The sequence below is a fragment of the Kitasatospora sp. NPDC059673 genome (assembly GCF_042734215.1).
Classification (GTDB): domain Bacteria; phylum Actinomycetota; class Actinomycetes; order Streptomycetales; family Streptomycetaceae; genus Kitasatospora.
In genome coordinates, this window is sequence record NZ_JBHWEN010000001.1 from 95,636 (window position 1) to 153,306 (window position 57,671).

Genomic DNA, 57,671 nt, shown 5'->3' on the forward strand with positions numbered 1-57,671 from the left:
ACCGATTCAATCGTGGGGGAACGCCCGTACGGCGGGCGCGAATTGAGGGTGCACCGCCCGGGGTCGGCGGCGGCGCGGCAGTGCGGCGGCGGCCGCGAAGCGGGCGGCGCGCCGGGGTGGGGGAACGCACCGGCGGGAGAACCGGTGGCACGTCATGAAACCTGCGCCCGCTTCACACGTCAATGCTGTTGACGTAAGCTCGCCGACCATGAGCGACCGAGTCGTCCCGGAGACCGCACGCCGCCGGCGGCGCCCCACCAAGCAGGGCACCGTGCTCTCCGAGCAGATCATCATCGAGACCGCGCTGCGCCTGGTCGGCCAGCACGGCGCGCAGGCGTTCACCGTCCGCCGCCTCGGCGCGGCGCTGGGCGCGGACCCGAGCGCGATCTACCGCTACTTCCACAGCACGGACGACCTGCTGCTCGCCGTCGCCGACGAACTCATCGGACGCGGCCTGCGCGGCTGGCAGCCCACCGGCGACTGGCGCACCGACCTGCGCGAGGTCGGCCTGCGCATCCACGCCCATTCGCTCGCCCACCCGCAGGCCGCCGTGCTCGCCGCCTACCGCACCACCGGCCGCGCCAACGAGATCCACGCCATCGAGACCATGCTCGGCATCCTGCGCGACGCGGGCTTCCCCGACCCGGATGCCGTCAGCCTCTACCACGCCTTCATCGACCAGGCCCTCGGCTTCGCCGTCCTCGACTCCGCGGCACTCGCCCTCCCCGCGCCCGCGCAGAACGCCGATCTCGCCGTCTGGGACACCGCCTACCGCACCCTCTCCCCCGCCACCCATCCGCACATCGCCGCCACCACCCACCTGCTCGCCGCCGACATGCGCCACAGCGCCTACCCCCTCGCCCTCGACCTCCTCCTCGAATCCCTCGCCGCCCGCCTCCCCGACCCGCTTCGAACTGCCCACCCCTGAGCGGACTTCCGCGTTCGCGTCCGCCCGGCGTGCCACCGGCGCCCGGGGTCGCGGTCGGCCGTAGGGTCTGGGGGCGGGGATCGGCGGCGAGGCCCGGAGGGCGGCGGGATGCGGATCTACATCACCTCGGTGTTCGTCGAGGACCAGGCGAGGGCGCTGCGCTTCTACACCGAGGTGCTGGGCTTCGTGGTGAAGCACGATGTGCCGCTGGGCGGCGGGGCGCGGTGGTTGACGGTGGTCTCACCGGAGCAGCCGGCGGGCACCGAACTGCTGCTGGAGCCGTCGGGGCATCCGGCTGCGGGCCCTCGGCGTGGAGTTCACCCAGCAACCCACCCGGCTGGGGCCCGTGACGGCGGCGGTGTTCGACGACACCTGCGGCAATCTGGTGCAGATCGTCCGGGTCGTATAACGACGGGCGGTGCGTGGGCCGCGTCCGCTACCCTCCCCGCGTGATCATTGAGGGGACGCGCGAGGGCGCGAGCTGGTGGGGAATCGTCAAGTCGCGGGCCGCGGCGGGCTGGTGGCGACTGTTGCTGTTGGCGTTGGTGCCACTGCTCGCGGAGTGGGCGGTGCAGTTCGGCGGAGCGGCGGTCCGGGCCCCGTTGGCGATCACCCTGGTGCTGCCGGTACTGGTCGGGGTGGCGGTGTCGGCCGTGGTGTGGGCGCCGAAGCTGGAGGTGCTGTCGGGCCGCCGGGGCCTGCTGGGCACGGCCGGGGCCGGGGTGGCGGTGCTGGCCGTGGCCCTGCTGGTGCCGCAGGCCCGCCGCTTGGTGATCACGGCGAGCTTCCTCATTCCCGAGTCCGCCGTCGGCGCCCGCAGCAACGTCTTTGCCACGTTGGTCCTCCCGCCGGGCGGCGCGGTGCTCGAACTGGCCGCACTGCTCGGCTCGCTGGCACTGACGCTGCTGCCGATGGCGGTGCTGCTGGAGGGTGCGGGCGTGCGCCGGGCGTGGGCGGTGCTGCGCGGCGACTGGCGGACGGTGCTGCGCGCAGTCGGCATCACGCTGATCCCGGCGATGGTTTCGTCGCTCGTGCTCTCGGCGCTCATCTCCTCGCCTGCCATCGGCTTCGACCACGCCTTCGTGATCACGATGCAGCTGACCCAGGCACTGATCAATGCCCTGATGGACTCCGTCACCGCGGTTCTGCTGTACGCGACTTGGCAGCGCGCTGCGGTGGTGCGGGGCGGCAACGGCGCGGCGCGGGAGGCGGTGTCGGCGGGAGTGTGACCTCAGGCCGGGCTCTGGGCGAGGATCCGCCCGGCGACCAGGTCGGGCGCGTCCATCGGCAGTGAGTGCCCGGCGCCGGGGACGATCTCCACCTGGGCAGTGGGCAGCACGCGTCCGATCCGGGCGGCGACCTCGGTGGAGTCGTGCAGCGCGCTGCGTGCGCCGAGCAGGAACAGCGCGGGCAGGTCGATCCGGCGCAGTTCCTCGTCGGTGAGCACCGGCGGGACGGGCAGCGCGCGGCGGAAGCCCATCGCGGCGCGGGTCAGCCGCATCAACTCCTCCTCCAGCACGGCACTGTTGCCGACCGCCCGGGCCAGCCTGGGCCGCAGCGCGCGGGGCGCGGACGCGGCGAGGCCGCCGGCGATCAGCCAGGCGTAGAAGCGGAAACCGAAGCCGTTGAACCCGGCCGGGTCGAGCAGGGTCAACGCGCCGACCCGCCCGGGGTGGTGCAGCCGGTGCTGGAGCGCGACCCACCCACCGTACGAGCAGCCGACCAAATGGGCGTCGGCGAGGCCGAGTTCGGCAAGGACGCCCTCCAGCCAGGCAGCGGCATCGGTGCCGTCGCCGATCGGCGCGGTCTGCTCACTGGCGCCCGGTTCGCCGATCGGGTCGAGGGCGAACACCGGGTGGCGCTCGGCGAGTTGGCCGAGCTGATGGTGCCACATCAGCGCGTTGCCGCCGGACGCCGGGAGCAGCACGATCGGCCGCCCGCGCTCGGCGCCGGTGCGATGGACGCGGGTGGTGCCGTACTCGCCCGGAACGTCGATGGCGGTGCGGGGGCCGGGCCAGAGGGCGGCCAGGGCGTGGTCGTAGGCCGTGCGGAAACGGTCGGCGGCCTGGGCGTTCCGGAACTCGCTGATTCGCATGGTACATGTGTATCACGGCATGATACGGGTGTACCAGGGAGGCCGGACCATGAACACGAAGCTCGAACACGAGGAGCGCCGACGGCAGATCGCCGAGGCGCTGCTCCGGATCGCCGACACCCAAGGACTGCAGTCCGCCAGCATGCGCGCGGTCGCCGCCGAGGCCGGCGTCTCACTGCGGCTGGTCCAGTACTACTTCGAGACCAAGGAGGGCCTGCTGCTGGACGCACTCGCCCGCCTCGGCGCCCAGCTCCAGGCCCGGATGGCCCGCTGGATCGCCGCCGCCGGCAACCCGCCCACCCCACGCGCCCTGATCACCGCCGTGCTGGCCTGCATCCTGCCGACGGATGCCGAGAGCCGACGCATCGCCCGCACCTACACCGCCTACTACGCCCTGGTCCTCAACGACCCGGCGGCACTGGAGAAGCACGGCACCGGCCAGGCCGACCTGCTGGAGTCCTTCCTCACCAAGCAGCTCCACGCCGCCCAGCAGGACGGCACCCTCTCCCCCGCCCGCAACCCCCGCATCACCGCCGCCGGCCTGGCCGCCCTGGTCAACGGCCTCGGCCAGAGCGTCCTCGGCGGCCAACGCGACGGCGAGGCCGCGCTCGCCATCCTCACCCACCACCTGGACGAGCTGTTCGCGCCTGCGAGTTGACGGCAGGGCGAGACCCGGACGAGGAACGTCTCCCACTCGCTCGGCGGGCGGCCGGTCCCGTCATCGCACCGGATCTGCGGCAGCCACTCGACGGCCGGCAGCTCCCCGTCCTCGCGGACCAGCCATCGGAAGTGGACGGTGACGGACGCCTCGTCCTACCCCCCGGGAGCGCACCCTGAACCGGCCGTTCCGGCCCGCGTGTCGAGGGGCTCGGGTAGGTTGCCCGTCATGAGTGATCATGGAAGTGTCCGCTGGCCGTCCGCTCCCATCAGCACCGAGCGGCTGGTGCTCCGACCGTCCGAAGCCCGCGACCGGGCCGGGTTCGTCGAGCTGTTCGCCTCGCCGGAGGTCGGCACCCACATCGGCGGCGCCCGTCCGCGCGAGGACCTGGAGCGTGCGGTGCCGGAGGTGCCCGGGCAGCGGCCCGGCGTGTTCGTGGCCGAGCTCGACGGCACGATGATCGGCCTCGTCACCCTTGAGGTGCGCCCCGCCGACCGCCCCGGCCACATCCGTCCGGAGGCCGGCGAACGCGAACTCGGCTACCTGTTCCTCCCGCACGCCTGGGGTCACGGCTACGCCGCCGAGGCCTGCACGGCCGCCCTCGACTGGTACGCCGACGCGCTCCCGGCCGAGCCGGTGGTGCTCTGCACCCAGCTCGCCAACGGCGCCGCCGTGCGCCTCGCGACCAAGCTGGGCTTCACCGAGGTCGAGCGGTTCGAGGAGTACGGCGCCGAGCAGTGGTTCGGCGTCCGGCAACCGCGCTGAACTCCGCTGCCGGGTAACGCCGTTCACGAACGGGCCGCTCGCGCCGGAAGGCGTGCGGTAGGTTGCCGGGCATGACCGACCTCGAAGCCATCGCCTGGCCGCCCTCCCCGATCCGCACCGAGCGGCTCGTCCTGCGCGAGCCCGAGGCCCGCGACCGGGCGGCGGTCATCGACCTTTTCACCTCGCCGGAGGCCCGCGAGTACCTCGGCGGCCCGCGTCCGCGCGCGGAGGTCGAACAGGCGATGCCCGAGACGCCCACCCGGCGGCCCGGCGTGTTCGTGGCCGAGCTCGACGGCACGATGATCGGCCTCGTCACCCTCGACCGACGCGACACCGACCGCCCCGGCCACGTCCGCCCCGAGGGCCTGGAACCCGAACTCAGCTACCTGTTCCTGCCGCACGCCTGGGGCCACGGCTACGCCACCGAGGCGTGCACGGCAGCCCTCGGCTGGTTCGACGGCGCGCTGCCCGGCGAGCCGGTGGTGCTCTGCACCCAGACCGCCAACGAGCGGGCGATGCGCCTCGCGACCAAGCTGGGCTTCGCCGAGGTCGAGCGGTTCGAGGAGTTCAGCGCCGAGCAGTGGTTCGGCGTCCGCCTGCCGAGCTGAACTCCGCACCCGCGCACGCGCCGAGCCGCCACCACCGAGGCCTGCGCGGACGCTGCCGGGGACCGGACGCTCATGCGACGGCGCGGACCTCATCGACAACGCCCTCAGCGCGCTCATCGGCACGGTCGCCGCAGTCGTCACGGCCGTCGTCCGGCGGCTCGCGCCGCCCTACCGTGATGCCGCCGGGATCGTTGCGAACCCCACCGCCGGCCAGTACGAGACGGCGCGGCAGGTCGCCACACAGCTGTTCGGCCCTGGCACTGTGGTCGAAACCTGACGTTCAGTCGGATTCCTTGCAGAACAGGAGACTTCATGACCGTCCTCGCACACGAGCTGACCACTCCCTGGGAGGCGGTCTTGATGGAGCCGACCGCGGGCAACGGCACGGGCGTCCTCGTCCTGGCCGGGTCGAGCGGCCGGGTGGACCGCCAACGGGCGAGGCTTCTCGCCGAGCGGGGGTTCCTCGCTCTGGCCATCCGCTGGTACGGCGGACCGGGGCAGCCGCCGGGGATCTGCGAGGTGCCGCTGGAGACGTTCGTCGCGGCCGTCGCCCTGCTGCGATCCCGTGGAGCGGAACGCGTCGGCATCCTCGGCTGGTCCAAGGGCGCCGAGGCCGCGCTGCTCACCGCGGTCCACGAGCCGCGCGTGGACGCGGTGGTGGCCATCTCTCCGACGTCGCTGGTCTGGTGCAACGTGGGACCGGGGCTCGACGGGCGGGACCGGCCCTGGCGGTCCTCCTGGAGCTGGCAGGGGAAGCCGCTGCCCTTCGTCCCGATGGACGGTGACCGCTGGGAGCCCGAGGGGCAGGGCGAGGGTCCGGTGGCGATCCGCGGCTGGTACGAGCTCAGCGAGCGGACCTACGCCGGGCGCCTGGACGCCGCCGCGATCCCGGTGGAACGGACGTCCGCCGACCTCCTGCTCGTCGCGGGCGGCGACGACGAGATGTGGCCGTCCCTGCGGTACGCCGAGCAACTGGCCGCGCGCCGCCGAGCAGGTGGCGCCCCTGTCCGGCTGGTGAGCCGCGAGGACGCCGGGCACCGCCCGCGCTTCCCGTGCGAAGGCCCCGCCGTGCCTTCGGAGATCTTCGCCTACGGAGGGACAGCCCGAAGCGACGCCCTGCTCGGCGAAGCAGCCTGGGAACCCGTCCTCGACCTGCTCCATCCCGGGCTCAACTCAGCCTGACAGACGCAGACTTGGCGTGCGGACGGACAAGGGGCGCCGGTAGCGTGGCGCCCCATGACTGCGCACCGGCGCCACACCTCCCGCATCCTGCTGCTCGACCACCACGACCGCCTGTTGCTGCTCTGCGGCCGCGACCCGCGCCGTGACGGTGCCCGCTGGTGGTTCACCGTCGGCGGCGGAATCGAGGAAGGCGAGGACGCATTGGCCGCCGCCGTACGGGAGTTGCGCGAGGAAACCGGGCTGACGGTGACCGCCGACCGGCTCGGCCCGCTCGCCTGGACCCGCCGCACCCGGTTCAGCGTCGACGGTCGGCACTTCGACCAGTCCGAGGAGTACCGCCTCTGCCGCCTCACCGCCGCCGAGGCCGCCGCCGCGCGGGTCGAGACCGAGGAAGCCCGCTACGGCCACCACTGGTGGAGCATCCGGGAGTTGGCCACCACCGACCAGACCGTCCGCCCTCGCCGGCTGGCCCACCACCTGGCCGGGCTGCTCCGCTCCGGCCCCGGCCAAGTACCGCTCCACCTGGGCGACTTCAACGAGGACACCGACCCGGACGAGTAATTGATGGCGCGTCAGATCACTGACTCCGACGCCGAGTTGCCAGCGAGACGGTCGGCGAGGCCGCAGGCCATGGCGGCGACCGCGAGGAAGGCGACCATCGCGCGGAGCAGCCCGCTCTCGGGGTAGGTGTCGGCGACCGTGTGCAGGGCCAGGTACGCGGCACCGAGACCGGCCGTCGCGGCGAGGGCGAGCGGCAGCAGCGCGTCCCGGACCTGGCGACAGCACAGTGCGCCGACAGCGGTGAACAGCCCGCCTGCGAGGGCGACTTGCGGGTGGGCGAAGCCCAGGCCGTAGCGCACCGCCAGGGCCGGTACCAGGAACAGCACCAGTCCGCGGCGCAGCACCGTCACAAGCGCGGCGTCCCGCTTCTCGTCGTTGGTCAGGTTCCCGTTCATCGGGGTGAGCGCCCGACGGCGAGCCGACCCGGTGCGTGGGCGCGGGGCCGGCTCCTGTTGTCAGTGCGGCGTGACCTTGCCTGCTGGCTGATTACTTCGCCTGGGAGAGCGAGACCGCGTCGGGGCCGGCGGGGAATCGCAGCTGGCCGGTCGTGTCGTGCACGGCTCGCCACACTGTCTCGGCGACGTCGCTCTCCTTGGTGAACAGGTCCTGGCCCGTGAAGTCGCCCATGGCCTTCTTCGCCCATGGTGCGTAGGGCGCCGGGACCAGCTCGTCCAGCGAGGCGCCCTTCGTCGCGTTGGCCGCGAAGTTCGTCGTCAGGCAGGCGCCCGGCTCGACCGTCTTGGCCTGCACACCGAAGGGCGCGAGTTCGAGCGCGAGGGATGCGGTGAACCCCTCGATGGCCATCTTGCTTGCCTTGTAGACGGCCGAGAGCGGCATGTGGCCCAGCACCACGCTGGAGGTCACGTTGACCACCACGCCGGAGCCGCGCTCGCGGAACTGGCGCAGCACCGCCTGCGTCGTCGCCATCACGCCGAACGTGTTGGTTTCGAAGACTTCCCGCACTCGGGCCATAGGGGTGCCCTCGAACACGCTGATCAACGGGACGCCCGCGTTGTTGACCAGGACGTCGATGGGCCCGGCCGCCTCGAACGCGGCGGTGATGCTCTGGGGCTTGGTCACGTCGAGCTCGACGACGCGGAGCCGGTCCGACTCGGGCAGGACGCCCGCACGCGGCGTCCGCATCGTGGCGATGACGTTCCACCCCTGCGAGTGGAAGTACAGGGCGGTCTCCCGTCCGTATCCGGATGAGGCACCAGTGATCAGAACTGTCTTCATGCGGTGATCCTTGCGATGTAGTGGGATCTGCGGATGGACGGGCATTTTCCTGCCCCGCGGAAGAACGGGTGATCCCATTGAATCGCTCTGACCTGCTGGAATAGTAGAACTATTGTCGCTTCGTCTTGCACGATCCTCCCTCATGGTCCGGCCGCTCAAGGAAGGACGCCTGCAGTGCTTCGCAGGCGGGCCGCGTCCCGGCTCGGGGGTGCGCCGAACTGGCGGCGGTACTCGCGGCTGAACTGCGACGGGTTGTCGTAGCCGACGCGGTGGCCGACTCCGGTGACGTCGCCCGGGTGGGTGGCGAGCAGCAGCCGGGCCTCCTGGAGCCGGATCTGTTTCTGGAACTGGATGGGGCTCATCGCGGTCACCGCCTGGAAGTTGCGGTAGAACGCGGAGACGCTCATCCCGGACAGCCGTGCCACGTCCTCGACCCGGAAGGGCTCGGCGTAGTGCTCGCGGATCCAGCGCACGGCCCGGGCGACATGGCTGAGGCCGCTGTCGGCGAGGCCGAGCTGGCGCACCGTCGCGCCCTGCTCGCCGGTGATCAGGCGCCACAGGATCTCGCGTTTGACCAGCGGGGCCAGTACGGCGCGGTCGCTGGGCTCGTCGAGCAGGCGCAGCAGCCGGACCACCGCGTCGAGCAACGCGGGCGGGGCGTCGCTGACGGCGATCCCCGACGGAGTGCCTCCGGCGGGGCGGGGGATGTCGCCGGGACCGGCTTGCAGTAGCAGTTCGGCAACGGCGGACGGTTCCAGCGTGAGGCCGAAGCCGAGGGCCGGCTGCTCGGGGGCGGCCTGGGTGAACTGTCCGGTGACGGGCAGGTCGACGGATGCGACCAGGTACTGCCCCGCGCCGTACGCGTAGACCCGGTCGCCCAGCGCGAGGCGTTTGGCGCCCTGGGCGATGACTGCGAGCACCGTGCCGGACATCGAGGGCGCCGGCGGATCCGGCCGGTCGACCTTGGAGATGAGGACGCCGTCGATGGCGGTGGTCCAGTCGGGTCGGGCATGCCGGGCCAGCAGGGTGCGGAGCTCTTCGAGGTGCATGCGTCCATTGCAGCACTGTGCTGTGCTGCAATTCCCGTACTCGCGAGGATCGTGCAAGTACCAGCGAGCATCGTTCTAACGTTTACGCAGGTCACAGCGATTGAATGGAATCACCGCACTCCATCAACGCAGAAGAAGGCCTCCATGATTGCCACGTACGGCTTCAACGCCACGCTGACCGCCAGGACCGGAATGGGCGACCGGCTCGTCGACCTGCTGCTGACCGGCCTGCACGAGGGCAGCCCCGGCGCGAGCGAGTACTGCGTGGTCTACCTCGTCTCCCGTTCCGCGTCCGCCCCCGACGTCGTCCACGTCACCGAGGGCTGGACCAGCGAGGAGGACCACCACCGGATCTTCGCCGGCGAGGCCGCCCAGGCCATCGTGGCGCAGATCGGCGGACTGCTGGCCAAGGAGTCCGAGTACACCGACTACGTGCCGGTCTGCGGCAAGGCCGCCTTCTGACCCGCCGAACACACCCCAGCCGCTGCCGCCTCGGTGCCCGCCGAGGTGGCCCCCGTCCTCACCCGACCGACCGCCACCACCCATGAAAGGCAACGACCATGACCACGGCACGCCCCTCCCTCGACCCTGAACTGCATGAACTCCTGGCCGACATGCCGCTGATGTCCCAGCTCAGCCCGGAAGTGCTGGCGCAGGTACGCCCCTTCTCCTCGATGCCCGTCGAACCCCTCCTGGAAGGTCGCGCGATCGACCGGCGCGAGGTCACCGCTGCGAGTCCGGACGGCACCCCGATCCCCTTGTCCGTCTTCAGCCCCGCGAACACCGATCGCGCCACCGCCGCACCCTGCGTCTACTGGATGCACGGCGGCGGGATGGTCATGGGTGACCGGTTCTCACAGATCGACATCCCGCTGGAGTGGCTCGACGAGTTCGGCGCCGTCGTGGTCTCCGTCGACTACCGGCTCGCGCCCGAGTCCACCGGTATCATCCCGGTCGACGACTGCTACCAGGGACTGCTCTGGATCGCCGAGCACTCCGAAGAACTGGGCATCGACCCCGCCCGGATCATCGTCGCAGGCGCCAGCGCGGGCGGCGGCCTCGCCGCCGGCGTCACCCTGCTGGCCCGCGACCTCGGCACCCCGACGATCGCCGCCCAAGTCCTGATCGGCCCCATGCTCGACCACCGCAACACCACCGCCTCCAGCCTCCAGTACTCGAACGGGCCCGGCGTCTGGACCCGCGAGATGAACGGATTCGGATGGCGCTGCCTCCTCGGCGACCTCACCGACGACGAGGTACCCGCATACGTCTCACCCGCCCTGGCCGACGACCTCGCGGGCCTGCCGACCACCTACATCGACACCGGCTCCGCCGAAGTCTTCCGCGACGAGGACACCGACTACGCCACCCGCATCTGGGCGGCCGGTGGCCAGGCCGAACTCCACGTCTGGGCAGGCGGCTTCCACGGATTCGACGCCCTGTACCCGCAGGCACACATCTCGGCCACAGCCCGCCGAACCCGCACTGACTGGCTCGCCCGACTTCTGCCCACGAACCCCACCGCATAGGGGAAGTCGACGAGTTTCGGTCGTACGCTTCAGCCTTGGCCAAGACCTCAGCGTCTGCTGTCTCCGGGCACGAGCAGGCTGGCGACCTCGGCGATCGCCTCCGCCGAGGGGTGGAAGTAGCGCCGCACGTTCTCCGGCTTCTTGTGCCGGGATTTCGCCATCAGCATCAGCTCGCTTGCCCCGGCTTCGCCGAGGTGGGTCAGGGAGGAGTGGCGGTACCGACCCCGCTGCCCCGCACGTTCCGTCTGGCGTTCGGTGACGTTCCGTTGCCGCCGGGTGGTCAAGGGGGTGGCGTCGCGGGACTCCGGCGCGGGGTGAATGGGGGCTGACGGAGCGGTGGTGGTAATCGCTTTCCATTCCCGTGCGGGCGCAATCGGGAGGCGGTTGGGGCGGCGTTCGTGCGAAGGCAAAGGAAGCTGATTCGGGGCGGGACGGTCTCGGCTCGGGCGGCAAATTCAGGGGCATTTCGCAGCGGCCCCGTCCGGCATCACGGGTGCACCGACACCCCGCCCGGCAGTGGACCGGACCAGTCTCCGAGGGGGTCCGGAGACGAGTCGCGGGGCGGTCGGCGCCAGCTGGGGGGCTTGATCACGGACGGTGATCAAGGCGGAGGCGCGGGGAGTTCACAGATCGGTTACAGGTCTCTCGGGAAATCGACTCAACAACCATTGTGGGGCCGGGGGGCGAGAGGTAGAGTCCCGGTTCGCCGAAGCACGGACGGGCACCTCTGGGCATTTATCTTGGAGCGGGCATGTCAAAGAACGGTGACATCAACAGATCGGGCCCCGACCTGTTGGATGCGTTTGCGGAAGCCGTTCTCCGGTGGCCCGAGCGAACCGCGATCGAGTCCCCCGAGCACACTCTCAGCTACCAGCAACTCGCTCTCTCTGCACAACGGTTGGCCGATCGATTGGGTGACCGGCCGGGGCCGGTCGCGGTGTCGGCCGGGCATCAACCGGACACCGTGGTGGCGCTGCTCGGCATCCTCCTGGCGGGCGGTGTGTACGTACCGCTCGACCCGGGGTTCCCGGTGACGCGGCGCCAACGGATGGTCGAGGCGGCCGGGTGCCGGTTGCTGGTCGGTCCCAAAACGAGCAAAGAGGCCGGGCAACTCGGGCTGGAGTACCTCGAGTTGGACGACGAAGAGGCCACAGGGGTGGCAACGGTCGTCACGCCCGAGGATCCCGCGTACGTTCTGTTCACCTCGGGGTCCACGGGGCAGCCGAAGCCGGTGGTGACGCCGCGTCGGGCGATCTCGGCCACGGTCGCATCGCTGCGCGAGTTGTTCGAAGTCGGGCCGGAGGACCGGGTGTTGCAGTTCGCTTCGCTGAACTGGGACACCTGCTTCGAGGAGATCCTGCCGACGCTGACGGCCGGTGGCCGGCTGGTGTTCGACCCGGAGGCGCACTCGGCGTCGTTTCCCCGGCTGTTACGGATGGTCGAGCGTCGCGGCGTCACCGTGCTGGACCTGCCCACGGCGTTCTGGCACGAGCTGGTCCTGCATCTCACCGAGGACGATGCGAAGTCCGAACTCCCGGACTGTTTCAGGCTGGTGGTGATCGGCGGCGAGGCGGCGAGCCCGGCCAGGCTGGCGGACTGGAGCCGGCTGGCATGCAGCTCGCGGATCCGGTTGCTGAACACCTACGGCTGCACCGAGACCACCCTGATCACGCACGCGGTGGACCTGCTCGGCCCGCGCACCCGGGAGCCGGGCGGCAGATGGGATCCCGTCGAGCGGGCGCCGATCGGACGGGCACTCCCCCACGTGGCCGAACTGCTCACGCCTGACGGGGAGTTACTGATCGGCGGCCCCGCTCTCGCGACCGGCTACCCGGGGCTTCCGGAGGCCACCGCCGAGCGTTTCGTGCTGCGCGACGGGCAACGCTGGTTCCGGACCGGGGACCGCGCGGCCGCCAACCAGGACGGGGTGCTGACCCCGCTGGGACGGCTGGACCACGAGGTGAAGATCCGCGGCATCCGGGTCGATCCGGCGGAGGTGGAGGCCGGACTCGGCACCCACCCCGGGGTCGGCGCGGCGGCGGTCACCGCCACCACGCTGGCCGGACGGGCCGCCCTGGTCGCCTACGTCGTCCCGCGTACGGGCGGGCCCGACCCCGCGCTCGCCACCGAACTCCTGCACTACCTGCGGGAACGACTGCCCGGCCACCTCGTCCCGAGCCGGATCACCGTGGTGCCGGACCTGGTCCGCACCGCCAGCGGCAAGGTCGACCGCGCCGCCTCGCACCGCCTGCACAGCACCGCCCCGCGCTGGGTCGAACCTTCCCCTCGGACGGCGGAGAACCGATCAGCTACCTGACGCGCAGTCAGCTCGCTCTCACTGCAGGGCCGCAGACCCCCCGCACTGCACCAGGCACAGCACCGCACACCACGCACCGCTGGCACCGCCGACACCCCGCCGGACCACGCGCACCCCGCACCGGTCGAAGGAGACCCCCCGATGAGCCTCGACATGCCCGTCACCACGCCCACCACAACGACGCCGGAGGACCGCCCGGTGGAGGCACTGGCTGCGGTGTTCTGCCGGGTCCTGGAGCTGGACGCCGTCCCGGCCGACGGCAACTTCTTTCTCCTGGGCGGCGATTCGCTGATCGCCACCCGGGTGCTGAGCGCCGTCGCCCGCGAGCACGGCGTCGAGCTGACCTTCGAGGACTTCTTCGCCGACCCCACCCCGGCCGGCCTCGCCACCCGCGTCGCGGCGGAGAGAATCGCGGCCGCCCGATGAGCGCCGCCTCCCACCCGCAAACGGCAAGCCCCGCGTCCCGCTCCGAACCGGTGAGTGCCGCGTCCCGCCCGCAAACGGCAAGCGGCGCGCCCCGCAGGGAAACCGGACCGGCGCCGCGTTCGGTGATCGTGGTCGGCGCGGGCCTGGCCGGGCTGACGGCGGCGGTCGAACTGGCCGACCAGGGCGTGCGGGTGACGGTGCTCGAGGCCCGGGACCAGGTCGGCGGGCGAACGCGTGGGATCGAGGTGGCGCCGGGGCGGTGGATCGACGCGGGCGCGGCCTACCTGGGCGACCTGCACACCGAGCTCCACGGCCTGCTCGCCGCCTGTGACTTGAAGACCGCGCCGACCGTCATGCGGGGCGCCAGCCGCTTCGCCCTCGCCGAGAACCGGACGGACGGCGCCGCGACCCGCGACGGGCGGTTCCCGCCGCTGAGCGCCGTCGCGCTGGGCGACCTGTTCGAGCAGCTGGAGGAGTTGACGGCCGCCGTCCGCCCGGACGCGCCGTGGCTCTCGCCCGACGCCGAGCGGCTGGACGCCATCACGGTGGCCGACTGGGCGGAACGGCAACTGTCGCACCCGGACGCCAAGTTGTTCTTCCCGTTGTTCCTGGGCGAGATGATGGCGGCCGACCCGGCAAAGATCTCGGTGCTGCACATGGCGTTCTACCTGCGCTCGGGCGGCGGGCTGCGCTATCTGAACGCCTTCGAGGGCGGCGCGCAGCAGGACCGGGTGGCGGGCGGCGCGCACCGGTTGTGCGAGCGGCTGACCAGGCGGCTGCTGGACTGGGGCGGGATCCTGCACACGGACGAGCCGGTGCTCTCGGTGGAGCAGTCCGATCGGGAGGCCATTGTCCGTACGCCCGAGGGGAGTTACCGGGCGGAGGCGGTGGTGGTGGCGGTGCCGCCGCTACTCGCGGACGCGATCGGGTTCGAGCCGCAGCTGCCGTTCCCGAGGGCGGCGTCGCGGACCGGGCGCGGCTGCGCGGTGAAGGTGAATCTGGTGTTCCCGGAGCCGGTGTGGCGGGCGCACGGCCTGTCGGGGTGGTCGGTGAACGCGGCCGGTCCGCTGCTGTCCACGGTGGACGACACTCCGCCGGAGGGGTCGCCGGGTGTGCTGACCGGGTTCGTCACGGGTGCGGAGGCGCACCGCTTCGCCGCTCTGACGCCCGAGGAGCAGCGCGCGGCGGCCCTCGCGCAGGCGTTCCGGCTGTTCCCGATGTTGCCGGATCCGCTCGCGTTCCATGTCACGGACTGGGTCAACGAACCGTGGAGCAGGGGCTGTTACGCGGCACTGTTCGGGCCCGGCGACTGGTCGGCGCTCGGTCCGACGCTGACCGCGGCGCACGGCCGGGTGCATTTCGCGGGCACCGAGACCAGCACCGAGTTCTTCGGTCTGCTGGAGGGCGCGGTCCGTTCGGGTCGCCGCGTCGCCGCCGAACTCCTCGGCTACTAAAAGTTTCTGCCGTTACGTCAGTTGCCCCCCAACCATTCCCCGGCCCGGCTGCGCTTCATGAGGGCGCGCCCGGGCGTCGAGTCCTGCTTCGGAAGACCGAAGAGACCGGAGACCGCCATGAGCGATCAGACATCCATCGCGCCGCTCGCCGTCAGGGAGCGCTTCATGTCCGACCCGACCCTGGGTGCGGGCAACTTCCTCGACCGGGCGGTCGAGGCGAACCCCAACCGTGCGGTGCCGTTCGCGTTCAGCCACCGGCTGGACCACCGGGGGCAGGTGGTGCTGCGCGGGCACAGCCTGCTGGATCTGGTGGCGCTGCGCGACCGGTACGCGGCCTGGTACCACGCGAACGGGGTGCGGCCCGGCGACCCGGTGGGCGTGGTGATCGCCGAGGGCCTGGAGCCGCTGCTGCACTTCTTCGCGCTGACCGCGCTGGGCGCGGTGCCGGCCCTGGTGAACGATGCGATGCGGCACGACGTGATGGTGCGCTACCTGAGTCACGTGGGCGTGGTGGGGGTGGTCGCGGACGACACCACCCGGCTGGCCTCGGCGTACCGGCAGGATCCTCAACTGCGGCCGCGTTTCCTGTCGTTGACGGCCGAGGTGCAGGCGTTCGACGCGGCGTCGGCGCCGCTGCCCAAGGAGTACCCGTACCGGCACGCGGCCGAGGACGTGGTGGCGCTGATCCACTCCTCGGGGACGACGGGCACGCCGAAGTCGACCATTCTGGCGCACCGGCAGTTCTGGGAGGGCAAGCAGCCGCGGATGGTGCGGTTCCCGGCGGAGCCGTCCGACCGGCTGATGTCGTTGATGCCGCACACCCACGCGGGGGGCCTGAGTTACTTCCTGACGGCGACGCTGCTGGGTCTGCCGACGGTGGTGATGGCGGACTGGCGGCGGGTCACGGTGGAGCCGGTGATGGAGGCGTTCCGGCCGACCATGGTGGCTTCGTTCCCGCGCACCTTCGTGGAGTTGGCGACGGGCGAGCTGCCGGTGGTGGGCGCGTCCAAGGTGCACTCCTGGTTCAACACGGGCGACAGCGCGCACTACGGGCACATTCGCCGCCTGGTTCAACTCGGCGAGCGCCCGGCGGGGTTGATCCGGCCCTGGCTGCTGCCGCAGGAGCGGGCCGGGCAGGCGGCGCTGCCGGGTTCGCAGTTCGTGGACGGGCTGGGGTCGTCCGAGATGGGCATGGCGCTGTTCGGGCAGGTCACCTCGCCGGAGACGGGGCGCGCCGACCGTTGCGTGGGCAAGCCGTCGGAGGTGGTGGAGCGGGCGGCGGTGCTGGACGAGGACGGCGTGGAGGTCCCGGACGGCACGGTCGGGCTGCTGGCCGTCATCGCGCCGTCGATCACGCCGGGGTACTGGAACAACGAGCGGTTGACGCAGTCGTTCCGGCGCGACGGGTACTGGCTGACGGGCGATGTGGCCTACCGGGACGGCGAGGGGCGGTTCTTCCACCTGGACCGGACGGTGGACGTGATCGACACCCTGGACGGGCCGGTGTACAGCCTGCCGCTGGAGGAGGTGCTGCTCGCCGACTGCGCCGAGTGGGTGCAGGACTGTTCGGTGGTGGGCGTTCCGCACCCGGACGGCGGCCAGCGGCCGGTGGCCGTGGTGCGGTTGCAGGACGGGGCGAGCGCGGACGGGCTGTTGGAGGCGGCCAACGCGGAGCTGGCGAAGGCCGGTCTCGCGGAGCTGGCGGCACTCCAAGTGGCGTCCGGCGCCGAGGAGTTCCCGCTCGGCCCGACGGGCAAGGTGCTCAAGCGGGAGCTGCGCACCCGGCACGCCGGCCTGCTGTCGCCCGCCGCATCTGCTGCGGCGCGTTCCTGATGGACCGTCGGGTTCGGCAGCCGTACCAGTATGTGCGGCGGGAGCTGGTGGAACCGGACTGGCGGCGGCTGCCGGGCTGGCGGGAGGTGACGGCCGCGCAGTGGCGGGACCCGCAGTGGCAGCGGGCGCACTGCGTGCAGAACGAGCGGCAGCTGCGGGAGCTCTTCGGGCGGCTCCTGGAGGACCGGTTCTATCGTGAACTGGCCGCTGACCAGGCCGAGTTCGCGACCATGTCGGTGCTGTTGCCGCCGCACATGCTGAACACCATGGCGGCGGGCGCCGCGCTGGATCCGGGGGCGTTCACCGAGGCGTTCCTGGCGGACCCGGTGCGACGGTACATGCTGCCGGTACGCTCCGACCGGCACCCCGAGTGGCCCAGCCACCCACTGGCGGCGCGGGATTCGCTGCACGAGGCGCAGATGTGGGCGGTGGAGGGCCTGACGCACCGCTACCCGACCAAGGTGCTCGCCGAGTTGCTGTCCACCTGCCCGCAGTACTGCGGGCACTGCACCCGGATGGACCTGGTCGGCCGCTCGACCCCGCAGGTGGTCAAGGCACGGCTGGTGCTGCGGCCGGCCGACCGCGAGGAGCAGATGCTCGACTACCTCAAGCGCACCCCGTCGGTGCGGGACGTGGTGGTGTCGGGCGGTGACCTGGCGAACGTGCCGTGGCCGCGCCTGGAGTCGTTCCTGCTGCGGCTGCTGGAGCTGGGCTCGGTGCGGGACATCCGGCTGGCCAGCAAGTCGGTGGTGGGTCTGCCGCAGCACTGGCTCCAGCCGAAGGTGCTGGCGGGCGTCGAGCGGGTGGCCCGGCTGGCCGCCCGGCGGTCGGTCAACCTGGCCGTGCACACCCACGCCAACCACGCGGCCTCGGTGACTCCGCTGGTCGCCGAGGCCGCCCGGGGGCTGCTGGACGCGGGGGTGCGGGACGTGCGCAACCAGGGCGTGCTGATGCGCGGGGTGAACGCCACCCCGGCGGCGCTGCTCGACCTGTGTTTCGCCCTCCAGGGAGAGGCGAACATCCTCCCCTACTACTTCTACCTGTGCGACGTGATCCCGAACGCCGAGCACTGGCGGCTGCCGCTGTCCGAGGCGCAGCGCCTCCAGGAGGCGATCCTCGGCTACCTGCCGGGGTACGCGACGCCGCGGGTGGTCGCGGACGTGCCGCAGGTCGGCAAGCGCTGGGTGCACCAGGCGGTCGGCTACGACCGGGAGCGCGGCATCTCGTACTGGACCAAGAACTACCGCACCGCAGTTGAGCTTGGCTCGGCCGAAGAGCGGTGCGAGGACGGGCAGTTGGGCCGCCGTTTCCCGTACGTGGATCCGGTGGACACGCTGCCGGCGGCGGGCCGCGCCTGGTGGGCGGAGCGGGCGGCGCGCGGTGCTGGTGCGCAACTCAGGGAACTAGTGGGCCTTTTGGAGGGCGAGTGAGCGAGGCGCTGGCGCCGCTGCGCCGGATGTGCTGGATCTTCCCGGACCGGGAGTCGACCCGGTCGGGGGCGATGTGGAAGCACTATTTCTGGGACATGTTCGCGGAGGTCGCCGCCGGGATGGGGATGGAGTGGTCCCGGCACGCCCCGGAGGCGGTGACGGTGGACGGCACCGATCCGGGCCGGCCGCGGGTCTACGTGGACGACCGGCTGGTCACGCCCGGGGACACCTTGTTCATCACGGCGCTGTATTCGCTGCCGTACCAGTCGATGGACGTGTTCAATCAGCTCGCGCTGTGCACGGTGCTGGAGCAGGCGGGGTTCTACCTGCCGTTCCCGGCGCAGGTGTCGCTGCTGGGCAACGACAAGCTGGCGACCATGCTGTTCCTGGCCGACTCGCCGGTGCCGCCGATCCCGTCGGTGCGGATCGGCTCGGGCCGGGACGTCTCCAAGCACCAGTACGAGGTGGCGCTGGACGGGTTGACGTTCCCGGCGATCGTGAAGCCGGCCGGCTGGTGCGGCGGTGGCGGGATCTGCCTGGCCCGGTCGCCGGAGGACGTGCGCGGCCTGGCCAGTCTCGCCCAGGGCGGTGACACCACCCTGGTCGCCCAGCCCTACCTGGGCGACGGCACGGTGGACTACCGGGTGTACGTGATCGACGGGAAGCCGTACGCGGTGCTGCGGCGCACCCCGGAGGCCGGGTCGCCGGTGGCGAACGCGAGCCGCGGCGGCTCGATGGAGTTCTGCGGGATCCCGGCCGAACTCGCCGACGCGACGGCGTACTTCGCGAAGAAGCTGCCGATCCCGTTCTTCTGCGTGGACTTCCTGCACGACGGGGAGCGGTTCTGGTTCTCCGAGCTGGAGCCGGACGGGGTGATCGCCCCGGATCTCGACGACCCGGACCGCTCGGTCCAGCGGGACGTCACCCGGGCCCGGTTCGCGGCCTACCGTGACGCGCACGCGGCCTTCCTGGCCAGCGGGGGTACGGTTCGATGAGATTCTCGCTGACCGAGGAGCAGGCCACCGGCGGCCTGGCAGTGGCCCGCCGCAACCTCGAACTGCTGTGCACCGTACCTGAGTTCGGCGATCGGTACGCCGAGGTCACGCCGCCCGGCACGCTGGCGGAGCTCGCGGCGCTGCCGCCGCTGGCCAAGGACGACCTGAACACGGCCCTCGCCCACCTGGAGCCGACCGCCGAACAGGGCGCCACCTGGCTGTTCCAGAGCGGCGGTTCGACCGGCGCGCCGAAGGTCGGGTACGCGCCGACCGGGTTCTACATGGCCAAGGTGTTCGAGCACTGGCAGCCGCTGGACCGCGACGACATCTTCGTCAACGCCTGGGGTGCGGGCCGGATGTGGGGCGCGCACTTCCTGGCGGCGGGCCTGGCCGACCTGTCCGGCTGCCGGGTGATCGCGCTGGGGTCGGTCACCCGGGAGGAGTATCCGCAGTGGCTGGGCTTCCTCGCCGACCGGAAGGTCACCGCGATCGGCGGCACCCCGAGCGTGCTGCGGCTGTGGTTCGCGCACGCCCGCGCCGCCGGGATCGAACTCCCCTCGCTGCGCAAGGTGTTGTGGCTGGGTGAGGCCTGGCAGCCGCAGTTGGAGGAGGACTTGGCCCTCGTCGCGCCGAAGGCCCGCCGGCACGGCATGTTCGGCTCCACCGAGACCTGGGTGGTGGGCTCCAACACCCCGGACTGTCCGGCCGACACCTTCCACCCCTTCCCGCACCAGCTGGTGCACGTCGGTGACGGCGGCCTGCTCGACTTCACCTCCCTCGACCCGGCGATGCTCAACCCGGTGCTGCGCTACCGCACCGGCGACGCGGGCGAGTTGACCACCTGCCGGTGCGGCCGGCCGGGCCCGGCGATGAGGGTGCTGGGCCGCCGCGACAGCGTGGTGCAGGTACGCGGACTCGGCCTGCACGTGGACGAGTTGCTCGCCCGGGTGGAACGCGAACCGGGCGTGCTGCGCGCCCAGGTGGTGATCACCGAACAGGGCGGTCGCGCCAAGCAGGTGGACGTCCTGGTACTCGGCGCGCTCTCCGATCCGGACGCGCTGCGACGTGAACTGCTGTCCGCCACCTTCACGTTGAGCACGGCCTTCGTGCACGACCCGGAGCAGGTCCGGGTCCGGGTGGTGGATGCGCTGGTCGGCAACGACCGCACCGGGAAGACCGCCGCGTTCGTGGTGCGGGACGAGACACCTATGGTCGGGGAGGAATCGTGAGACTGCACGCGCCCGAGCAACTCGGCCGGGGCTTCAACCTGTTCTGGTTCGGCAAGTCGATCTCCAACGTCGGCGACCGGGTGACGGTGTTCGTCGTCCCCACCCTGATGATCTTCGTGCTGCACGCGTCCGCGTTCCAGGTCGGCATCGTCGCGATGGCCCAGTACCTGGGCATTCCGCTGCTCGGGCCGATCGCGGGCGTGCTGGTGGACCGCTGGGACAAGCGGATCACCCTGCTGGTCTGCGACCTGGTCCGGCTGGTGGCCGTCGGCATCATCCCGCTCGCCTACTGGCTGGACTTCCTCTCCACGCCGCTGCTGTTCTGCTGCGTCGCCGCCGTCTCCGGCGCCACCATCTTCTTCAACGTCGGCTACCTGGTGGCGGTACCGGCCGTGGTCGAGCAGCAGCAACTGGTGCGCGCCTACTCGCGGTTGGAGGGCAGCGGCTCGGTCGCCGAGGTGGCCGGGCCGTCCATCGCCGCCGCCCTGTACAGCGCGCTCGGCGCCGCCTCGCTGCTGGTGGACGCCGCCAGCTACCTGGTCTCCGCGGCCTGCTTCCGCTTCATGCGGCCGTGGGGCGAACGCACCGTCGCGCAGGGCTCGGTGTGGCGGCGCCTCACCCTGGGGTTCCGCCTCAACTGGCAGGACCCGGTGCTGCGCCGGGTGGTGCTGGCCGCCGTCACCCTGAACTCGGGCGGGCCGGTGTTCGTCACCGTGCTGCCGGTGTTCGCCTACCGGGGCCTCGGTGTCACCGTCGGCGTGTTCGGCGCCGCGATGTCGGCGGGCGCGGTCGGCGCGCTGCTCGGCGCCCTGGTCGCCCCGAGGATCAGCGGGCGCCTGGGCATCGGACGAACCATGGCGTGGGCGCTGCTGCTGCACTGCCTGGTCGGCCTCGGTGTACTGGCCGCGCCCGCGCTGCCCGCCGGGCCGGTCATCGCCGTCACCATGGGCTGCTACGGCTTCTTCATGTCCTGCATCAACGTGTGCTCCGCGCCCGCCCGGCAGTCCCGGATGTCCGCGCAGCACCAGGGCGTCATGCACGCCGCGTTCCGCACCGCCACCTGGGGCGTCATCCCGCTCGCCGCACTGGCGGGCGGCTTCGCCGTCTCGCTGCTCACCGGCCCGCTCGGCATCCTCGACGCCACCCGCTGGACCATGGTCGGCGGCACCCTGCTGGCCGCCTGCTCCTTCCTGCCCGCGCTCGGCGTCCAGGCCCGAATGGACGCCGACCTGCCGAAGGCCGCCGACAGCTTCACCGAGCCGGCGGAGGCCACCTCATGACGGATCGTCGGGTCGTGCTGATCACCGGCTGCTCGTCCGGCATCGGGCTGGCCACGGCGGCGGCCGCGAGCCGGGCCGGCTGGACGGTGATCGCCACCGTGCGTTCGCCCGACCGCGCCGACGCCCTGCGGGCCGCCGCGCCCGACGCCCTCGTCCGGCAACTCGACGTCACCGACGAGGAGTCCATCACCAGGTGCTTCGCCGGCCTGGACCGGCTCGACGCGCTGGTCAACAACGCCGGGATCTCCAACTTCGACCCGACGCTGGAGATGTCCACCTCGGCCGCGCTGCGCGCCAACCTGGAGGTCAACTTCTTCGGCACGGTGGCCGTTTCGCGCGCCGCGATGCCGCTGCTGCGCGCCTCCGGGGGGCGGCTGCTCACCATCGGCAGCGTGCACGGCGTCATCGGCCAGCCCTTCAACGAGGCCTACTGCGCCGCCAAGTTCGCGGTCGAGGGCTTCATGGAGGCGCTCGCCCCCGTCGCCGCCGCGCACGGCGTCCAGGTCTCGATGGTGGTGCCCGGCTACGTCCCCGACACCCGCTTCGGCCACTTCCCGGACGTCAACCGCCGTACCGTGCAAGCCGCTTCGGGCCCCTACGCGGAAACCTTCGGCGCGTACGTCGACCGGCTCGGGCAGAGCTGGGCGAACGCCGGGCAGCCCGCCGCGGAGGTCGCCGACGCGGTGGTGCACGCACTGGCCGCGGACCGGCCGCCGTTCCGCATCCCCACCAACGCCTGGGCCGCGACCTACCTCGACGCCAAGCTCGCCGACCGCGACGGCCGCACGATCCAGCGCCTCGCCCACGACTGGATCGGCCTCACCCCCACCTCCTGACCTCCACTGAGGAGCAACCGCCATGCCCGCCAGGCCACTTCAGGTGCTCGTCGACCACGCCCGCCACAACTCGCCGTTCTACCAGGAGCTGTACCGCGACGTGCCCGCCGTCGTCACCTCGCTCACCGACCTGCCCGTCATCGACCAGGTCGCGTTCTGGGCCGCCAACTCCTGGCCCGACAACCGCCTGTTGACCGGCCCGCTCACCGACGCCTGCGTCTACAAGTCCGGCGGCACCACCGGCGCGCCCAAGTTCTCCCCCTGGACCCGCGGCGAACACCTCGACTCCGTCACCGCGTTCGGCGCCGGCCTGGTCAACGCCGGCCTCAAGCCCGGCCAGCGGGTCGCCAACCTGTTCCGGGCCGGCGAGTTCTACAGCGGCTTCCTATTCATCGAATACGCCCTCCAGCACGCGCCGATCGACAACGTCCGGCTGCCGATCGCCACCGCGCCCGACGAATACGTGGCCGACGTCATCCACGGCTTCGGCGCGGACGTGCTGGCGGGCGAGCCGATGAAGCTCTCCGCCGTCGCCGAGACCCTGCTCAAGCAGGACCGGCCCGCCCCCCAGGTCGAACTGATCCTGTTCGGCGGCGACATCCTCTTCAACGACCTTCGCCCGCTGCTCCGTTCGGCCTTCCCCAACGCCGCGCTCTCCTCCATCGGCTACGCCTCCGTGGACGCCGGCCTGGTCGCCGGCCCCGTCCCCGCCGGGGACGACCTGCGCGTCCACCAGGCGTTCCCCGACCGGACGGTGGTCGAACTGATCGACGACGCCACCGGCGAGCCGATCACCGAACCCGGCGTCCCCGGCCGCGTCGTCGTCACCAACCTGTTCCGCACCCTCGTCCCGATCCTGCGCTACCCCGCGGGCGACCGCGCCGAATGGACCGACGCCTCCTGCCGCACCTTCCGCCTCCTCGGCCGCTCCACCGAGGGCGCCCGGGTCGGCATCGTCTCCATGCCCACCGAACAGGTCCGCGACGTCCTGCTCGCCCACGACCCCGAACACCACATCACCGGCATGCAACTCGTCCAACGCCGCTGGGCGGGCCGCGACGGCCTCATCATCCGCCTCGGCCACACCACCCCACCCCCCGCCACCCTCACCGAAACCCTCCGCCGCGCCGTCCTCGACGCCCGCCCCACCTACGAAGCCGAAAGCGCCATCGGCGCCATCCACCCCCTCCACATCGAATGGGTCCCCCGCTCCCACCTCGCCACCAACCCCCGCACCGGCAAACTCCACCAGGTCATCGACGAACGCCCCACCCACTGACCCCCCGCCGCCCAGCAAAAGGCCGGGCCCGGCCGGGGTTGGTGTGGGGCGGCTGTCAGGCGTTGGGGCCGGTGAGGGGGAAGGCGGGGTCGGACGGGGTGCCGGTGCGTGAACCGGTCCAGGTCTGGAGGGTGCCCTGCGGGGTGATGGCCCAGAGGGAGGGGGCGCCGTTGCCGATCAGGTCGCCCTCGGAGCCGATGCGGGGCCAGGCGGCGGCGGTGATGCCGGTGGCGATTCTTCGCCGAATGGCGAGCCACCATTTCTCCTCGAATCCGACTCCGCGAGGGAGTCGGCGGAGGAGGCCGACAATGCCATCGCCACGCTGACCCAGTGGTTGCTCGGCCGCTGACGCTCCGCGCGCCCTGGGCTGTCCGGGCGGCCCGGGGTCAGCGGGAGGTGGTCACCAGGCCCGCCTCGTAGGCGAGGATGACGAGGTGGACGCGGTCGCGGGCGTCCAGTTTGGAGAGGAGGCGGGTGACGTAGGTCTTGATGGTGGTGACGCTGAGGTGGAGGTGGTCGGCGATCTCGGTGTTGGAGAGGCCGCTGCCGATCAGCGTGAGGACTTCCTGTTCGCGTTCGGTGATGGCGGTCAGGGCCAGCGGCGGCCGTGAACTGCCTGGCGTGGGGCGGGCGGTGAGGTCGGCGATCAGGCGGCGGGTGACGCGGGGGGCGAGGAGGGCGTCGCCGGCGGCGACCACGCGGACGGCGGCGAGGATTTCTTCGAGGCCCATGTCCTTGACCAGGAAGCCGGATGCGCCGGCGCGGAGCGCGCCGTAGACGTACTCCTCGTCGTCGAAGGTGGTGAGGACGAGGACGTGGGCGGCCGAGGAGGGGCCGGAGGTGATCCGGCGGGTGGCTTCGATGCCGTCCATGCCGGGCATGCGGATGTCCATCACGATGACGTCGGGCGTCAACTCGGTTGCCAGGCGCACTGCTTCGTCGCCGGTGCCGGCCTCGCCGACGATCTCCAGGTCGGGGGCGTCCTTGACCACCATGGAGAGGGCGGCGCGCACGAGGGGCTGGTCGTCGACGAGGAGGATGCGGACGGTCATCGGGCACCTGCCGTGACGGGGAGGGTCGCCGCCACCCGGAAGCCGCCGCTCGGACGCGGGCCGGCCGCGAACGTGCCGTGCAGCAGTGCCACACGTTCCTGCATGCCGAGCATCCCGAAGCCCGCGCCGGCGGGCTGGGTACCGCGCCGGCCGCCACCGTCCAGTACCTCGATGGACACGGAATCCTCCCCGCAGGAGATGGTCACTTGGCAGGAGCGCGCCCCGGCGTGGCGGACCACGTTGGCCAGCGACTCCTGGACGACACGGTAGGCGGAGAGGTCCACCTCGGGTGGCAGGGGGCGGCGTTCGCCGTGCCAGCGGAGCTCGACGGCGACGCCCGCGGCGGTGGTGGTTCGGGCGAGACGGTCGAGGTCGGCGAGGCCGGGGGCGGGGGCGAGCGGGGGGCGGCCATCGGGGGTGTCCTCGGCGGCGCGCAGCGCGACGAGCATGCGGCGCAGGCCGGAGAGGGTCTCGCGGCTGGCGGTCTCGACCTGGCCGAGTGCGTCGCGGGCGGCTTCCGGCTGGGTGGTGAGGACGAGGCGGGCCGCGCCGGCCTGGAGGGCGACGATGCCGATGCTGTGCGCGACCATGTCGTGCAACTCGCGGGCGATCCGCAGCCGTTCACCCGCGACGGCACGCGCGGCGGCGTTCTCGCTCAGCTCGGCGGCATGCCGGCGGGACTCCCCGGCGGAGTTGCCGAGCAGGGCGGCGACAACGGCCGTGAGCAGGACGGCCAGCGCGCTGGAGGTGCCGATGACGAAGCCCGCGAGCACCCGTCCGATCGGGTAGCCGAGCAGCACCAGGGCGGCCATCCCGGAGGCGATCACCGCCCGACGGCGGGGCAGGGTCGCCGCGACGTACCAGAGCGCCACGTCCGGGCCGAGGACCAGCGGGACGTCGATCGCGGTGGAGTGCATCGCGAACGCGCCGAACACCGCGCCCGCCAGCAGCAGCCCGAGGGCGGTCAGCGGCCTGCGGCGCAGCAGCACACAGCCGGCGAGGGAGGCCACCGCGCTGAGGGCGAGCCAGATCTGGTTGCCGTCGGCCAGCAGCAGACCGCGGTAGAAGTTGTCCGGCGACTCGCCAGGCAGCCGGACCAGCACCACGAAGGAGTACACCAGGCCCGCCGTCCAGGCCACCGCCGCCCAGCCGCCGGGTGTCACGCGTCGGAGCAGGGAGGGCGAGTTCACGGGCATGAGGGTGATCGTAGCCAGCCACGCACCCGGCAGGCGTCGGACCCGGGACGTACAACCTGGGAAGACACCGGCCGCCGAAGGTGTCGGCGGCAGGCCGACGCGGGACGACGCGCCGACACGGAACTGTGGTTCCCGTGATCGAAGTCAACGAACTCACCAAGCGCTACGGCCGCACGGTTGCCGTCAACGGCCTGACCTTCACCGTCCGCCCGGGCTGCGTCACCGGTTTCCTCGGCCCGAACGGGGCGGGCAAGAGCACCACGCTGCGCATGATCATCGGGCTGAACGAGCCCACCAGCGGCACCGTCACCGTCCAGGGCCGCCGCTTCCGCGACCATCCGCGCGGCCTGCGCCATGTCGGCGCGCTGCTGGACGCCTCGGACGTGCACGGCGGTCGCAGCGCCGCTGCCCATCTCGGGGTGCTGGCCCGGACGAACGCGATCCCGCTGCGGCGGGTGGACGAGGTGCTGGAGGAGGTCGGGCTCGCCGGGGTGGCCCGGCGGCGGATCGGCGGCTACTCGCTCGGTATGAAGCAGCGCCTGGGCATCGCGGCCGCGCTGCTCGGCGACCCGCCGGTGCTGCTGTTCGACGAGCCGCTGAACGGCCTCGACCCGGAGGGTGTGCGCTGGGTGCGCGGCCTGTTCCGGCGGCTGGCCGCCGAGGGGCGCACGGTGTTCGTCTCCAGCCACCTGATGAGCGAAATGGAGCACACCGCCGACCACTTGGTGGTGGTGGGCCGGGGCCGGCTGATCGCCGACGAGTCGCTGTCCGCGTTCGCCGCCCGCGGCCGGGGCAGCAGCGTCACCATCCGCACGCCGGACGCGGGCGCGCTGGCGGACGTGCTGACGGGGGCCGGCGCGCAGGTGCGGCCGGACGGGGACGAGCGGCTGGTGGTGACCGGTCTGGACGCGGACGCGGTCGGCGACCTGGCCCACCGGCACGGCCTGCGGCTGCGCGAACTGGCCACCAGCGCCGCCTCCTTGGAGACCGCGTTCATGGAACTCACCGCCGACAGCGTCGAATACCTCGCAGGAGAATCCCGATGACCGCGCTCAGCTCCGTCGCCCCGCCCGCACCGCTCACGGTCGACGAACCGAAGGCCCGCTTCCGTGACCTGCTGCTGGGCGAGTGGTTCAAACTGATCTCGCTCAGGTCGATCCGCTGGGGCCTGCTGCTCGGACTGCTCGGGCTGGTGTTCCTGAACGTCAACGCGGCCATCGCCGACGTGAACGACTGGGACCATTTCACGTCCGGGATGCGGGAGTTCTTCGTGCCCGCCGGGTCGCTGGCGGCCTCCTTCACCAACAACGCGTGCATCGCCACCCTGCTGATCGCGGGGTGCCTGGGCGCGGTGGCGCTGGTGAGCGAGTACTCGACCGGCCAGATCCGCACCACCTTTGCGGCGGTGCCGGCCCGACCGGCGGTGCTCTCCGCGAAGATCATCGTGCTCACGGCGGTGATGACGGCCTTCGGCACGGTGGTGACCGCAGTGTCCTTCTGGGCCTCGCAGGCGGTGCTGTCGAGCAAGCACGCGGGCATCTCGATCGCCGAACCGGGCATCTGGCGCGCCCTGTTGGCCTCCAGCCTGCTGCCGCCGGTCTGCGCGCTGACCGGCCTCGGCATCGCGGCCGTCGTCCGGCACAGTGTGGCCACCATCGTCGCCACCGTCACGGTGCTGCTGCTGATCCCCAACTTCCTGAGCGAGAACCACCATTGGTCGGCCTGCCTGTTCCACGCGACGCCGTTCCGCGCCTGGCAGGTCCTGCACGACCTGGTCGGCGCCCCGGTCAACCCGCACATCCCGTTCCCGGCGGATCCGGCCGGCGAGTGGTGGGTCTACGCCGCCTGGGCCGTGGGCGGAGCGCTGGCCGCGCTGGTGTTCGGCACCCGCCGCGACGTCTGAACTGTCGGGTGTTGCACGGCTCTTGGACAGCCAGGCGCCGTACCACACCTGAACGGTCAGGCGCTGTGCGGCACTCCGGCGACCAGCACGCTCTGGCCGCGGAACTCGGCGACCACGGTGCCGCCGACGCTCCGGACGGTGACGTCGTAGACGCCCTGCCGGCCGGAGCGGGTGCGTTCCACCGCCTCGGCGATCAGCTCGTCGCCGATTCGGGCGGGGGCGAGGAAGGTGACCTGCGCGCCCTGGGCGAGGGCGACCGGGCCGTAGCTGTTGCAGGCGTAGGAGAACGCGGCGTCGGCGAGCAGGAACACGTACCCGCCGTGGCCGATGCCGTGCGCGTTGGCCATCTCCGCCGTGACCGTCATCCGGGCCACGGCCCGTCCGCCGGTCACCTCGTCGAGCACGATGCCCGCGCCCCGGCAGGCCCGGTCGCGCTCGAACAGTGAGTCGATCCTGGTGCTTCCCATCCGGCTCCCCCCAGGTGAGCTGCCCGTTTCCCGGGCGTCAGCATTAGATCGACCGGACCGAACGGATGTCAACGCCCCACGCCGAAACGATGGTTGTCGAAACCGAAGGCCGCCGGGGCCCGCACCGACGGGTCCCGGCGGCCTTCCGGCCGGAGTGGGTCAGGCGCTCCAGCCGCTCTGCGCCCCGGCGGTCGGATCCTCGAACGCGACCGGCCCTTCGGCCGTCCTCCGCTCGACGTGCGCCGCACCTTCCTTCGGCGCGTGGTCGGCGTGGTCGAGGTCGGCGTTGGCGTGGTCGAGGTTGGCGTGCTCGGCGCCGAAGCCGTCGTCGATGTCCATCGGCTCGGACGTGTCGCCCGACGGCTCGCGGCGGGTGAACGTGCTGTAGCGCTCCATGAATTGCGGGTCGTGCGGCCCGGAGATGTTGGTCTCGTGCCGGTCCGCGACGGAGGCCCACAGCGTCCACGAGGAATCGAAGCTGTAGGGCATCTCCCCGGGCCGCGCGGGAACCACCCGGCGGTCCGTCAGGTCGGCCCAGCGCAGCACGCCGTCCCGGTCGTGGACCAGCGCGACGGCGTGACCGGCGCCGGTCGGCCCGGCGCCCAGCACGGTGGCGAAGCTGCCCTTGCCGCCGGCCCTCACCTTGGCCATCAAGTCGTTGACCGCGTCCGGCCCTTCGCCGAACCGCGCGGGCCCGTCGTGCCGCTTCCACAGGACGTTGCCGGGGATCGGCTCGACCGTGCCATTCAGGGTCTGCCCGGACACCCGGGGTCTCCCGAAGTGGGTGTCCCGGTACGCCTCGACGTTCTCGAAGCAGGCGTTCAGGTCGCTGCCGGGCCGGAAGCCCTCGGCGGGCCGGACCGGCGTCTGGTGCGGATTGACCTTCTGGAGCAGGGAGTTGCTCATCGGCGGATGCAACTTCGGTGCGCCGCCCAGGTAGTCGACCAGCTGGCCGGTCAACTCGTGCTGCGAGCCGACCGCTTGGTACCCGCGGTCATGCATGACGGCCTCGGAGTTCTCGTACGCGGGAGTGCGCTGCCGCTTGGCCTGCGGCCCGTCCGGCTCGGTCTCCCGACGCACCGCCACTTCCTCGTCCTCCCGACCGCGCTTGCGGCCGTTGCAGGACTCCTCGCGCGGCGCACTGCTGCCGCCCCGCTCAACCCCCGTCTCGCGCCGAGCAGTTGACGGCGCGGTTTCGATGTCCATCGGCTCCACGTCCCGGCCGACGACGCGCTCGACCGGCAGGGTGCCATGCCCGCCCGTGGCGGGCGAGCCGAAGCCCTCGCCGGTGGCCGAGGCGTTGTGGGCCTGGAGCTGTTTCTCGCTGTCCTGGCTCATCCGTTCGATCCAGTGGCCACCGTTCTGCGGTTCGAGCGCCCGCAGCATGGTGTCGATCCTCCCCTGCCGCGAGTGCGGTTCCGCGCCCGGGCCGTGCCCGGCGGTCTCGCCCAGCAGCGTGCGCATCGAGCCCTCGATCAGCAGCTTGCTGTCGTTCGCGACGGCGTTGTGCCGAGCGGCGCCGTCCGCCAACCGCTGGGCGGTGTTGCGCACGTCCTGCAGGCTGTGGCCGGGCTGTTGGAGCCCGATCACGGTGTTCAGCTGCTCGGTGAGGTGACCGCGCAGCTGCCCGAACTGCTGCTCCAGCATCCCGTGGACCGGGCTGGTGCGGTCCAGGTCGCGCAGCGCCAGCTCGGCGGCCCGGTCGAAGTTGCTCAGCTGCTCGCGGGCGGTCGCCTCGTACGTGCCGACCGTCATCCGGACCCGGTCGGCCTCGGTCGGCGGGTTGAAGTTCAACGGCCGCCGGTTCTCCCGGCCGATCCCGAACTCGCCGTTGTGGTCGACCACTTCGTGGCTGATCACCTCCCAGCCGTGCTCGCCGTACTTGAGCATGTTGGTGACCTCGAACGGTCGCGACTGGCCGGGCGTCATGTACTCCTCGACGCCGAACCAGTCGGTGACCGACTTGGTCGCCCGGAAGTCCGCGGTCATCTCCAGGTTCGAGGACGCCGAGTACGACTGGACGTGCCACACGGTGAAGTCGTGCGGTGTCACATCGGTGATCGCGAACGCGCAGCCGTTCATGCCGCCGGTCAGCACCAGGCAGTCGTTCGGCCGGGACGGATCCGGGTGCAGCGGGACCACGGTCCTGCCGATCGCGCCGGGCACGTTCGGGTCCGGGCGGCCGGTCTTGTACGGCACGTACGAACCGGTGACGTAGTGGTGGTCGGGCTGCGGCGCGGGCAGCGTGGTGCCGGCCGGGGGACGCGGGAACGACGGGTCGTGCTCGGCGTACTTCTCCCAGGCCGGGGTCAGCACGAAGCCGTTCTTGCCCGCCCCGACGTGGGTGCGGTCCGGCACCAGGGCGAACCAGTGCCGGTCCGCCTTCTCGACGGCCGCGACGAAGGAGTTCGCCTGCTGCTTGTTCAGTCCGGGCATCCGCTGCATCGCGCCGTCGGCGTAGTTCACCGTCACCGGCGCCTTCGACAACAGATCGGCCGGGTCCTGCACCAGCCAGCGCTCCACCGTGCCGGGCGGCGGCAGCAACGGCTCGCCGTGCAACGGCTGTTGGGCGTCGAACGGCCGGTCGTGCGACGGTGCTTCGGACAGCGGCGCTTCGTGCAGCGGCGCGGCATGGGACGGCGCGTCGTGAAGCGGTGCCGCATGGACGGGCGACTGGGGCGAAACCGCCGACGCGCCGTCGTGGACGCTGCGCACCGGCGGGGGCGGCGGCGGTGCGGCCGGGCTGCCGAAGCCGCGGGTGCCGGTGCCCGCGCCGTGCCCGCTGCCCGCGCCGTGGCCGGTGGTGGCGGGCGGCGGCGGGGGCGGCGGAGGCGGGGTGGGGCCGGTCAGGTTGAGGTCGTTCAGGCGGCGGCGCACGGCGTCCGGCCCGGGCTCGCCCTCGCCGTCGGACTCGCTGTCGTCCCGGCGGCGCTTCCGCTCGGGCCGCGCGAGGTCGGCCGTCCCGTCGTGCATCTGCACGTCCCCGTCCGGGGTGTGACCCGTGGACTGGCTCGCGTCGGCCATCACCACGTCGTGGTCGGGCGCCGGCTGCGGCACGTGGTCGGGCCGGTACAGGCCCTCCACGCCGAGCCGGTTCAGCTGCTCGTCCGTCAGCTTGGCGGTGTCGGCGCGGCTGGCGAAGTCGCCGGACGAGGCGACCGGCACCTTGGCGGCGTGCGGGGACGGGATGCCGAGGTCTTCGACGATGGTCGTCGCGCTGTCGCTGAGCTTCCCGGCCGTCCGCAGCTGCTCCAGGTCGGCCTGGGTCTTGGGGGCCATGAGGTCGCGCAGCTCGGGCGGCACCAGGCCGTTCGCCTCCAGGCTGCGGACCGCCTGCAACAGGTCGGCGGTGTGCGGCGTGTACAGCACCTCCGGCGGCAGCTGCTCGTGGGCGACCGCGGTGAGCAGGTCGGGCTCGCGGATGATGTGCGGGTCCAGGAAGTTCTGGATCCACTTGTTCACCGCCTCGTCGCCGAACCGCAGGTTGGAGGCGCTGTTGGACAGGTCGGCAGTGATCTTCTCGACCAGTGCGGGCACGTCGTCGAGGTGCGCGGTCAGTGCCTGCTCGAACATCGCGGCCGGGTGGTTCTCCCCGTCCCCGGTGCGCGGGTACGAGCCGCCGTACTGCTTGCCCGCCGTCTCCAGATCGACGGTCGCCCGGGCCACCCGGCCCGCAGCCGCCTTCTGCGCGGCCGAGGGCTTGGTGACGCCCGACAGTTGGCCGTCGTAGACCTCTTTCACCCGGTCGCGCAGTGCCTGGGCGGTGGCCAGGGTCTGCTGGGCACCGGGCAGCTTGGCCTTCTCGTCGGCCACCTTCTTCGCCGCCTTGTCGGCCTCGTCCTTGGCCTTCTTCTCGGCCTTGCCGTCCGCCTCCGCGCGGGCCTTGTTCGCGGCCGTCGGGGAGTCCTCGGCGAGCTTGGCGGACTTCGCGGCCGCCTGCTCGGCGGTGGTGTGCGCGGTCCTGGCGGCCGCCAATTCCCCCTCGGCCTCGGCGATCTTCTCCTCTCGATCCGTCACCGCCTCCTTCGCGGTGGTCACCTCCTTCTCCGCCGGAGCCTCCGGCTTCCTCGGGGTCTTGCCCTTCGGAACCTGCTCGTTCAGCAGTGTGTCGACCTCGTGCTGTCGTACGCCGGGCCGGTCCTTCGCCAGCTTGTCCGCGACGTCGCTGTACCGGCGCGGGGTGAGCCGGTCCGGGTGGTCGCGCAGGTCGCTCGCCAAGTCGCGGACCGGCTTCGGGTCCTTGCGGGCCGCCTGGAGGTGGTCGGCCAGGTCGTCCAATGTCTTGGCCAACCGCTTCTGCTGCTCGGGCGTCCGGGGCCCGCCCTTGCCCTCGGCGAGTTTGCTCAGCAGGGCCGCTGCTTCGTCCAGCTTCTGCGGCCCGGTGACGCCGTGGACCAGCGCCAGGTCGTCGACCGCCTGCTCCTTGATCTTCTGGTGGACCGCCCCCACCGCCGCGTGCACGTCGGCGAGTTGCTTGGCGGTCGGGCTGTCCGGGCGCACCTCGGCCACCGCGGCGTTCAGCCGGTCGAGTTGCTCGCGGGCGGGCACGTCCAGGCCTGACCGGCCGAGCTCGCGCTCCAGGTTCTTCGCCGCCGTCTCGGCACTGCCGCGGTCGGTGATGCCGGTGGTCCCGAACGCGCCCGGCAGCCGCTCGTTGCCGTACGTCGCCGTCAGGTCGACAGTGTCGGGGGTGCGGGTCAGGTCGTGGTTCCTCAGCCCGGCATGGTCGTAGGCCTCCATGTCGATCCGGGCCTGGGCCGCCTTGCCGATGGAGTCGTGGACCCCCGCGCCGATCCGGGCCTCGGCCGCCTTGCGGATGAAGTCGTGGACCCCCGCGCCGATCCGGGCCTGGGCCTTCTTGCCGAAGGAGTCGTAGATCCGGTGCTGGTCCGGCGCCATCGCGGAGACGAAGTCGCCGAACGCGTCCGAGGCGGCCCGATGGCTGCTCTCGTCCATCGTGCGTGCCTTGAACACCGCCGCCGTCACGTACTTGTGCACCATGTAGTCGGCGATCACATGGTTGCGGTTGACCTTCGCCGCGGTCATGTCGACCTTGTCGGCCTTCACCCGCGCCGAGACCTTCTCGGCGTGCGGCTGATGGCTCATCACGCCCTGGTCGGAGTAACCGAACGCCTTGCGGTAGTCCTTGTCGAACTTCGCCCAGGCGGCCTTGTTGTCCAAAACGTCCACTCCGCCCTTGCGGGTGCCACCCGTCGGGGGCGCCGCCACGGGTGGCTTCTTGACCTCCGCGTCCGCCTTCCTCAGGTCGTCCTCGCGCTGCTTGAGGTCGGCGGCCAGCTCTTCCTTGCGACGCTTCAGGTCGGCGTGGCGCTCGTTGTGAACCTTGTTGCCGTATTCGCCGGTGGGCTGCTTTCCGGCCTCGCGGCGCTGATCGGCCTGCGCGAACAGCACGTCGTTGCGCAGCTGCTCGGCCTTGATCCGCTCAATGCTGCCCGGCAGGACCCGGACCTCGGCCTCGTACCGGGCCCTGGCCAGCGCGTCCTTCTCGGCGCCGTCCTTGAGCCGCTCGTGCTCGAAGATCGCCATCCGGTCGCGCTGCTCCTGGATGCCGGCCTTGGTGGTCTCCAACCTCGCACGCTGCGATTCGAGTTCGGCGATCCTCTCGGGTGGGTGGTTGCCCGTGGTCAGCTCGTGGTCGACCGCCCGCAGCCGCTCGTCGACCTTGGCGATCGCCTTCGGGAGCTGCTCGGCGTTGCGCGACAGCACATCCACGTGCTGGAGCTTCTCGATCCGGTACTGGGTGAACATCGCGGCCGTGTCGTCGTCCTTCAGCGCCGCCCGTTCGTAGCCCTGCACCTGCTCGCGGACCTGCTGGAACTCCGGGGAGTCGCTGAGGAACTTGTCGAGGATCTCGAAGGTCTTCTTGCCGTCGATCTTGTGCTCGTAGTCCCCGTTCGCCCGGTTCTGCCCCGAACCGTCCGCGTTGTTGACGCGCGGCGGCGGGGGTGGCAGTTGCTCGGCGGTCGGCGGCTTCTGCTCGGCCGCCGGGGGCACGTTCTCACCTGCCAGGGGCCGGTGCTCGGCCGCCGGAGGCTGACGGTCGCCAGGGGCGGTGCCGTCCACGTGCTCCATGAACTCGCGGAAGCCCTCGTACGTGGCGTTCTGCGCGGTGGTCTCGTTCACCGGGTTCGCGGTGCCGTCGTGGATGGCGGACGGGTTCTCGCCATACAGCTTCTTCAGCAGCGGGTACAGATCGGGCTCGTGCTGCTTCACCCACTCCGGGCCGTTGTTGCGCGGCTCACCGGTGTACGGGTCGGTGCCGCGGTTGGTTCCCAGGTAGGCGTTGGTGGCCTGGGCGAAGTACTCCCGCTCGTCCCGCGAGGAGTAGTTCCCGGGCGTGTTGCCGTCGGGCCACTGCACGGGCACCTTGCCGTTCTTGGGGTCCGCAGCCTCCTCGGCGGCTTTCGTCTTCTTCTCGAAGGCGTCCGTGATCGCCTTCTTGTCGTGCTCGCTCAGCCCGTACTCGTGCACGGTGTGGCTGAACTCGTGCGTGGTGGTGGAGTATCCGTCCTCGTAGTGGCTGCCCTCGCCGATCGTGGTGTGCTCGCCGAGCAGGTTCTCCTCGGTGACGGCGGAGTGCTTGCCGCCCGAGCCACGCATCTCGTCGTAGCCGCGAGCGCCGCCCGCCTCGGTGTCGTTGGTGACACCACGCAGCTCGTACAGCCCCGGAGCGTCGGGCATCCGGACGTCCTTCGGGACGATCACCACGTCCGCGCCGTTCTTCATCAACTGCGCGGCGGTGTCCGGGTCCTGGAGCATCCGGGCGACCTGCTGCTGCGCCTCGTGACGTGCGGACGCGGCCTGTTCGGCCCGCGGGTCCACGTGCACGATCAGATCGGCCGTCACCTTGGCGAAGTCCTTCGCGGGCAGCGCCGACTTCAAGGAGTCCACGAACTCCGGGTCGCGAGCCAGCCAACGCCGGTGCTCCGGCTTCAGGTTGGCAAGTTCCTGGGCGCGCTGCTCCGGCGTCATGCCCGGCATGTCCTGCCGCAGCCGGTCCGCGTCGGCGGGACGGACCATGGGAACGTTCCGCCGGGTACCGCCGAGTTGCTCGACGGCATCCCGCACGTTCGTCGCCCGCCCCAGCCGGTCGAGTTCCGTCTGGCGTTCCTGCCGCTGACGGTCCAACAACTGGTCGCGAACCTGCTCCGGGCCGGGCCGGGACGCCGTGGACTTGGCGTCGCTGCCCGCCTCGGGGGTCCGGCCCGCTTCCGGGGTACGACCCGCCTCGGAAGTGCGACCCACCTCAGGGGTACGACCCGCCTCGGAAGTCCGGCCCACCTCAGGGGTACGACCTGCCTCTGAAGTGCGACCCAGCTCGAAAGTCCGGCCCACCTCAGGGATACGGCCCGCCTCAGGGGTACGACCCGCCTCGGAAGTGCGACCCGCCTCGGAAGTCCGGCCCGTCTCAGGGGTACGACCCGCGCCGGGGGTCCGGCCCGCGCCGGGGCGGATCGTGGCACCGGCCGGGGTGTCCGCGTTCGGGGTGGCGGCCGGCTTGGCCCCGCCCTGCTGCGGAACGGTCGTGGACGGCGTGGCGTGTGCCGAGGCCCCGGCCCCGCCGTGCCCACCGGCGCCGCCGACCGGGCCGGACGCGAACCCGCCCGCCATCGGCGTACCGGCCATCGGGTTCTGCGTGGTGCCCGTGGTCGCCGGGGCCTCGCCCAGGCCGTCCGGCACAATCTGCGGGACCGCCTGCTCCGGCCCCGCCGGACGGGCCGTGGCCGGCCCGGCGGACAGCCGCGTCCCGCCGTCCAGATGGGTGCCGCCACCGGCCCCGGCCAACTGCCCGGCGCCACCGAGCACGCCCGACAGGTTGGGCATCGCGGACGCACCGCTCGGGCGCGGCTCGCGCGGATCGTTCTGCGGAAGGGGCTCGTGAACGGTCGAAGTGTCGTGCGCCGCAACCGGGTTGACGATCTCCTGACGCGACGCCGAATGCTGCACGGGGGTAGCCGGTTCCGTGCTGTGCGAGGGCGTGACGCTCTCCTGGCGCGGCACCGAGCCGTGCGCCTGCGGCGCGGTCTGCGTCGGGACCGACTCGTGCGACACGTTCTCCTGACCGGGCGCCGCCTCGTGAATCCGCGCGACCGACTCCGAACGCGGCACCGACTCGTGCGCGGGCGCAGCGGGCTGCGACTCCGTGTGCGGCGTGACGGCCTCGGTACCCTGGCGCGGCACCGACTCGTGCACGGGCGCGGCAGGCTGCGACTCAGCACGCGGCACCGCCTGCTCCCGCGAGGACGCAACGCTCTCCTGACGCGGCACCGACTCATGCACAGGCGCAGTGGGCTGCGACTCCGTGTGCGGCGCGACGGCCTCAGCACCCTGACGCGGCACCGACTCGTGCACGGGCGCGGCAGGCTGCGACTCAGCATGCGGCACCGCCTGCTCCCGCGAGGACGCAACGCTCTCCTGACGCGGCACCGACTCATGTACAGGCGCAGCGGGCTGCGACTCCGTGTGCGGCGCGACGGCCTCAGTGCCCTGGCGCGGCACCGACTCGTGCACGGGCGCGGCAGGCTGCGACTCAGCACGCGGCACCGCCTGCTCCCGCGAGGGCGCAACACTCTCCTGACGCGACACCGACTCATGCACAGGCGCAGCGGGCTGCGACTCAGTGCGCGAAGTAACGGCCTCAGCACCCTGACGCGGCACCGATTCCTGCACCGGTGCGACCGACCGCGACTCGGCCCGAGGGGCGATCGACTCCTGGACGTGCGTCGCCGCCTGCTCGTGCGGGGTCGGCGTCGGCGCCGTGTTGTGGCCGGCGGTCGACGAACCTGCGGACGGAACGTCCCCGGCCCGTCCCCCACCGAACGGGGTCAGCCCGTTCACCTTCGACGCACCAGCGCCCGCACCCGCGCCCGCGCCCGCACCAGCGCCCGCACCAGCGCCCGCGTCCGCACCCGCACCGGAACCCCTGTGCGGCGTCCCGGAACCGCCGGACGGCCCGTGGTACGCGGACGCGCCACCGGCGGTGTCCGGCTTGCTGAAGCTGGGCGTCCCACCGTGCTCGCCCGCGGCCGCGCCCGCGCCCGTGCCCGCTCCGGCGCCTGGCAGCTTCGGCGCTTCCGCCGCCTTCGGTGCGGCGAGGTGTCCCTTGATCTTGGACGCGCCCGCGTGCAGGCCTGCGCCCGCGCCGCCGGAGAGGCCGGAGCCGAGCAGGGAGCTGCCGTCCACCTTGCCGGTGGTGAGCAGTTGGGCGGAGACGTCCGCGCCGACGCCGACGGCCGCGCCGGTGGCCATCTTGCCGCCGGTGGTCTTGAGTGCGCCCTCGACGCCGAGCTTCTCGCCGGCCTTGCCGATGCCCTTGCCGATCAGGTGGCCGGAGGCGCCGCCGGCGGCACCGCCGGCCGCGCTCATTCCGACTTCCTTCATGTCGATGCTCTTGCGGTGGCCCTCGGCGAGTTCGATGCCCTGGGCCATCAGGTTGATCGCGGCCATCTGGGCGGCCTGCTTGGCCGCCATCACGATCATTTCCTTCAGCAGGAGCTTCAGCGTTGCCGAGACCGTGGCCTTGCTCGCCGCGATGAACGCGGGCACCTCCAGCATCGACGCGCCCGCGGTGAACGGCGCTTCGGCCTCTGCGGTCGCGATCTCGAAGGCCAGGATGCCGAGTTGGGCGATGATCTGAATCTTGGCTGTCTCCGCGGAGTTGGCCACCTGCTCCAGCATGTCGCCCATGCCGTTGAGCGCGTTGATCGCGCCGGGCAGGTAGCCGGGGTCCTGTTCGGTGCCCTTGCCGACCGAGTACTTCTCCCAGTACTTGCCCAACGCCTCGGCAGCAACGCCCTGTTGGCCTTCGAGCGCGCGCTTGATCGTGGCGTCGCCGCTCTGCGCGGCGTCCTTCAGGGTGTCCGCCGCCTTTCGGCAGTGGTCGGCCATGTCGCGGAGCTGGTCCTCGTCGGCTTCCGGCCAGCGGCAGCCCGCGAGCAGCAGGAGCACCCACTGGAGGGGCTCCGGGAGTTCGACAGCCATCTGGTCAGTGCCTTCCGCTCTCGTGGGTCCGCGGGGTGATCCGCATGGGGGCCGAGTTCGGCAACTGCGGCGAGGCGGGCATCGGCGCGGTGCCGGGGTCCACGCCGTTCAGCTCGGTGATGACGCCCTCGTCGGCGCCCTGGTAGCCGTCGGCCATCGCCTTCAGGCCGTCGGCGATGCCTTTGAGGGCGGCCGGCAGGCCCTTGATGACGTCCAGGGTGTCCTTGCTGTATTTCAGGTAGCCCTTCTCGCCCTCGGCGAACTGCTTGCCCGACTCGTCGTTGCCCCAAGGGTGTTGTGACTCCAGCGACGGCAGGTACGAGCTCAGCGCGGCGTACAGCGTGCCGACCTGTTCGGCGACGGCGAGCATCGGCGACACTGCGGCCCGGTACTGCGCGGGGTCGACCTGGAAGCCCTGGCCGGCGTTCCCGGACGAGTCCCGGTTGACGGCGGCGGGCCTGGTGCTGATCCGGTTGGCCGCGACGGTGTCCGGCTTCCCGCGGGCGGCGAGCGGGGCAGTGGCGTGCTCCCCGGCCGGCGTCCGCTCCGTCGCCTTGGTGGCGGCCGCCGGTTCCACCGGGTGCGCGGCGGCCGCCGGTTCGGACCGGGTGAGCCCACGAGCCGTGATCCGCGGGGTCTGCGCCCCTTCGAAGGGCTCCACTGGCGAGGCGGCGCCCGCCGCCCGCTCGAACGGCCGCAGGGGGGCGGCCGGTTGGTCCCGCTGGAACGCCTCCGGCGCGATCCGCGCCGCGTCCGTCCGCTGCTCGAACGGCCGGAGCGGGGTGGCCTCGGCCTGCTGGAACGGTTCGGGGCTGATCCAGTCGGGCTTCTCGGCGGGGACGGCCTGGTGGCGCGGCTCCACCGGGACGCTCGCGGGGAGGACGGTGCCCACCCGCAGCCGGGCCGTGTCGGCGGGTTCGGTGGCGGCGTACCAGGCCTGCTCGTCGTTGCTCATGGTGCTCCTTCGTCAGGTCGGATCGACGGCGGGCCCGGTCAGCCTGCGGCGGGAGCGCCGGGCGCTGCGGCCAGGCGGGACAGGGCGGCGCGCAGGAACGGGCTGGGCACCTGGAAGCCGCCCTCCTCACGCAGCGGGGCGCGCTGCGGCGTCCCGCTCTCGCCCGACGCAGCGGCCGCACCGGCACCGGCCGAACCCGAGGACCCCGCCGCAGCGGCCGACCCGGCTGCCGCGACGGCCGGTGCGTCCCCGTGGCCACGCCGGGCGGCGGCGCTGCGCGCACGCTCCAAGTAGGCGTCGTCCGAGCTGCCGGCCGACGTCTGCGCCGGGGCGGCACCGGCCTCCCGATGCGCAGTCGGGCCGCTCGCCGGCGCACTCGCCTCCGACGGCGCCGCACCGTCAGCCGCCGCGCCCCCAGCACCCGCGTCCGCACCGCCACCCGTCCCGAGCAGCACCCCGGCCAGCTGGCTCAGCACCTCCTGCTCACTCGCGGGCCCGGTCGGCGCGGGCGGGGCCGCGGCGGTCTCGGGCGTGACGAAGTGGCCTTCGACGCGGGCGTCGTCCAGCCAACGGCGGCGTGCGCGCTGCCAGTTGCGGTCGCGCGGGTCGACGTCCCCGGCCTGGCCGAGGATGCCGCTGTCGTGCAGCAGCGCCTCGTCCTCCTCGCCCTCGGCGCCGAACCGGGTCGGGCCGAGGAAGCGGTTGGCGCCCTTGTTGTCCTTGCCGCCACCGCCGCGTCCCGCGCCGCCCATGCCGGGCAGGTGACCGCCCCCGCCCAGGCCGGCGGCACCGGCGGCGGCACCACCGCGCCCGGCCGCGCCGCCACTGGCGAGCCCGCTCGAACCGACCCGCCCGGACGCCGAGGACGCACCCGACAGCCCCCTGCCGGACGCGCCGAGCCCGGCGCCGCCGCCCGCCCGGGAGGCCAGCGAGCTGTTGCCGAGCCCGCTGCCCCCCGCGCCGCCACGCATCGCCGAGCCGACCCCGCTGCCCGCGCCGCCACCGGCACCGCTGCCACGCATCCCGGAGCCACCGAAGCCGCCGCCGCGCGCGGTCGAGCCGCCCGCGCTGCCGAACGGGCTGCTGCCGCCACCGCCGAACGGGGTCAGGCGGCGGGCCGGGGAGCCGCCCGAACTTCCGGTGTGGCCACCGATGTTGGGCATGCCGCCGATGGTGCCGAACGGGCTCCCGCCGGGGGCTCCGCCGGTCAGGCCGGGGCTGGGGGTGTGGTTGCCGCTGCCGAGCGGCGCGTAGTGGCTCCCGCCGGGCACCCCGGTGCCGATGGTGCCGAGGTCGCCGAGGCCCGCCAGGTTCAGCGGGCCCGCACCGGAGCTGCTGAGCGGGTTGAACACGGGTGCCCCACCGCCGGAGCCGCCGCCCTGGAAGCTGGGCATGTTCGGGGTGGGCAGCTTGAACGGCGTCAGCGCCGGACCGCCGCCCGCCGATCCGACCCCGCCGACCCCGCCGACGCCACCGGCCGATCCGACCCCGCCGAGACCGCCCGCGGATCCGATTCCGCCGATGCCGCCCGCGGCCCCGGCCCCGGCCCCGCCGAGGTGCGAGCCCGGCCCGCCGGGGGCGTCGGGCAGCGAGAACGCCCGGGGCGTGGCCGGGGCGCCCGCACCGGCGAGCGGGCTGCCAGGGACATCGCCGTCCGCGCCGGTGCGCAGCCCGGCCGGCACGACGGAGGGGCTGCGCCCGGACATGTCCGTGCCCGCCGCGCCCGCACCGCCCGAACTCCCGGCGCCACCGGCCCCGTTGAGGGCGCAGGTCTGGCCCATTCCGGTCATGTCGGCGATGTGGCCGGCGTTCTTCCGCAGCATGCCGTCCACGTCGCCGCCGATCTGCCCGACGTACTGGTGGTAGACGGCGGCGGCCTGCTTGATGCCCTCGGAGTTGGCGATGTCGTCGTGCTTGCCGGCCGGGTTCTGCTCCATGTACGTCTTGGCGTACTGGAGTTCACGGACCATCTCGTTCTTGGTGTCGATCACCGCGCCGGACGCGCCGTGCAGCGACTTGGCGACCGCCCGCCCGGACTGGAGGGTGGTCGCGACGTGCGAGTCCTCGCCGCCGGCGAACTTCTGCAGGTACTGCTGGAAGGTGTTGGCGGCGGGGCCGGACATGCTGGCCATCGCCCGCTGGGCGGCCTCGGTGATCGCGCGGACGTGGGTGTCGGCGACCTGGTTCCACTTGTCCCAGGCGGCGGCGAGGTCGGCGAGGAGTTCCTCGTTGGCGTCGGGGAAGGCGATGTCCTTCCCGTTCTCGTTCTTCTGAACGGTCTTCAGTACCTCGGCGAGGTCTGCGGGCAGCTGGATCACGGCGGGAGACTCTCCGGTCGGACGTTCGGAGTCGGCTCGGGGGTGTTGCTGCCACCCCCGGCGACGGTGGGACGGGGCGGGTCGGCCGTAGAGCCCGTCCGGGCGACAACTCGCCCGGCGGGCACGTCAGATGACCTGCCGGGCGCCGGGGCCGGTGCCACGGAACTGCGCGTCCGTGGGCTCGTCCTTGTGGTGGTTGTAGTCGAGCGTGGGCGCGTCGGGGCGGTGGTAGTCGCTGCCCGCGTCGGTGTTGCCGATCGGCTTGACCGGGGCCGGCGGCGGCGGGGCCGCCGTGGTGTCGGCGGCCGGTGCGACGGTCTCCTGCGGCGCGCGGACCACGCGGTCCGCGGTCGCCGGGTCGGGGCCGGGCTGGGCGCCGCCGGCCAGGCGCGGGGAGGCCGGCAGGTCGCCGTTGGTGCTGATCCGGCCGATCTCGGTGCCGTGCTGCTCGTCGTTGGTCCGGTGCCGGGCCGCCATGGTCTGGAGGTTCTGCCCCATCGCGTTGGCGTTCTTCAGCAAGGTCCGGATTCCCGCGAGGGTCTGCTGCTGGTGCTTGGCCAGGCCGCCGACCGAGGATCCGGCGCCTTTGAGGGCCTTGCCGAGCAGGTCGGTGCCGTACACCGAGTCCTCGACCTGCTTGATCACGGCCTCCAACTGGTTGGCCGGTCCTTCCAGTTCATGCAGCAGGCTGATGATTTTCTTCGCTGCCGCATCGACCTCGTCGAGGTCCATCCATACCGTTTCGTCCGCCACTGTCCACCCTCCAGGTCACCGCCCCCGGGCAGCCGGACGTCCGCCGGGCCGCCCACCGGCCGGGGGCGCGCCGCAGCGCCCGCGCCGGATCCAGGGCAGGCCGAAGGCACTCGCGGCTGCCGCACCCGCTCATTTGTCAGGTAACTTTACTAGGTGTCCGAGGACGCACCGGCCAAGCGCGTCAACCGAGGTGACGGGACGTCACCTCGGTACGAGCTTCGCAGAGCGGCAGAACAGGGCACGAGGCCCGAAGGTATGCAGTTGGTAAATTCCCGGCGCGAATCACCGGCCATGTGGCAGAAGGGGGCGCTCCGTTCAGGGAGGTCGTGAATGTCCAGTGAGGAATGGGCGGCTTTGGGTGAACTGTGGTGGTGGCGGCCGGACTTCGTCGCGCCGAGACCCGGCCGCCGGTGGACGGTGACATCCACCCCCACAGGCGGTCACCGTCCGGCGTGGCGCTCCTGGTAGGCGGCGATCACCGCGTCGATCGGGATCGACGGCCAGGTGCTGAGCTCGCCGGTGCCGCGGTCCACCACGCCGGTGGCGTCACCGAGGTTGGCCGGCGGCCGGACCTGCCCGGTCACCGGGTCGACCTCCAGCGGCGCGGGCGCGGCCCACACCACCCAACCGAGGTCGAACTCCCGGAACTTGACCTCACGCGCGGTGCCCTCCGGGGCGCCTTCGTTCAGCCATGCGTGCGCCTTCGCGATGGCCTCGTCCTGGGTGATCATGCGGGGTTCCTCCTATGGTGCGATGTGTGCTGCGGGCGGTGCGGCCGGAGCCGCGACGCCCGCGATGGCGGCGTCCGGACCGGACGGCCCCGGGCGGGGCTGTCCGGTCCATGATCCCGGTCGGGCGCGACCCGTCGATCGGCGGCTCAGTGCTCGCGCCCGGGGGCGGTGAAGGCGTCGAAGGTCTCGGTGAAGTACGGGTCCGGCGGGCCCGAGATGGTGTTCTCCTCCGAGTCGGAGACCGAGGCCCAGAGGTTCCAGCCCAGGCCGAAGGTCCTCGGCATTCCGCCGGTGGCCTCGAACACCCGGCGTTCCGTCAGGTCGGCCCAGCGCAGGCGGCCGTCCCGGTCGTGGACCAGCGCGACGGCATGGGCGCGCCCCTCCTCGCCGACGCCCAGCACGGTGGCGAAGCTGCCCTTGCCACCGGCCTGCACCTTCTCCATCAGCGCCTTCACCGCGTCCTCGCCCTTGCCGAACGCGGCCGGCGCCTCGGGCCGCGTCCACGCCGTGCCGCCGGTGACCGGCTCCGCGTCACCGGGCAGGCTCGCCCCGGACACCCGGGGACGCCCGAAGTGGGTGTCCCGGTACGCCTCCACGTTCTCCACCGACGCGTTCAGCTCGGGGCCCGGCCGGAAGCCGGTCCCGTCCTGCTCCGGCGCCTGCCGCGGATTGACGTGGCCCAGCAGCGTGTTGCTCATCGGCGGGTGCACATGGCCCGGCCCGCCGACGTAACCGGCCAGCTTCTGCGCCCTCGGGTCGTCGTCCGGGACAGGCGCGAAGGCCCGCTCCTGCGACGCGCCCGCCGGGTCGGCCGGCGCCTGGTCCGGCACGGGCTGCTGGGCGGCGGCGTCCCGCTTCTCGATCTGGGCGGTGGCATCGTCGGCCATCACGCCGATCCAGTCCGACTTGCCGAACTCCGAGAACAGGGTCGCGGTGGTCCGGTACTGGTGGTCCGTCAGCACCTGGTTGGCCAGCGACTGGATGTGGTTCTCGTGGAGGGTGAGGAACCTCCGCCTCTCCTCGCTCTTCGCGCGCAGCTCGGCCGCGGCGGACTGGATGTTCTCCAGGGTCGCCTCGGGCCGCTGAAGGGCCTCCACCAGGTTCTTCTGCTCCAGGAGCATCTCCCGCATCTGGCCCATGCGCTGGTTCAACGACCTGACATGGGGGTTCGTCAGGCTCAGGTCCTTGGTCAGACCGTAGGCCGCGTCGTCGAAGTGGCCGAGCTGTTCCTTCGCGTTGATCAGGTACGGGTCGACCGTCATCTTGACGACGGCCTGCGGGGTCTGCGTCCCGACCTCGAACGGGACCGCGGACTGCCGGGAGACCCGCGGCGGGGTCAGCGGGTTCCGCGCGTCCTTCTGCACCTCCTGACTGACCATCTCCCACCCGTCGGGGCCGTACCGCAGCATGTTGGTCGCTGCCGGGGTGTGCCCGGGGGGCAGGATCGCCGCGTAATCGCCGCCACCCATCCAGGTGGTGACCGTCTGCGCGGCCCGGAACTCGGCGGCCGTCCGAAGGGCGTCCGAGGCCGAGTAGGACTGGTAGTGCCAGGCCGTGAAAGTGTCGCCGCCCGGCTCGACGGTGGCCACGAAGGCGCAGCCGTTCATCGCGTCGGTGAACACCAGACCCTCCCGGGGGCGGGCCGGGTTCGGGCGCAGCGGCACCTCGGTGTGGCCGATGGTGCTCAGGTCGTCGAGGCTGGCCCGCTTGTCCGCCTCGTAGGGCACATACGCGCCCCTGACGTAGTGGCTGTCCTCCTTCACCGGCGGCAGCCCGCCGCTGGGCCGGGGGAAGTCGGAGTAGTGCTCGGCGTACTTCTCCCACGCGGGCACCAGGTGGTAGCCGGGCTTCCCGGTGGCGGCCGCGGCCGGGTCCGGCACCATCTCGAACCAGTGCTGGTCGCGGCCCCGCATCGCCCTGAGCAGGTTGTTCTCCTCGAAGGGCTTCAGCCCGGGCATCCGCTGCCGGACGCCGGCGGCGAAGTCCACCGAGACCAGGTTCTCGTCCAGGAAGGTGCGCGGGTCGTGCATGATCCCGTGCTCCGGCGTGCCCACCGGCGGCAGCGGCTCGGGCGTGACGGGCGGGTGCTCGGCGCCGTCGTGCTCGTTGTTGGCGTGCTCGTCGTTGCCGTCGTGCTCGTTGTTGGTGTGCTCGTCGCCGTCGTGCGCGCCGTTGCCGCCCTGGTCCTGGTGCTCCCCGTCGGCGTGCTGCGACGATCCGCCGTCGGGGGCGGCGCCGGGCGAAGCGTCCGGACGGTGCTGCGAACCGCCCTCGTGTTCCCCCGCCGACCGCTCCTGCGGCTGGTGTTCGCCGAGGCCGGCCGGGTCCGCCGGCGGGCGGACGTCGGAGACGTACTCCGAGCGGGCCGACGGGACGCCCAGGTCGCCGAGCGCCTTGTCGAAGTCCCGGGCGGCGCTGAGGAATTCGTCGCGGCCGCGGAGCATCGTCTCCGCGCTGTGCTTGCGCCGCTCGGCGAGCGCCGCCCGCTCCTCGCGGCCGGTGCTCTCCTCCCACTTGAGCTGCTCGGCGCCCTCCGTGAAGTGCTTGGCGCCCTGCTCCGCCCGGTTTGCCAGCCGGTGCAGCTCGGCCTTGAGCGCCGGGTCGGCGGCCAGGTCGGCGACCTGGCGGCGGGCCTTGATGTTGTCGTGCAGGTCGGCGGCGACCTCGCCCGCGATCCGCTCGGCCATCGGGATCTCCTGCCGCACCTGGACGGTGGACTTCGGGTCCGGGTGAGCAGACAGGTCGGGATTGCCGTGGTGCGGCTCGTCGAGCCCGAAGCTGCGGAAGCCGGCCATCGCCAGCGCCGCGTGCATCGCCACGTCGTCGGAGGCCCGGTCCCAGGCGTTCTGGAACCTGGCACCGTGCTCGCCGACGAACACCTCGTCGCCACCGTCCGGCGAGTACTCGCCCGCCCGGTCCTTGGCCGCGGCGCGCAGCTCGGAGAACTTCTGCTGGATCGCCGCCGGATCGTAGGCGACGCCCTGCTTCTCGTTCTCCTTCAGCCAGCCGATGAACTCCTTCTGGTACCCGGGGTCCGGCGGCGGCCAGCCCTCGGGGTAGAACTCGTTGAGCTCCCTGATCGCCCGCTGATGCTCCTCGGTGCGGCTCATCATGAAGCCGTGCGAGCTCTCGGCCTGGCCCTCGCCGGTCAGTTCGGCGCTGCCGTACTGCTCGGTCATCTTCTTGTTGCCGGACCAAAGGTTGTACTGCACCTCGGAGTTGGGCCGGTCCGCCTGCCCGGTCAGCCCGTCCTGGCCGAGCTCCAGCCGGCCCAGGTTGGTCCGGATCTGCTCGTAGATCTGTTCGGTGTGCACCTGGAGTCCGACCAGCTTGTCGCCGGCCTCCTGGTTGCCCTTGGGATCGTCCTTGCCGGTGAAGGCCGGCATCTTCGCCAAGGTGTCCTGCGGCAGCGGCTCGGGCGCGGACCGCGGCGACGGGACGCCCGCCGGGTCGGCCGGGGGCCGGGGGGACTCGACGCCCGCCGGGTCGTCCGGGACCTGCTGGGCGGCCTCGTCGCGCTTCTTGATCTGGGCGGCGACGTCAGCGGCCATGTGGTCGACCCAGTCCGGCTTCCCGGGCTCGATCGAATAGCCGAACTCGGAGAGCACGGTGTTGCCCGACCGGTTCGGGTGCAGCGGCGTCGCGTCGATCGCCAGGCGCTCGATGTCGGCCCGGTGCTCGTCCAGGAACATCTGGCGCGAGCGCTTGATCCGCTTCAGCCCGTTCGACAGCTGCTGAAGGTCCTCCAGGGTCGCTTCCGGCCGGTTGTACGCCTTCACCAGGTCGTTCTGCGCGCCGAGCATGTCGTTCATGTCGGCGAGGTGTCCCTGCAACTTCTTGAGCGCGGGGTTCTTCGGGTCCAGTCCCGTGGTCAGGTCGTGCGCCGCCTGCTGGAAGCGGTCGAGTCGCTCCTGCGCGATGACGTGGTACGGGTCCAGCGTCATCTTGACGACGGTCTCGGGGCTCTGCGTCCCCACGTCGAACGGGATCCGCTTCGGCGGGTACAGGGTCGGCGGGAACTTCCGCATCGTCTCCGACGAGCCGTCGTACGTGTGCGACTCCTGGCTGATCATCTCCCAGCCGTTCGGGCCGTGCTTCAGCATGTTGGTCGCCGCCGGCTTGAAGCCCAGCGGCAGCGGGTGGGAGTAGTCGCCCACGCCCATCCACGCCGTGACGGTGTGCTGCTTCCGGAAGTTGTAGCCGCCCTCCAGGTGCCCGGCGGACGAGTACGACTGGAAGTGCCAGGCGGTGAAGGTGTCCCTGCCCGGCTCGACGGTGGTCACCAGGGCGCAGCCGTTCATCGCGTCGGTGAACACCAGCCCCTGGCGCGGCAGGTCCGGGTGCGGGTTGAACGGCACCTCGGTGTGGCCGATGGTGTCCGGCTTGGCCGGGTCGGGACGCTGCTCGGACTTGTAGGGGATGTACGCGCCCTTCACGTACTCGTGGTCCTCCTTGACCTGCGGCAGGCCGGATTCGGGCCTCGGGAAGCCCTCGTAGTGCGCGGCGTACTTCTCCCACGCCGGCACCAGGTGGTAGCCCGACGGCTCGCCGTTCTTGCCGACCCCGTTCGGCTCCAGCACGAACCAGTGCTGGTCACGCCCCTTGATGGCTTCCAGGAACGCGCCGACCTCCCCCGGCTTCGCGTGCGGCATCCGCTCCTTGACGCCGGTGGCGAAGTCCACCGAGACCTGCTTGGTCTTCAGGAACTCGGCCGGGTCGTGCATGATCCCGTACTCCGGCGTCCCCACCGGCGGCAGCGGCTCGGGCACCACCGGCGGGTGCGCGGCGTCCTCGCCGTGCGGTGCGGTGGTGTCCTGCTGGTTGGTGCCGTCCTGGTGCTGCGGGGACCCGGCATGCTCGGTGGCACCCGGCGAGGCGTCCGGACGCGAGTTCTCGCCCGACCGGCCTTCGGGGCGCGGGCCGGCCTGCTGCTTGCCGTCGCCGGCGGGCGGGCCCGACGGGTGCACGGGCGCGCGGTCCGGGGTGAGCGGGACGGCGAACAGGCCGCCCTCGCCCGCGTACAGCGGCCGGTCGCTGGTGCGGCCCAACTGCGGGTCCGCGTACACGATCGTGCCGTTGTGGTTCATCGCGTTCCAGGCGTGGGTGCGGCCCTCGCTGTCACGGCTGATGATCACCGCCTGCGAGCCGTGCCCGCTGTCCAACAGGGTCTGCGCCAGCTTGTCGTGCCCGGCCTGCCCGGCGCCCAGGTGCTCGAACTTCCCGCCGAGCGACTGCTCGATCCGGTCCCGGCCGCCCTTCTCGCCGACCGAGTTGTTCTCGGTCCGCGGCGCGGCGACGGTCGGGTGACCGTCGTAGGTGTCGACCAGCGAGAGCGCCGCGTCCGCGCAGTTGTTGGCCCGGCCCGGGGCGCCCGGGCCGTCGCCGTTCAGCTTCTTCAGCCAGTCTCCCGAGGTCGGATCAGGGTGCCGCTGCGGCGAACCGTCCGCGTGGTGCGGCAGCGCGTCCTGAAGCTGCTTCAGGTCGTGCTCCGACGGCCGCTTCAGCCCGCCCTCGACATCGAACGGCCGCTGATCCGTGGCCGGGTGCCGCGGGCCGCCGCCCTCGTGGTCTCCCAACGAGCGCTCGTGGGACGGCTGTTCGTGGTTCGGCAGCTCGTGGCTCGGCTGCTCGCGGTTGGGCAGTTCGTGGTTCGGCAGCTCGTGGCTCGGCTGCTCGTGGTTCGGCAGCTCGTGCGAGGGGTTGCCGAGGCCGGCCGGCTGCTCGGGGGCGACGTCCTGGGCGTGCTCGTTCACCTGCTGCTGGTGCGGGGCGTTCTCGTGCCCCGCTCCGGACGGCGGGTTGCCGCCCGGGTGCTGGGCGGCCGGCGCGTGCGGCGCCGGGGCCGCCGGCTGGGGCTCCGGCAGGTGTCCCAGCCGGAGGTCGTGCACCGCCGTGCCACCGACGGCGTTCGTCCCGTTCGGAGTGGTCAGGCGCACCGACGGCGCCCCCAGCATCTCGGCCGTGCCGGGAATCCGTGCGCCGCCACCGCTGGTGGTGGAGTGCTCGTGCACATGGGCCTCGCCAGTGACCAGGATGTACTTCCCCGACTGCCCGACGCGGTCGGAGGTGATCGCGTCGTGCATGTACGAGTTCAGCATCCGGGCCCGCTGCTCCAGCGGGCCGTAGCCGGGTCCGTCCGGCCTGCGCGCGGGGTAGCCGTCCACGGCCCGGACCCGCATGCCTTCTTCCTGCGCCTTCACCACCGTTTCGTAAAGACCGGCGTTCTCCGGGGAGTTGTTGTTCCGGTCGTAGGACCGGAGCATCCTCTCCAGGTTCGGCGGCATGGTGCCGCCGGACTCCAGATAGGTGTCCAGCTCGTGCTGGAGCGAGTCGTCGCGAAGTGCCTCGACGTAGATGGTGTCGACGCCGGCCTCCTTCAGACCGGCCATGTTCTCCTTGAGGAACTTCCAGCTGGGCGAGTTGCCGTGTGCCTCGCCCAGCACGATCCCGGGGGGCTCCGGGTTGACGCCGTCCCCGTTGAGCAGGCGCTGGACGCCGTCCAGGGCCGAGGCCTGCCCGTCCAGCCGCTGCTGCACCTGTGCCCCGTCGACCGGGTGCCAGACGGTCTCCGCATCCTGGCGGGCCAGCCGCTCCAGCACGTTCTGACGCTCGCGCTGGGCCTGGAAGTTCGGATCGGTCCGGTAGTCGAGCTTGCCGCCGTGCTCCAGCAGCTTGTTGCCCGGGTAGACGTAGGCCTCGGTCTCGCCGGTCGCCACCAACTTGGTGCGCAGCCCCTCGTTCAGCGCCGACGCCGCGTCGGGGTGCAGCGCCTTCAGCGTCAGCGGGTCGAGGTGCGACTTGAAGCTCTGCGAGTACGGGCTGACCTTGACGTCGGGCGTCCCGCTCGCCGTGAAGGAACCCGAGTGGTGGCGACCCTTGTCGCTCTGCGGCAGGGAGTTGGCGGACACGGCCAGATCACCGGTCAGGGTGAACTTGAACTTGTTGTCCTTCTTGTGCTGCGCGAGTGCCGCCGGGTCGGCGGAGGGCGGGTAGATCAGCGCCGGGCCGGGCGGGTCCTGGTGGAGCTTGGCCTTCTCCTCGGCACTGGGACGTTGCTCGATCGGAGGAAGCGGCGGCTCGGGACGGACCGCCATGCCCGGGTCCGAATCCGGCCGTTGGGCGTCCGGCTTCGGGCCGGCCTGGTGGTTGCCGTCACCGGCGGGCGGGCCGGACGGGTGCAGGGGCGCGCGGTCCGGGGTGAGCGGGACGGCGAACAGGCCGCCCTCGCCCTGGTACAGCGGCGTGTGACTGGTACGGCCCATCTGGCCGTCCGTGTACACGATCGTGCCGTTGTGGTTCATCGCGTTCCAGGCGTGGGTGCGCCCCTCGCTGTCACGGCTGATGATCACCGCCTGCGAGCCGTGACCGCTCTCCAGCAAGGTCTGCGCCAGCTTGTCGTGCCCCGCCTGACCCTTGCCCAGGGACTCGAACTTCCCACCGAGCGACTGCTCGATCCGGTCCCGGCTGCCCTTCTCACCGACCCCGTTGTCCTCGGTCCGCGGCGCGGCCACCGTGGGACGGCCGTCATAGGTGTCAACCACCGAAAGCGCCGCATCCGCACAGTTGTTGGCCCGACCCGGAGCACCCGGACCGTCACCGTTCAGCTTCTTCACCCAGTCGCCCTCGAACGGGTCCGGGTGCCGCTGCGGGGTGCCGTCCGCGTGGTGCGGAACCGCGTCCTGGAGCTGCTTCAGGTCGTGCTCCGACGGCCGCTTCAGCCCACCCTCGACATCGAACGGCCGCTGATCCGTGGCCGGGTGCCGCGGACCACCACCCTCGTGGTCCCCCGACGGCTGCTGGTGCGGCTGCCCAGGGCTGTTGTGCTCGTTCCCGGCCTGGCGGTCGGTGTTGCCCTCGTGCTGATGGGGCTGGTTGGGCTGGTCGTGCTGCGGCCCCTGGCCCTCCAGGTACTCGGAACTCCCGCGCGGCGCCTGCGCGTCGGGGTGAACCGGGCCGAGTCCGCCCGGGTTCCCCGGCGCCGACGGGTGGGTGGAGTCGGTGTGCTGCGGCGGCGCGCCGGCCGGGGAGTGGTTGTCGGGGGTGGGCAGGTAGCTGAGCCGGACGTCGTCCGGAGGCGTGCTGCTGCTCGCCCGGTTCGGCGCTTGGTGCGGTGTCCCCGAACCGTCGGTCAGGTGCACGGCCGGGACGCCCAGCAGGTCGGCCGTGCCGGGGATCCGTCCACTGCCCGAACCGGTCGTGGAGTGCGCATGGCTGGCGCCGACCACGACCACGTACTTGTTCCCGCCACTGGCGGCGTCCGAGCTGATCACATCGTGGGCGTACGAGTTCATCAGGCGGGCCCGCTCGTGGACCCCGCCGTCCTCGTTGATGGTCCGGGCCGGGTATCCGTCCACCGCACGGACCTTGACGTTGTTGGCCTTCGCCGCCTCCAGCACCTCGGTCAGCTTGGCGCTGTGGGAGCTGTCGTACTTCGCGGCCGCTTTCTGCAGGCTCGGGGGCATGGGCCCCTGGTGGGACGGGTCCAGGTACGTGTCCAGGTCGTGCTGGACGGCGTCGTCCCGCAGGGCCTCCAGGTAGATGGTGTCGACCCCGCTGGCCTTGAGCTGCGCCATGTTGTCCTTGAGGAACGGCCAGGTCGCGGACTGGCCGTGTCCTTCGCCGATCACCACTCCGGGGAATCCGGCGTCGCCTCCGTGACCGTTCAGCAGGCGGTTCACACCGTCCATCGCGGAGCTCTGGCCGGCGAGCTGGCCCGACACCCGGTCGCCGTCGATCCAGGTGCCCTTGTCCGTGTTCTGGTTCGCGAGGTCCTTCAACAGCTGCCGGCGCTCCTGCTGCTGCTCCATCGTCGTCCTGGACCGGTAGTCCAGCTTCGCGGCCTCTTCGAACACCTTGTTGCCCGAGTACGCGATGGCGTCCGGGCCGAGGGCGTTGCGCAGCGGCTCCCGAAGCTTGCCCCCGACCGGGCCTTCCACCAGGGTCAGGGTCGCCGGGTCGACGTAGGCCTTGAAGGTGTGGTCCTTGATCTTGGCGTTCGGCTTCCCGCTCGCCGTCGAACCCTCCGACTGGTGGGTGTTCTTGCCGTCCTTCACCGGCAGGTGGTTACTGACCTCCTTCAGCTCCGGCGAAAGGTCGGACTTGAACTTGTTCGCAAAAGCCGTCCCAAGGTGCGCCGCCTTGCTGTTGCTCGGCGGGTAGACGATGGACGGCCCTTCCGGGTTCTGGTGCAGAACCTTCCGTCCCTCGGGGGTCAGCCCCTGACTGTCCATCAAGGACTTCCGGCTGCCCAGCCCGGCCGGCTCGGCGTCCGGCCGCAGCCCGGTCGGCGTGTCGTCGGGGCGCGTGGAGGTGGGGTGCGTCGAGTCGCCCAGGCCTCCCGGACTCTCCGGGGCCCGGGTGTGCGAAGTGTTGGCGTGCTCGTCCCCGAACGGGTTCGACACCTCCGAGCTGGGGCTGTTGTGGCCCGACGAAGCGGCGTGCTCGTCCCCGAACGGGTTCGACACCTCCGAGGCGGGGCTGTTGTGGCCCGACGAAGCGGCGTGCTCGTCCCCGAACGGGTTCTGCATCTCGGGCGCGGGGCGGTTGCCCGACGGACCTGCGTGACCGTCCCCGAACGGGTTCGCGCTCGACGCCCCGGCAGTGGGACGGTTGCTCGGCGGAACCTCCGGCGGGGCGCCGACCGGCCGTTGAGTGAACGGCGGCGGAACCGGCGGCGCAGCCGGGGCATGCTGCTGAGCGGGTCGCGGGGGAACCGGCGGCGCGGAACCGGCGTGCTGCTGAGCGGGCGGCGGCGGAACCGGCGGCGCGGAACCGGCATGCTGCTGCGTGAACGGCGGCGGAACGGGCGGAGCGGCCGGGGCGTGCTGGCCGGCGAACGGCGGCGGAACCGGCGGCGCGGAACCGGCGTGCTGCTGAACGGGCGGCGGCGGAACCGGCGGCGCAGCCGGAGCATGCTGCTGAGCGGGCGGCGCGCCCTCTGGCGCGGGCGCGGCGGTCGTACCGCCGGCGGCAGCCGCAGCGTCCGCCCGGTTCTGCGCGTTCAGGTGCTCGACCAGGTACGCCTTCGCGAAGTTCTGCTTGACCTTGGGGTAGTTGGAGTACGGCTCCCTCCCGGTCGCCTCCACGATCTGGTCGAACAGCCGCTGCTCGTTCGGGGTCTTCGGCATTCCTGCGACCGTGTCCCAGTACCGGCTCGGCGGGAAATGGCCGTCCTCCGGCAGGCCGAGCAGCTTCTTGACGCCCTTCTGTTCCTCGCTCGACAGTCCGCCCTGCCCGTCCTTCTTCTGGTATGTCAGGCGCGGCTCCTTGCCCTCCTCGTGGAACTTCACCTCGTTGGTGAGGATGTTGTGGTATTCGATGAGCGCGGGGTTGTTCTGCGTCTTGTCGATGTCGATCTGGTCGAGCGCCTGCTTGTGGTGCCCGAGCTCGTGCTGGATCACGTGTTCCTGCGCGAACCCGTCCTTGATGTTCATCCGCTGGTTGACGACCAGCACGTCGGGGGCTCCGTCCGCCCCCTTGACGTACGCTCCGCCGCCCTTGCCGGAGATCGCCGTGGCTGCGGGGGTGCTGTCACCGTCCTTCAGTCCGTCGATCTTTCCGATGGTGAGCTTGCCGCCGTCCTCGGACAGATGGCCGACCCGTCCGTCCCCGTATTCGGAGAACGGCGTGGAGACGGTGGCCGTGTCCGGCACGAACACCATGACCGGGAGCTGGTCGTCCGGAATCCCCAGCCGCCGACCGATCTCCTGCGTCTCTTCGAGGGTGGGGATGTGCCGCTTGTCCTCCAGGCCGGGGAACGGCGACGGGTCTTCGTGCGTCTGACCGCCCGGCGTCTCGTCCGGCCGCACCTCGTCCGGCCGCGGTTCCTCGGGCCTCGGGGAGGTGTCGGACTCGGGCCGGGCACTGGGGTCCGTCTCGGGCTTCGGCTGGGCCTCGGGCCGCGGTTGGGCCTCGGGCCGCGGTTGGGCCTCGGGCCGCAGGGACGCCTCCGGCTTCGGGGTGGTCTCGGTCCTCGGGGTGGTCTCGGGGCGGGCGCCGGCCTGGTGGTTGCCCGTGGTGTTTCCGGCGCCGTGGTTGGTGGGGTGCAGCGCACTGCCGTTCGGGCCGAGCGGGACGGCGAACAGGCCGCCCTCGCCGGCGTACAGCGGCTTGTCGCTGGTACGGCCCATCTGCGGATCGGCGTAGACGATCTTGCCGTCGTGGTTGACCACGTTCCAGGCGTGCGAGCGGCCGTCGCCGTCGGTGCTGATGATCAGCGCCTGCGAGCCCGGACCACTCTCCAGCAGGGTCTTCTGGAGCTTGTCGTGACCTCCCGCGCCCGCGCCCTGGTGCTCGAACCTGCCGCCGAGCGACTGCTCGATCCGGTCGCGGCCGCCCTTCTCGCCAAGGCCGTTGTTCTCCACGCGCGGCGCGGCCGCCGTGGGGTGGCCGTTGTAGGTGTCGATGAAGGACAGTGCCGCGTCGGCGCAGTTGTTGTTGCGTCCGGGCGCGAACGGGCCGTCGCCGTTGAGCTGCTTGATCCAGTCGCCGTCCTGCGGGTCCGGGTGGATCTTCGGCTTGCCGTCCTCGTCACGCGGGACGGCGTCCTCGATCCGCTTCTGGTCGTGCTCGGAGGGCTCCTTCAGGCCCCCGGGCTCGTCGATCCGCCGCCCGTCCGTCTTCCGGGGCTGCGGCTCACCCTCGTGGTCGGCACCGGGCCGGTTGGGGTGCTCCTCATACGACTTCTGGTCGTGCGGCTGCTGCTCGTGCGACGCGGGCGGGTGCTCCGTGCCGTGCGGCGCCGCGCCGGCGTGCTCGGTCGGCTTCGGGGCCGGGGCGTGCTGCTGCTCCGGGACGGTGTGGGCATCGGGGCCCGAACCGCGACCGCCACCGGGGCGGAGCGAACCGCCCCCCTGCTGGCTGCCGCCACCGCTGTGGACGGTGCCGCTCTGGCTACCGGGCCTGGGCGCACCCGAGGTTGACGGAGAGTCGGAACGGGCGCCGCCGCCACCGACCGGGCCGTGGGCGAACCCGCCGCCCATGGGCGGGACAGCGGTCTGGTTCGGGCTCTGGGTACCGGAGTTGGGCGGAGTGTCGCCGAGGCCCTCGGGCATGCCCTGACCGGGGACGGTCGCTGCGTCCGGGCGCGGCAGCGTCGCGCTGCGGGCACCGTCGAGGTGCGTGCCGCCCGCATTGCCGCCGCCACCGCCATGGCCGGACGAGGACGCGGCGCCGGCAAGGCCCGCCGCACCGCCCAGGACGCCGGACAGGTTGGGCATCGCACCCGCGCCGGTCGGACGCGGAGTGCTGTCATCGCCCGACGAACTCTCGTTTCCGGCGGACGAGTTGTCGCGGGCCGGCGCACTCGACGCCTCGTTCCGCACCGGCTGCTCGTGCACCGGACGGCTCGGCTCCTGCCCCGACAGCGGCTCGTGCGACGGCCGCACCGACTGCCCCTCCTCGCGAACCGGCGCACCGGACCCCCGCGAATCGGGCCGGGTGCTCTGCCCCTCCGCCTCGTTCCGCACCGGCTGCTCGTGCACCGGACGGCTCGGCTCCTGCCCCGACAGCGGCTCGTGCGACGGCCGCACCGCCTCCACGTGCTCGCGCGCCGGCTGCGACGGAGTGTGCTCGGTCAGCGGCTCGCGCGTCGGCCGAATCGCCTCCGCCTGCTCGTGACTCTTGCCACCACCCGGCTGCTCGTGCGCCTGCGGCGGAGCCTGCTCATGGGCCCGGCCACCACCCGACTGCTCATGCGCCTGCGGCGGAGCCTGCTCATGGCTCCGGCCACCACCGGACTGCTCGTGCGCCGGCGGCGGAGCCTGCTCATGGGCCCGGCCACCACCCGACTGCTCATGCGCCTGCGGCGGAGCCTGCTCATGGCTCCGGCCACCACCGGACTGCTCGTGCGCCGGCGGCGGAGCCTGCTCATGGGCCCGGCCACCACCCGACTGCTCATGCGCCTGCGGCGGAGCCTGCTCATGGCTCCGGCCCGCTCCACCCGACTCGGAGTGGGACGGCGGGGCGTCTCCGCTGGTGCGGCCGGAGCCGAACGGGGACAGGCCGCCGGCCGTCGAGCCGCCCGAGCCGCCCGAGCCAGCCGAACTCGACTTGCCCGAACCCGAACCCGAACCACTGGAACCCGAGCCCGAGGCACCCGAGCCCGAGCTACTGGAGCCCGAACCCGAGCTGCTGCCACCCGAGTTGGAGCTCCCGCTGTCGCCGGACGGGCCGTGGTAGGAGCTGTTGTCGCCCGAGGAGGTGTCAGGCTTGGTGAACTTCGGCGGGCCGTCCTGGCGACCGCCTTCGCCGGGGCCGACGGGTCCGGGAATGTGCGGGGCATCGCCGGGCTTGGGCGCGGGGCCGTGCCCGTTCATCTTGACAGCACCGTGATGCAGGCCCACGCCCGCACCACCGGACAGGCCCGAGCCGAGCAGCGAGGAGGTGTCGACCTTGCCCGTGGTGAGGAACTGGGTAGCGGCGTCCGCGCCGACGCCGGTGGCCGCGCCGATCGCCATCTTGCCGCCGAGCGAGTTGGCGGCGCCGCCGAGGCCGACCTTGCCGGCCGCGCCGCCCAGGCCCTTGCCGATCAGGCCACCGGCGGCGCCGCCGATGGCGCCGCCCTTGGCGTTGTCGCCGACTTCCTTCCAGTCGATGCTCTTACGGTGGCCCTCGGCGAGTTCGATGCCCTGCGCCATCAGGTTGATCGCGGCCATCTGGGCGGCCTGTTTGGCCGCCATCTTGGCCAAGTCGAGCACCAGGGTCTTGAGGGTCTTGGTGACGAACGTCCGGGCCGCCGCGATGAACCCGGGCACCTGGAGCATCGACGCACCGGCCGTGACCGGCGCCTCTGCCTCGGCGGTCGCCAACTCGAAGGCCAGAATGCCGAGTTGGGCGACAATCTGAATCTTCGCAGTCTCGGCCGAGTTGGCCATCTGCTCCAGCATGTCGCCCATGCCACTGAGCGCGTTGATGGTCGCGGTCAGCCGGCCCGGGTCGTCCTCGGTGCCCTTGCCGACGGTGTAGGTGGCCCAGAACTTGGTCAGCCCCTCGGCGGCGCTGCCCTGCTGGCCCTCCAGCGCACGCTTGATCGCCGCGTCCACGCCCTGGGTGGCGTCCCGCAGCGTCTCGGAGGCCTTGCGGCACTCGTCGGCCATGTCACGCAGTTGGTCTTCGTCCGCTTCCGGCCACCGGCAGCCGGCGAGCAGCAGGAGCACCCACTGGAGGGGCTCCGGGAGTTCGACAGCCATGGGTCAGTGCCTTCCAGTCGAGCCGGTCATACCGGGGGTGAACATCGGACGGACGTGGGTCGGCACGGTCGGTGCCGCACCCGGCGAGGGCGGCACCGGAGCCTGCCCGCCGTCCATGCCGGTGAAGGAACCGGCTGCGCCTTCTTCGGCGGCCTGGTAGTTCTCGCCCATCCGCTTCAGGCCGTCAGCGATGTCGCGGACTTCCTTGACCAGACTCTGAAGCGTCTTCAGGGTGTTGTGGCTGTACTCCAGATAGCCCTTCTCACCCTCGGCGAACTGCTTGCCCGACTCGTCGTTGCCCCAGGGGTTCTGCCCCTCCATCGGAGGCAGGTACGAAGTCATCCGGGAGGCCAGCGAGGCGATCTGCTCCGACGCGGCGAGCACCGGCGAGACCGCCGCCTTGTACTGATCGGGA

At 72.1% G+C, this 57,671-nt stretch carries 35 protein-coding genes and 2 pseudogenes (1 of these 37 cut by a window edge); 22 read left to right on the forward strand and 15 right to left on the reverse strand.

The window, feature by feature from the left end; all coding sequences use genetic code 11:
• Positions 1-208: 208 nt before the first annotated feature.
• The 3 genes and pseudogenes from ACFV18_RS00385 to ACFV18_RS00395 all read left to right on the forward strand — a co-directional run bounded on the left by ACFV18_RS00385 (position 209) and on the right by ACFV18_RS00395 (position 2,157).
• The gene (locus tag ACFV18_RS00385; RefSeq protein WP_380477929.1) at positions 209-928 is read left to right on the forward strand and encodes a TetR/AcrR family transcriptional regulator; all 720 of its coding nucleotides are present in this window, start codon (positions 209-211) and stop codon (positions 926-928) included.
• A 108-nt stretch (positions 929-1,036) separates the two neighbouring features.
• Positions 1,037-1,337 (forward strand): annotated as a pseudogene (locus ACFV18_RS00390) (VOC family protein).
• Between the two features lie 40 nt (positions 1,338-1,377).
• Positions 1,378-2,157 (forward strand): hypothetical protein, encoded by a 780-nt coding sequence (locus ACFV18_RS00395; protein ID WP_380477930.1) that lies wholly within the window; start codon positions 1,378-1,380, stop codon positions 2,155-2,157.
• A 2-nt stretch (positions 2,158-2,159) separates the two neighbouring features.
• On the opposite strand, the gene ACFV18_RS00400 is transcribed toward ACFV18_RS00395, so the two are convergent.
• Complete coding sequence (locus ACFV18_RS00400) at positions 2,160-3,023, reverse strand: alpha/beta fold hydrolase (RefSeq protein WP_380477931.1); 864 nt, start codon at positions 3,021-3,023, stop codon at positions 2,160-2,162.
• A gap of 49 nt (positions 3,024-3,072) precedes the next feature.
• Here ACFV18_RS00400 and ACFV18_RS00405 point away from each other — a divergent pair, with 49 nt between their 5' ends.
• From ACFV18_RS00405 to ACFV18_RS00425, 5 genes are all read left to right on the forward strand, one after another.
• Positions 3,073-3,681: a TetR/AcrR family transcriptional regulator gene (locus tag ACFV18_RS00405; protein ID WP_380477932.1), complete on the forward strand. Its 609-nt coding sequence runs from the start codon at positions 3,073-3,075 to the stop codon at positions 3,679-3,681.
• A gap of 228 nt (positions 3,682-3,909) precedes the next feature.
• On the forward strand, positions 3,910-4,446 hold the full coding sequence (locus ACFV18_RS00410; RefSeq protein WP_380477933.1) for a GNAT family N-acetyltransferase: 537 nt from the start codon (positions 3,910-3,912) through the stop codon (positions 4,444-4,446).
• Between the two features lie 71 nt (positions 4,447-4,517).
• On the forward strand, positions 4,518-5,054 hold the full coding sequence (locus tag ACFV18_RS00415) for a GNAT family N-acetyltransferase (protein WP_380477934.1): 537 nt from the start codon (positions 4,518-4,520) through the stop codon (positions 5,052-5,054).
• 312 nt (positions 5,055-5,366) lie between these two features.
• A complete protein-coding gene (locus ACFV18_RS00420; protein WP_380477935.1) occupies positions 5,367-6,236 on the forward strand; it encodes an acyl-CoA thioester hydrolase/BAAT C-terminal domain-containing protein in 870 nt (289 codons plus the stop codon).
• 54 nt (positions 6,237-6,290) lie between these two features.
• Positions 6,291-6,797: an NUDIX hydrolase gene (locus ACFV18_RS00425; RefSeq protein WP_380477936.1), complete on the forward strand. Its 507-nt coding sequence runs from the start codon at positions 6,291-6,293 to the stop codon at positions 6,795-6,797.
• A gap of 11 nt (positions 6,798-6,808) precedes the next feature.
• Here the strand turns inward: ACFV18_RS00425 and ACFV18_RS00430 are convergent, their stop codons facing one another.
• From ACFV18_RS00430 to ACFV18_RS00440, 3 genes are all read right to left on the reverse strand, one after another.
• A complete protein-coding gene (locus tag ACFV18_RS00430; RefSeq protein ID WP_380477937.1) occupies positions 6,809-7,192 on the reverse strand; it encodes a hypothetical protein in 384 nt (127 codons plus the stop codon).
• Positions 7,193-7,283: 91 nt separating this feature from the next.
• Complete coding sequence (locus tag ACFV18_RS00435) at positions 7,284-8,033, reverse strand: SDR family oxidoreductase (RefSeq protein ID WP_380477938.1); 750 nt, start codon at positions 8,031-8,033, stop codon at positions 7,284-7,286.
• A 155-nt stretch (positions 8,034-8,188) separates the two neighbouring features.
• The gene (locus ACFV18_RS00440; RefSeq protein ID WP_366807888.1) at positions 8,189-9,082 is read right to left on the reverse strand and encodes an AraC family transcriptional regulator; all 894 of its coding nucleotides are present in this window, start codon (positions 9,080-9,082) and stop codon (positions 8,189-8,191) included.
• 144 nt (positions 9,083-9,226) lie between these two features.
• On the opposite strand from ACFV18_RS00440, the gene ACFV18_RS00445 reads away from it, so the two are divergent.
• Together ACFV18_RS00445 and ACFV18_RS00450 are read left to right on the forward strand one after the other, a co-directional pair.
• Positions 9,227-9,544, forward strand: a complete 318-nt coding sequence (locus ACFV18_RS00445; protein WP_380477939.1) for a putative quinol monooxygenase — start codon at positions 9,227-9,229, stop codon at positions 9,542-9,544.
• 98 nt (positions 9,545-9,642) lie between these two features.
• Positions 9,643-10,611: an alpha/beta hydrolase gene (locus tag ACFV18_RS00450; RefSeq protein ID WP_380477940.1), complete on the forward strand. Its 969-nt coding sequence runs from the start codon at positions 9,643-9,645 to the stop codon at positions 10,609-10,611.
• A gap of 47 nt (positions 10,612-10,658) precedes the next feature.
• Here the strand turns inward: ACFV18_RS00450 and ACFV18_RS00455 are convergent.
• Positions 10,659-10,829: pseudogene (locus ACFV18_RS00455) on the reverse strand (site-specific integrase); the annotation flags it as partial.
• A 533-nt stretch (positions 10,830-11,362) separates the two neighbouring features.
• Here ACFV18_RS00455 and ACFV18_RS00460 point away from each other — a divergent pair.
• The 10 genes from ACFV18_RS00460 (at position 11,363) to ACFV18_RS00505 (ending at position 23,690) form a co-directional block, all read left to right on the forward strand.
• A complete protein-coding gene (locus tag ACFV18_RS00460; RefSeq protein ID WP_380477941.1) occupies positions 11,363-12,928 on the forward strand; it encodes an amino acid adenylation domain-containing protein in 1,566 nt (521 codons plus the stop codon).
• 141 nt (positions 12,929-13,069) lie between these two features.
• On the forward strand, positions 13,070-13,354 hold the full coding sequence (locus ACFV18_RS00465; RefSeq protein WP_380477942.1) for a phosphopantetheine-binding protein: 285 nt from the start codon (positions 13,070-13,072) through the stop codon (positions 13,352-13,354).
• Positions 13,351-14,808 (forward strand): flavin monoamine oxidase family protein, encoded by a 1,458-nt coding sequence (locus ACFV18_RS00470; RefSeq protein WP_380477943.1) that lies wholly within the window; start codon positions 13,351-13,353, stop codon positions 14,806-14,808. The genes ACFV18_RS00465 and ACFV18_RS00470 overlap by 4 nt, the downstream gene beginning before the upstream one ends.
• A 117-nt stretch (positions 14,809-14,925) precedes the next feature.
• A complete protein-coding gene (locus tag ACFV18_RS00475) occupies positions 14,926-16,641 on the forward strand; it encodes a class I adenylate-forming enzyme family protein (RefSeq protein WP_380477944.1) in 1,716 nt (571 codons plus the stop codon).
• The gene (locus ACFV18_RS00480) at positions 16,641-18,071 is read left to right on the forward strand and encodes a KamA family radical SAM protein (protein WP_380477945.1); all 1,431 of its coding nucleotides are present in this window, start codon (positions 16,641-16,643) and stop codon (positions 18,069-18,071) included. Before ACFV18_RS00475 ends, ACFV18_RS00480 begins: the two co-directional genes overlap by 1 nt.
• The gene (locus ACFV18_RS00485) at positions 18,068-19,066 is read left to right on the forward strand and encodes a RimK family alpha-L-glutamate ligase (RefSeq protein ID WP_380477946.1); all 999 of its coding nucleotides are present in this window, start codon (positions 18,068-18,070) and stop codon (positions 19,064-19,066) included. The genes ACFV18_RS00480 and ACFV18_RS00485 overlap by 4 nt, the downstream gene beginning before the upstream one ends.
• On the forward strand, positions 19,063-20,295 hold the full coding sequence (locus ACFV18_RS00490; protein ID WP_380477947.1) for an AMP-binding protein: 1,233 nt from the start codon (positions 19,063-19,065) through the stop codon (positions 20,293-20,295). Before ACFV18_RS00485 ends, ACFV18_RS00490 begins: the two co-directional genes overlap by 4 nt.
• The gene (locus tag ACFV18_RS00495; RefSeq protein ID WP_380477948.1) at positions 20,292-21,575 is read left to right on the forward strand and encodes an MFS transporter; all 1,284 of its coding nucleotides are present in this window, start codon (positions 20,292-20,294) and stop codon (positions 21,573-21,575) included. Before ACFV18_RS00490 ends, ACFV18_RS00495 begins: the two co-directional genes overlap by 4 nt.
• Positions 21,572-22,411, forward strand: coding sequence for an SDR family NAD(P)-dependent oxidoreductase (locus tag ACFV18_RS00500; RefSeq protein ID WP_380477949.1), 840 nt, complete (start codon positions 21,572-21,574; stop codon positions 22,409-22,411). Before ACFV18_RS00495 ends, ACFV18_RS00500 begins: the two co-directional genes overlap by 4 nt.
• Before the next feature lie 22 nt (positions 22,412-22,433).
• Entirely contained in the window at positions 22,434-23,690 is a 1,257-nt protein-coding gene (locus tag ACFV18_RS00505) for a phenylacetate--CoA ligase family protein (RefSeq protein WP_380477950.1), read from the forward strand.
• 386 nt (positions 23,691-24,076) lie between these two features.
• Here ACFV18_RS00505 and ACFV18_RS00510 read toward each other — a convergent pair whose 3' ends face one another.
• Positions 24,077-24,742: a response regulator gene (locus tag ACFV18_RS00510; RefSeq protein ID WP_380477951.1), complete on the reverse strand. Its 666-nt coding sequence runs from the start codon at positions 24,740-24,742 to the stop codon at positions 24,077-24,079.
• Positions 24,739-25,938 carry a sensor histidine kinase gene (locus ACFV18_RS00515; RefSeq protein WP_380477952.1) on the reverse strand — a complete coding sequence of 400 codons (1,200 nt, stop codon included), beginning with the start codon at positions 25,936-25,938 and terminating at the stop codon, positions 24,739-24,741. Before ACFV18_RS00515 ends, ACFV18_RS00510 begins: the two co-directional genes overlap by 4 nt.
• 134 nt (positions 25,939-26,072) lie before the next feature.
• Between ACFV18_RS00515 and ACFV18_RS00520 the strand changes: the two genes are divergently transcribed.
• Positions 26,073-26,984 carry an ABC transporter ATP-binding protein gene (locus ACFV18_RS00520; RefSeq protein ID WP_380477953.1) on the forward strand — a complete coding sequence of 304 codons (912 nt, stop codon included), beginning with the start codon at positions 26,073-26,075 and terminating at the stop codon, positions 26,982-26,984.
• Positions 26,981-27,841 (forward strand): ABC transporter permease, encoded by an 861-nt coding sequence (locus ACFV18_RS00525; RefSeq protein ID WP_380477954.1) that lies wholly within the window; start codon positions 26,981-26,983, stop codon positions 27,839-27,841. The genes ACFV18_RS00520 and ACFV18_RS00525 overlap by 4 nt, the downstream gene beginning before the upstream one ends.
• 56 nt (positions 27,842-27,897) lie before the next feature.
• Here ACFV18_RS00525 and paaI read toward each other — a convergent pair whose 3' ends face one another.
• The 8 genes from paaI to ACFV18_RS00565 all read right to left on the reverse strand — a co-directional run.
• Complete coding sequence (paaI, locus tag ACFV18_RS00530) at positions 27,898-28,308, reverse strand: hydroxyphenylacetyl-CoA thioesterase PaaI (RefSeq protein WP_380477955.1); 411 nt, start codon at positions 28,306-28,308, stop codon at positions 27,898-27,900.
• 159 nt (positions 28,309-28,467) lie between these two features.
• Positions 28,468-38,310: a hypothetical protein gene (locus tag ACFV18_RS00535; protein WP_380477956.1), complete on the reverse strand. Its 9,843-nt coding sequence runs from the start codon at positions 38,308-38,310 to the stop codon at positions 28,468-28,470.
• 4 nt (positions 38,311-38,314) lie between these two features.
• Positions 38,315-39,265 (reverse strand): hypothetical protein, encoded by a 951-nt coding sequence (locus ACFV18_RS00540; RefSeq protein WP_380477957.1) that lies wholly within the window; start codon positions 39,263-39,265, stop codon positions 38,315-38,317.
• Between the two features lie 38 nt (positions 39,266-39,303).
• Complete coding sequence (locus tag ACFV18_RS00545) at positions 39,304-41,583, reverse strand: hypothetical protein (protein ID WP_380477958.1); 2,280 nt, start codon at positions 41,581-41,583, stop codon at positions 39,304-39,306.
• Between the two features lie 126 nt (positions 41,584-41,709).
• Positions 41,710-42,315 carry a hypothetical protein gene (locus tag ACFV18_RS00550; protein WP_380477959.1) on the reverse strand — a complete coding sequence of 202 codons (606 nt, stop codon included), beginning with the start codon at positions 42,313-42,315 and terminating at the stop codon, positions 41,710-41,712.
• Positions 42,316-42,776: 461 nt separating this feature from the next.
• Positions 42,777-43,067 (reverse strand): hypothetical protein, encoded by a 291-nt coding sequence (locus ACFV18_RS00555; protein ID WP_380477960.1) that lies wholly within the window; start codon positions 43,065-43,067, stop codon positions 42,777-42,779.
• Positions 43,068-43,213: 146 nt separating this feature from the next.
• On the reverse strand, positions 43,214-57,256 hold the full coding sequence (locus ACFV18_RS00560) for a toxin glutamine deamidase domain-containing protein (protein ID WP_380477961.1): 14,043 nt from the start codon (positions 57,254-57,256) through the stop codon (positions 43,214-43,216).
• Positions 57,257-57,259: 3 nt separating this feature from the next.
• A protein-coding gene (locus ACFV18_RS00565; protein WP_380477962.1) for a hypothetical protein crosses the window boundary here: on the reverse strand, positions 57,260-57,671 show its final stretch. It continues 944 nt past the right edge of the window; the window shows 412 of its 1,356 coding nt (coding positions 945-1,356); the start codon falls outside the window, past its right edge; it ends in the stop codon at positions 57,260-57,262.

Coding starts and splice junctions, on each gene's coding strand:
- ACFV18_RS00505 (WP_380477950.1), top strand. CDS start 22,434: ATGCCCGCCAGGCCACTTCAGGTGCTCGTCGACCACGCCCGCCACAAC.
- ACFV18_RS00540 (WP_380477957.1), bottom strand. CDS start 39,265: ATGAGCAACGACGAGCAGGCCTGGTACGCCGCCACCGAACCCGCCGAC.
- ACFV18_RS00425 (WP_380477936.1), top strand. CDS start 6,291: ATGACTGCGCACCGGCGCCACACCTCCCGCATCCTGCTGCTCGACCAC.
- ACFV18_RS00445 (WP_380477939.1), top strand. CDS start 9,227: ATGATTGCCACGTACGGCTTCAACGCCACGCTGACCGCCAGGACCGGA.
- ACFV18_RS00515 (WP_380477952.1), bottom strand. CDS start 25,938: ATGCCCGTGAACTCGCCCTCCCTGCTCCGACGCGTGACACCCGGCGGC.
- ACFV18_RS00420 (WP_380477935.1), top strand. CDS start 5,367: ATGACCGTCCTCGCACACGAGCTGACCACTCCCTGGGAGGCGGTCTTG.
- ACFV18_RS00470 (WP_380477943.1), top strand. CDS start 13,351: ATGAGCGCCGCCTCCCACCCGCAAACGGCAAGCCCCGCGTCCCGCTCC.
- paaI (WP_380477955.1), bottom strand. CDS start 28,308: ATGGGAAGCACCAGGATCGACTCACTGTTCGAGCGCGACCGGGCCTGC.
- ACFV18_RS00560 (WP_380477961.1), bottom strand. CDS start 57,256: ATGGCTGTCGAACTCCCGGAGCCCCTCCAGTGGGTGCTCCTGCTGCTC.
- ACFV18_RS00410 (WP_380477933.1), top strand. CDS start 3,910: ATGAGTGATCATGGAAGTGTCCGCTGGCCGTCCGCTCCCATCAGCACC.
- ACFV18_RS00450 (WP_380477940.1), top strand. CDS start 9,643: ATGACCACGGCACGCCCCTCCCTCGACCCTGAACTGCATGAACTCCTG.
- ACFV18_RS00435 (WP_380477938.1), bottom strand. CDS start 8,033: ATGAAGACAGTTCTGATCACTGGTGCCTCATCCGGATACGGACGGGAG.
- ACFV18_RS00405 (WP_380477932.1), top strand. CDS start 3,073: ATGAACACGAAGCTCGAACACGAGGAGCGCCGACGGCAGATCGCCGAG.
- ACFV18_RS00535 (WP_380477956.1), bottom strand. CDS start 38,310: ATGGCTGTCGAACTCCCGGAGCCCCTCCAGTGGGTGCTCCTGCTGCTC.
- ACFV18_RS00385 (WP_380477929.1), top strand. CDS start 209: ATGAGCGACCGAGTCGTCCCGGAGACCGCACGCCGCCGGCGGCGCCCC.
- ACFV18_RS00460 (WP_380477941.1), top strand. CDS start 11,363: ATGTCAAAGAACGGTGACATCAACAGATCGGGCCCCGACCTGTTGGAT.
- ACFV18_RS00415 (WP_380477934.1), top strand. CDS start 4,518: ATGACCGACCTCGAAGCCATCGCCTGGCCGCCCTCCCCGATCCGCACC.
- ACFV18_RS00500 (WP_380477949.1), top strand. CDS start 21,572: ATGACGGATCGTCGGGTCGTGCTGATCACCGGCTGCTCGTCCGGCATC.
- ACFV18_RS00430 (WP_380477937.1), bottom strand. CDS start 7,192: ATGAACGGGAACCTGACCAACGACGAGAAGCGGGACGCCGCGCTTGTG.
- ACFV18_RS00465 (WP_380477942.1), top strand. CDS start 13,070: ATGAGCCTCGACATGCCCGTCACCACGCCCACCACAACGACGCCGGAG.
- ACFV18_RS00490 (WP_380477947.1), top strand. CDS start 19,063: ATGAGATTCTCGCTGACCGAGGAGCAGGCCACCGGCGGCCTGGCAGTG.
- ACFV18_RS00480 (WP_380477945.1), top strand. CDS start 16,641: ATGGACCGTCGGGTTCGGCAGCCGTACCAGTATGTGCGGCGGGAGCTG.
- ACFV18_RS00440 (WP_366807888.1), bottom strand. CDS start 9,082: ATGCACCTCGAAGAGCTCCGCACCCTGCTGGCCCGGCATGCCCGACCC.
- ACFV18_RS00400 (WP_380477931.1), bottom strand. CDS start 3,023: ATGCGAATCAGCGAGTTCCGGAACGCCCAGGCCGCCGACCGTTTCCGC.
- ACFV18_RS00550 (WP_380477959.1), bottom strand. CDS start 42,315: ATGGACCTCGACGAGGTCGATGCGGCAGCGAAGAAAATCATCAGCCTG.
- ACFV18_RS00475 (WP_380477944.1), top strand. CDS start 14,926: ATGAGCGATCAGACATCCATCGCGCCGCTCGCCGTCAGGGAGCGCTTC.
- ACFV18_RS00525 (WP_380477954.1), top strand. CDS start 26,981: ATGACCGCGCTCAGCTCCGTCGCCCCGCCCGCACCGCTCACGGTCGAC.
- ACFV18_RS00555 (WP_380477960.1), bottom strand. CDS start 43,067: ATGATCACCCAGGACGAGGCCATCGCGAAGGCGCACGCATGGCTGAAC.
- ACFV18_RS00510 (WP_380477951.1), bottom strand. CDS start 24,742: ATGACCGTCCGCATCCTCCTCGTCGACGACCAGCCCCTCGTGCGCGCC.